The organism is Amycolatopsis sp. NPDC001319, from assembly GCF_042896185.1.
Taxonomy (GTDB): Bacteria; Actinomycetota; Actinomycetes; order Mycobacteriales; family Pseudonocardiaceae; genus Amycolatopsis.
The window spans coordinates 55,763-112,669 of the sequence record NZ_JBIAWY010000021.1 but is presented as its reverse complement, the minus strand read 5'-3'; the positions used below and the strand labels follow the sequence as shown (position 1 = coordinate 112,669).

Genomic DNA, 56,907 nt, shown 5'->3' with positions numbered 1-56,907 from the left:
TCGCGAAGTTTGTCGGTGTGCGTCGCGACCGCGGTCGTCGCTGACGACAAAAAAAGGGGCGGGCCCTCGCAGGACCCGCCCCTTCTCGTCACAGCCGGAGAGCCGTCAAGACCCGATGCCGGTCAAGGACCGGACCTCCATCTCGGCGTGCTTGGCGCCGTCGGCCTTCGAGCGGCCGACCAGTGTGCCGACGAAGCCGCACAGGAACGAGAACGGGATCGACACCAGGCCCGGGTTCTTGAGCGGGAACCAGTGGAAGTCGACGCTCTTGAAGATCGAGTCGGCGGCGCCGGACACGACCGGCGAGAACAGCACCAGGATCAGGCACGCCGCGAGGCCGCCGTAGATGCTCCACAGGGTGCCCGTGGTGTTGAACCGTTTCCAGAACAGCGAGTACAGCAGGGTCGACAGGTTGGCCGACGCGGCGACCGCCAGGGCGAGCGCCACGAGGAACGCGATGTTCTGGCCGTTGGCGAGGATGCCGCCGAGGATGGCCATCACGCCGACGACCAGGGCGGTCAGGCGCGCGACGCGGACCTCGTCGGCCGGTTCGGCCTTGCCGCGCTTGAAGATGTTCGCGTAGACGTCGTGGGCGAACGAGGCGGACGCGGTGATCGTCAGGCCCGCAACCACGGCGAGGATCGTGGCGAACGCGACGGCCGAGATGACGCCCAGCAGCAGCGTGCCGCCGATGTGCAGGGCCAGCAGCGGCGCCGCGGAGTTCTCGCCGCCGGGCGCGGCCTTGATCTCGTCGCTGCCCACGAGCGCGGCGGCGCCGAAGCCGATCACCAGCGTGCACAGGTAGAACACGAACATGCAGACCGTGGCCCAGACCACCGAGCGGCGCGCCTCGCGCGAGTTGGGCACGGTGTAGAAGCGCATCAGCACGTGGGGCAGCGACGCGACGCCGAGCACGAGCGCGAGCGACAGCGACACGAAGTCCAGGCGCGTGGTGCCGCTGGCGCCGTACGAGCCGCCCGGTTCCAGCAGGCTGGTGCCCATCGGGCTGTTGTCCGTGGCCGCGGTGAGCAGGTTGGAGAAGTCGAACCCGTACTTGCCCAGCAGGAACACGGTGATCAGCGTGGCGGCCACGAGCAGGATGCTCGCCTTGATGATCTGCACCCAGGTGGTGCCTTTCATGCCGCCGACGAGCACGTAGACGACCATCACGAGGCCGACCACACCGATGACCAGCGACTGGCCCAGCCGGGAGTGCACGTTGAGCAGCAGCGCGACGAGGCCGCCGGCGCCCGCCATCTGCGCGAGCATGTAGAAGAACGAGATCACGAGCGTCGAGGCGGCCGAGGCCGCGCGCACCGGGCGCTGCTTCATCCGGAAGCTCAGCACGTCGCCCATCGTGAACCGGCCGGTGTTGCGCAGCAGCTCGGCGATCAGCAGCAGGTCGACCAGCCACGCGACCAGGAAGCCGATGGAGTAGAGGAAGCCGTCGTAACCGTGGATCGCGATGGCGCCCGCGATGCCCAGGAACGACGCGGCGGACAGGAAGTCGCCCGAGAGTGCGATGCCGTTCTGCCGCCCGGTGAAGGCGCTGTCGGCCGCGTAGTAGTCGGCGGTGGTCTTCTTGCCGCGGTTGCCCGCGCGGTACACGACGAACAGGGTGATCGCGACGAACAGCGCGAAGACCCCGACGTTCACGAGCGGGTTGCTCGCCGGGGTGCTCTCGGCGAGCTCAGTGGTGGTCACTGGCGGGTTCCTTCCGTCACGGCGGCCCGTTCCCTCAGCTCGGCGACCCGCGGGTCCACCTCCCGGTTGGCGAACCGGACGTAGACGAGCGTGATCAGCGCCGTGGTGACGAACTGCGTGAGGCCGAGCAGCATGCCCACGTTGACGAGCCCGAACACGCGGGTGCTCATGAAGTCGTTCGCGTACGCGGCCAGCACCACGTAGGTCAGGTACCAGACGAAGAAGCCGGCGCTCATCGGGAAGACGAATCTGCGGAACCGCCGGCGCAGTGCGGTGAACTCGGGGCTGCGCTGGATGAGGTCGTAGTCGGGACCGCGCCGGGTCGCCGGCGCCGGCTCCGCGCCCTCGCGGGCGAACATGGCCGGCAGCTGTCCGGTCTCCTCGAGCGGGGTGCTCGCCGCGGGGGTGTTCGCGACGTTGTGCATGGCTGCCTCCGGCAACTTGCGTCCGTGGCGGTGGCCGGGTCGGGGCCCCTCGGTCGAGTGGCACCCGGTCTGCCCTTGCGGACTGGGAGGCGGCCATAGTAACGACGGTGTCTCATCCCGGAAAAAGCCGGTTCCTGAGAAGGGTCTCCGGAATTCGTTTTCCGGCTGGAAATGTGCGAAAACGACACCCTCAATGAAGATCACGAACAGATCACTCACAATAGTGAGAGCGTATGTCACGCCACGTTGTCGCAGCTGAGGAACGCTGCGGCAAATGGTTGAGATGCAGACAATGATCGGAGGAATACGGTGACACCGGGTAGTCAAAGTGCGGGGCCGACGCCCCGGTCCGGCGTCCCTCCGGTGGGGTCGGGACGAGGATTCGCAGGCCAGTGGTGGATCCCGAAAGAAATCACCGGGTCGGGCGGCGAGTTGCTGTCAGACCACAACATCGGGTTCATCTTCGGAGGCGTCCCACCCGATGGGGGCACGGAGCGTAGATCCTCTGAGGGATTCGACTACCCTGCGTGGGCTAATCGGGTGACTGGCGGACGCCGTGACCCGGAGCAACCGGTAACCGGAATTCCCTCTTCGGTCCCGCTCGGGGTCCAATCCCCGGGCCGCGACCGGGGCCGAATCGACTTTTCCCTGGTCAGCCGTGCGAAGCGCAAGACAATATCCTCGGCCGGGATTGGTGTACGATTCTTTGGCCCAGCTGACCGCAGCGATCGATAGGCACAGACAAGTTGACCTCGACCACCGCCGTGCAGTACGCAACTTGCGCCGTGCACGTGCAAAGTCCCGGGAAGCAGCACGCCGGTGATCACGGTGTCAGGTCTGCACGGTCGTGTCCTCACGGGGTCGATCGCGCGGGTCGGCGGAATGCCGTGGACCGTTCCGGGAGTACCGGAAGCCGCCCACGGGCAGCCACGACGCGGGACAGGGAGTCACTTTCGTGACCGTTGCAGGAGATGGCCAGGTGCCTGTTGAGAAGCTGCTCGGCCGCCCGCCCCGGCGACCGAGCCGGTCCTCGGGCTGGCGAGCGGCGCTGCGCTGGCGGGACTGGAGCATTCCGGTCAAGCTCTCGGCGGTGACGCTGGTCCCCATCGTCCTCGCGCTGGTGCTCGGCATTACCGCGATCGTGGGACAGGTCAGCCGTTCCGGTGACTACGAGCGGATCGACAAGCTGGTCGGCCTGAGCACCCAGCTGCGCAAGCTGACCGACGGCCTGCAGAAGGAGCGCACGCTCACCGCGGCGCAGCTCACCGCGGGCACCGCCGGCGTCACGCCCGAGCTGAAGGCCGCCCGCGCGGCCACCGACGCGGCGGTCGAACCATTCATCACGGCGGCGAACCGCGTCGGCGGGTCCGAGTCCAGTGTGTCCGGTGCCGTGAACTCGGCGACCGCGCAGGTCAACGAGATCGCCGTGATCCGCCAGCAGGTCGGCGCGGGCCTGCTCGACGCCGCCGAGGCGGTGGGCGACTACAACGCCGTGACCGGTGCCCTCATCGGCGCCGACACCGCGGTGGCCGCGGGCGCGAGCGCCGACGCGCTGGGCGGCACGGCGAACGCGCTGCACGACCTCGAGGCCGCCAAGGAGCAGGTCTCGGTCAGCCAGGCGCTGGTGTCGTACGGCATCGCGAAGGGCACGCTGGAACCGCAGCAGCTCAGCGACGTCCGCGACGCGGAGCTGCGATACGACGACCGCATCGACGACTTCAACGCGGCCTCCACCGCGCCGCAGCGCCAGGACCTCGAGAGCACCCTCAAGCCCGACACCGCCTACGACCGCAAGCGCATGGTCGGCATCGTCCTCGGCGAGCAGGGACCCTCGAGCGACCAGGGGCTGTCGCAGGTCCAGTCGCAGGAGTGGAACAACGCGTCCAACGCGGTGGTCGGCCAGCTCTCCGAGGTCGGCAACCGCATGGGCGCCGACGCCACCGCCGCGTCCGCCGCGCTGGTCGAAGGCGCCAGCAGCAGCGCCGGCCTGCTCGCCGTGCTGCTGTTCGCCGCGATGGTCGCCGCCGCCGCGGTCGTCTTCCTCATCACGCGCCAGATCCTGCGGTCGCTGAAGACACTGCGCCGCAGCGCGCTGGACGTCGCGGAGAAGGACCTGCCCGCCGCCGTCCGCAACATCCAGGAGGGCCGCGCGCAGAGCGTCGAGGTCGAGCCGGTGAACGTGCGGGTGGCCGACGAGATCGGCGAGGTCGCGCGCGCGTTCGAGAAGGTGCACAGCCAGGCGCTGCGGCTCGCGACCGAGCAGGCCGCGATGCGCGCGGGCTACAGCAGTGTGTTCGTCAACCTCTCGCGCCGCAGCCAGAGCCTCGTGCAGCGCCAGCTGCAGCTCATCGAGCGGCTGGAGCGCGACGAAGAGGACGCCGACCAGCTCGCCACGCTCTTCCAGCTCGACCACCTCGCCACCCGGATGCGGCGCAACAACGAGAACCTGATGGTCCTCTCCGGCGCCGAGCCGGGCCGCCGCTCGGGCCAGCCCGTGCCCGCGCACGACGTGCTGCGCGCCGCCGTGTCGGAGATCGAGCAGTACCAACGGGTCTCGGTGCAGCAGCCGCCGGCGGTGAAGATCGTCGGGTTCGCCGCGAGCGACGTCCAGCGCCTCATCGCGGAGCTGCTCGACAACGCCACCGCGTTCTCCGCGCCGGAGACGCAGGTGACCGTGGCGACGCGCCTGGCCGACGACGGCTCGCTCAACGTCGACATCCTCGACAAGGGCATCGGCATGAACGAGTACGAGGTGGTCGAGGCCAACGGCCGCCTCACCGAGGCCGGCTCGGTCGACCTCGCGACCTCGCGCCGCATGGGCCTGTTCGTGGTCGGCCGCCTCGCCGGGCGCCACCGCATCGGCGTCTCGCTCCACGGTGGCAAGGACATCGTCGGCGTGCGGGCCACCGTGGTGGTCCCGCCGGAGCTGGTCATGACCGGTGCCGCGCTGGAGAATCCGCCGCAGTCGGCGGGGCCGTTCGGCAGCGTCGCCGCGCCGCCCGCGAGCCCCGGTGGCCTGCCGCGCCGCCAGCGTCCGGTCAACGGCTCGGCGCGCCCGGCCGCGGACCACGCGCTCGTGCCGCAGCAGCCGATCCAGGGGGCCGACGAGCAGCTGTGGCCCTCGGCGAGCGACCTCGCCGGGTTCGCCAACGGCCACACCGTCGACCCGGGCGTGCGCCCGCCGTCGGACCTCGAGATCTCCGGGACCGCGCTGTTCAGCCCGATCCCGCGGGACGACGCCGCGCCGCCGGTCAAGCCGCCGGTGCCGCAGCTGCCGCAGATCGTCGACGTGCCGCCGCCGCGGCCGGAGCCGGAACCCGCGGCGGACGCCGAGCCCGCCGACGAGCGTGCCCGCGAGCTGCCCTCGGGCAAGGACCTGTTCTCCGCCAACGGGACCACCCTGAGCGAGTGGTGGAACCAAGCGGCGCAGAAGGTGCCGGAGGTGCCGCCGCCCACGGCCGCCGAGACGACGATCGAGAACACGCCGATCTTCGACGAGATGCTCTCGGCGTGGTTCCGCTCGCCCGCGCCGCCCGCGGACGAGACGGCGGCCAAGACCGGTCCGGACCAATCCACGGCCGAGAAGACCGAGAAGACCGCAAAGCCCGGTGAGTCCGGTGAGGACACCGGCCAGGCCGGCGCGAAGACCGAGCCGAAGGCGGGGGAGCAGCCGCCGGCCGACGTGGCGAAGCCGGAGCCCGGCGTCGCCCCGGTGACCACGCCGGAGCAGGACGAGCGCAACTGGGACTTCGCGAGCGACGAGAACTGGCGCACCGTCCAGGCCGTCTCGCAGGTCGAACCCACGGCGTTCACGAAGGCGGGCCTGCCGCGCCGTCGCCGCGGCGAACAGCTCATGCCCGGCAGCGCGACGCCGGACGAGCTGCCCGCCGCCGAGTCGGCCAAGCCGGGCCTGCCGGTCCGCGACCCGGCCGACGTCCGCGGTCGCCTCACCAGCTTCCAGCGCGGGGTGAACCGCGGCCGGCAGCACGTCCGCGACGGAGCCGTCGAGCCGACCGCCGACCAGCAGGGCCTGGGCGCCGCGGCGCTCAACCGCCTGGAGGGCGAGCCCGGCACCGGGTTCGCGCCCCCTGGTTTCGCCCCGGCCGGCGAGCAGGCCGGCCAGACCGCGGCGGACCACCCGGGTGCCGCGCAGGCGTTCGGCACCGGTGGTCCGGACCAGCAGGATCCGGTGGGGGACAACGAGACCACGGCCGAGTACCCCGGTTTCGTCGGTGCCCTCGACGCGGCGGTGGCCGCGGCCGACGCCGCCGAGCAGGCCGCACAGGCCAACCCGCTCGACCCGACCGACCAGACAAGCGGGGCCGCGCCCTCCCGGCCGGCCGCCGCGAACGCTTTCGGTGCGGCCCAGGCGGAGACGCCCGCGGCCGAGCGCGAGCAGGACGGCGAGACCCGGCCGGACCGCCGCGGTGTCGCGAGCGCGTTCGGCGCGGCCCGCACCGCTCAGCCCGAGCCCGCGGCCGACCAGCCGGTGCCGCCGGCGTTCGACCCGCAGGGTGGATGGACGGCCCCGGCCGAGACCACCGGCAACGGCAACGGCAATGGCAGCAACGGCAATGGCAATGGCAACGGCACGGCGGCCCGCCCGTCGCCCACCCCGCGCCCGGTGCGTCGCCCCGAAGGCGAGGTGCCCGGCCGCCCCGCGGCGCCCGAGTCCTTGCCCACCCGGCGTCCCGCCGCCAGCAACCTGCCGCCGGGACCGCCGGCCGTCGACCCGAACCAGGTGCCCGCCGCGGTGGCGAACCTGGAGGCCGCCGCGGCCGGGACACCCGCCACGGAGTGGGCTTTCGGGTCCGACGAGGGCTGGCGGACGGTCCAATCGGTGTCCCAGTCGACGCCCTCTTCGTTCACTTCGGCAGGATTGCCCCGGCGTCGCCGCGGGGAGCAGCTGCTCCCCGGGAGCGCTCCGCCGCCCGCCGGAGCGGCGAACCCCCGTCCGACCCGCGACGCGCACGACGTGCGTGGCCGCCTGAGCAGTTTCCAACAGGGCATCCAGCGCGGCCGGCACCGCACTGGGCAGGCCACTGAGACCAACCACGAAACACTGGAGGGTGAATGACCTCGCCGAGTACGGCTCAGCCGCAGCAGAACCAGTTCGGCTGGCTGGTCAACGACTTCGCCGAACGGGTCCCGGGTGTGGCGCACGCCGTGGTGGTGTCGGCCGACGGACTCCTCCTCACGGCCTCCAACCGCCTGCCGCTCGACCGCGCCGACCAGCTGGCCGCGGTTGCCTCCGGGCTCGTGAGCCTCACCCAGGGCGCGGCCCGGTGCTTCGAGGCGGGCGCGGTGAACGAGACCGTGGTCGAGATGGAGCTCGGCATCATGGTGCTGATGTCCATCAGCGACGGTTCATGCCTCGCGATCCTCGCGGCGCCCAACTGCGACATCGGCCAGGTGGCCTACGAGATGACGATGCTCGTGGACCGCGTGGGGCAGATCCTGACCCCCGAACTCCGTGCGCAGCTGCAGGGCGCGGGTGGGTCGCTGATCGGTGAACCGGTGGGATGATTACGCGATGAGCACGGGGCCCGGATTATTCGGCGGAGAGCCCGGAGACAGCGAGGAACCCCCGCGCGCGGGGGCTCCCGGTGCTGCCCGCGGTGAGGACGACGGCACTTTCGCCGACCTCCTCAACGGCTTCAGCCTCGATTCGGGCCGCTCGCGCAAGAAGCGGAAGAAGACCGGTAAGGAGTCCCAGTCCCCCGAACCCCCGCCCGCGGGAGCGCACGCGGCGGAGGAACCGCCGGCGGCGCCAGAGCCGCCGGCCGAGTTAGGAGATCGAGTGACCTCTCTAGTCTCTCCACCGGGCAGTACCGACGCGGATGGGCCTAGACCAGGCGGGCTCTTCGACCCCGGACCGCCCAGCGGCGAGTTCGTGATGCCCGCCGCGTTCACCCGGCCGGACCGCCCCGATCGGGTGGACCCGGCCGAGGAGACGTCGATCGTGCGGCCGTACGCTCTCACCGGCGGCCGGACCCGAGCGAACTACGCGCTCGAGCTGGAGACGCTGATCTCCACCAATGACCACGTCGTCGCGGGGGGCTTCCCCGAGGCGGCGGCCGAACAGATCGAGAGCATCTCGATCATGGAAGAGTGCCGGACCCCGCGCTCGGTCGCCGAGGTCGCGGCGGCCCTGCGGGTGCCACTGGGTGTCGCCAGGGTGCTGATCAGTGACGCGGCCGACGCGGGCCTCGTCACCGTGCACCGGACGATTTCGGGCAATGACGGCGCCGAAGCACACTTGATGTTGATGGAAAGGGTTTTGAGTGGACTCCGTCGGCTTTAAGGCACCGCGGGAAACCGCGCCCCCGACCATGACATCAGCGAAGATCGTGGTGGCGGGCGGCTTCGGAGCGGGCAAGACGACGTTCGTGGGTTCGGTGTCGGAAATCGTTCCGCTCACCACCGAGGCGATGATGACCGACGCGAGCCGCGGCATCGACAACCTCGACCAGACCCCGAACAAGACGACCACCACGGTCGCCATGGACTTCGGCCGTGTGTCGCTCGACGCCGACCTGATCCTGTACCTGTTCGGCACCCCGGGCCAGCAGCGCTTCTGGTTCATGTGGGACGACCTGGTCCGCGGCGCGATCGGCGCCGTCGTGCTGGCCGACACCCGCCGCCTGGCGGACTCGTTCGCGCCGATCGACTTCTTCGAGGACCGCGGCCTGCCCTACATCGTCGGCATCAACACGTTCGACGGGGTACTGGAGCACGACATCAACGACGTGCGCGAGGCGCTGTCGATCGACCCCAGCATCCCCATCGTCCGTTGTGACGCGCGGGACCGCGAGTCGACGAAGCAGACGCTGATCACGCTCGTCGAGTACGCGATGCGGCAGTGGATCGCCTTGCGGGCGGCCAAAGCCCGCTGACGCGGGTTCCTCGGCGTTGCGGCGGCCGGGTCACCGTTCCTCGGTGGCCCGGCGATACCGCAACAGCACCACGGCGCCGTCGATCACGCGGGACTGGACGAGCCGCAGGCCGAGCCGCTCGGCGTCGACGGCGAACGGCCGCTTGTCGCCGCCCAGCACCACCGGGTGCACGAGCACGTTGTACTCGTCGATCAGCCCGAGCCGGCTCAGCTGTGCGGGCACGTCCGCGCCGCCCATGAGCAGGATGTCCTTGGTGTGCCGCGCTTTCAGCGCCGTGACCTCCTCGGTCAGGTCGCCGCCGAGCACCTCGGTGTCCCACCCGGGGTCGGTGAGCGTGTGCGAGAAGACGACCTTGGGGGTCTTCCGCCACACCGGCGCGAAGCCGATGTCGTGCGGATCGTCCGAGATGGACTCGGCGTGCGGCCAGAAGCCCGCCATCATGTCCCACACCCGCCGCCCGTAGGCGAACACGGCGGCGCGCTCGGAGAGCTCGTGCGAGTGGGCGGACAGCTCGGGCCCCATCCGCGGCCAGTCGAACTCGCCGTTCGGGCCCTCGATGCAGCCGTCGACCGAGACGTGGACGTAGTACACCAGATCACCCATGATCGGGCTCCTTCACCGAGTGGCGTCCCTGCCGGACGCCGTTCAGCCTACGGTCGGAGCCGGCCGCCGCGACCGGACATCGGTGCCGAAAGAATCCTGCCCCGGCCGCGGAAACGGGCCGGTCCCCCAGGAACCGGCCCGTTTCCGCCGCACCGGCTGGATGTTTCAAGCCGTGTCGGTACGCCTCAGTACTCGTCGTGCCTGCGCCACCAGCCGCCGGGCTCGTCGGAGCCGCGCGACTCCTCCTCCCACGCCTCCTGCCGGCCGAACGGCGTGATGTCGAGGTAGCGGTGCACCGCGGAGAACGTCTCGGCACCGCGGCCGCTGGTGAAGTACGTGCGGTAGACGTCGTCGCCGTCACGCAGGAACACGCTGGTCCCGAAGAACCGGCCGACGCCGCAGTCCTCGGTGAAGTCGCTGCCGTTCGCCGAGACCCACGGCAGGTCCCAGCCCATGCGGGCCTTGTACCGCTCGATCTCGGGCAGCGTCGCGGGCGCGGTGACGACGAACGTGATGTCGCGGGCGTTGAGGTGCGCCAGGTGCGGCACGTTGTCCACGACCATCGAGCAGCCGGGGCAGCCCGCTTCGTCGCCGGGGTGCAGCATGAAGTGGTAGACGATCAGCTGACGCCGGCCGTCGAACAGGTCCAGCAGGCTCTTCTTGCCCTCGGCCGAAGTGAACTCGTACGCCTTGTCGAAGCGCACCATCGGCAGCCGGCGGCGCTCGGCCGTGAGGTGGTCGGCCGCCTTCATCAGTTCCTTTTCCTTGGCCAGCAAGGCATCGCGCGCGGCCTGCCAGTCCTCGGCGGACACGACACGGGGGAGTGCGGTGGTCATCGGACCTCCTCGAGGTGGTGGGCGAGCTTTTCGAACGTGGAGCTCCAGCCGTCCTGGTGGCCGGCGCGCTCTTCCTCGGTGGGGAAGGGCGCTTGGTGGAACGTCATCTCGGTCTTGTCGCCGGCCTCGGTGAACGTGATCGTCACGACCGTCTCGCCGACCACGTCGTCGGGCTGGTCCCACGAGAACGTGAACACGAGCCGCCCGGGCGGGCTGATCTCGCGGTAGGCGCCCTGCATCCAGCGCTCGACGTCGTACTCGTCGCTGTGGATCCGCGCGCGCCACGCGCCGCCGGGCCGCAGGTCGATCGTGACTCCCGAGGCGGCGAACTTCTCCGGGCCGAGCCAGCTCGCGAGCCGCTCCGGCTCCGTCCACGCGCGGAACACCAGCTCCCGCGGGGCGTCGAACACGCGCGTGATGGTCAGGTCCCGTTGCGTCATTGCTCGGTCTCCTTCCGGGGCTCCCGCAGGAGCCGCAGGTGCTCGTCCAAGCGGTCGAACCCCGCCTCCCAGAACTGCCGGTATTCGTTGACCCAGTCGGCCACGACCACGAGTGGTTTCGTCTCGAGCCGGCACGGGCGCCACTGGCGCATCCGGCCGCGGGTGATGAGCCCGGCCGCTTCCAGCACCTTCAGGTGTTTCGACACCGCCTGCAGGCTTACCTCGAACGGCTCGGCCAGCTCGTTCACCGTCGCGTCGCCCTGGGCGAGCCGGGCGAGGATGGCCCGCCGCGTGGGGTCAGCCAACGCGGCGAAGGTGGTGCTGAGCTGATCAGTGGCCATCGGTACTCAATCGCTTGGTTGATTAACTTGTAGGTTGAATATAGCTCCCAGCTGGCTCCTGTCAACCGCGTGCAGAAGCCGCTTGAGACTTGCGTCACCGCCGCTCGGGTTTCCAATAGTAGGAAGTCCAAGTATTTTGGGAGGATGAGCAGCGACCTCTACCGCCCCGAGAACCCGGTCCGGTTCGTCACCGCGTCGAGCCTGTTCGACGGCCACGACGCCTCGATCAACATCATGCGGCGGATCCTGCAGTCGCAGGGTGCCGAGGTCGTGCACCTCGGGCACAACCGCTCGGTCGACGAGGTGGCCACCGCTGCCATCACCGAAGACGTGCAGGGCATCGCCATCTCCGCCTACCAGGGCGGCCACGTCGAGTACTTCTCCTACCTGGTGGAGCTGCTGCGCGAACGCGGCGCGGGGCACATCAAGGTGTTCGGCGGCGGGGGCGGCGTGATCGTCCGCGAGGAGATCGACCTGCTGCACTCGCGGGGCGTGGCGCGGATCTTCTCGCCCGAGGACGGCTACGAGATGGGCCTGCCGGGCATGATCAACTCGATGATCAAGGCCTGCGACGTGGACCTCTCGGAGCAGCCGCCCGTGTCCGTCGACAAGCTGCTCTCCGGCGACGTGCCGGCGCTCGCGCGGGTGATCACCCAGCTGCAGCGTGAAAAACTGCCCGAAGGGTGGCTCGCCGCCATCACCGAGGCCGCCGAGAAGCGCCACGTGCCCGTGCTCGGCATCACCGGTACCGGCGGTTCCGGCAAGTCGTCGCTCACCGACGAGCTCATCCGCCGCTTCCGCCTCGACCAGGAGGACAAGCTGCGGATCGCGGTGCTCGCCGTGGACCCGTCGCGGCGCAAGGGCGGCGGCGCGCTGCTCGGCGACCGCATCCGGATGAACTGCCTCGACGGCTCTCCGGTGTACTTCCGCTCCCTCGCGACCCGCACGACGAGCGGCGAGATCCCCGCCGGGCTGCGCGAGTCGATCCTCGCGTGCAAGGCCGCGGGCTACGACCTCGTGATCGTGGAGACGCCGGGCATCGGCCAGGGCGACGCGGGCATCGTCGACTACGTGGACGAGTCGCTGTACGTGATGACGCCGGAGTTCGGCGCCGCGTCGCAGCTGGAGAAGATCGACATGCTCGACTTCGCCGACGTGGTGGCCATCAACAAGTTCGAGCGCCGCGGCGCCGAGGACGCCCGCCGCGACGTCGCGCGTCAGCTCGTGCGCAACCGCGAGGCCTTCGACAAGGCTCCTGAGGACATGCCGGTGTTCGGCACGAGCGCCGCGAAGTTCAACGACGACGGCGTGACCGCGCTGTACCAGAACCTGCGCGACCAGCTCGCCGAGCGCGGGCTGTCGGTGTCGGCCGGCGTGCTGCCCGCGGTCGAGGGCAAGGTGTCCACCGACGCCAGCACGGTCATCCCGGGCAACCGGGCGCGCTACCTCTCGGAGATCGCCGAGACCGTGCGCGGTTACCACGAGCAGACCGGGAAGCAGGTGGCCGCCGTGCGCAAGCGCGAGCACCTGGCCGCCGCGAAGGCTGCTCTGTCCGAAGTGGATGCTTCCACCGACGCGCTCGACGGGCTGCTCGCCGCCGCCGAGTCCGATGTGGACGGCGAGACCACCAAGCTGCTGGAGCGGTTCCACGCGCTGGCGGAGGAGTACCGCGAGGACGAGCTCGTGGTGAAGGTCCGCGACAAGGAGCTGCGCACGCAGCTGTGGCGCGACACGTTGTCGGGCAACCGGATCCCGCGCGTCGCCCTGCCGCGCTACACCGAATCCGGTGAGCTGCTCTCGTTCCTTCGTCGCGAACACCTGCCCGGGTATTTCCCGTACACGGCCGGCGTGTTCCCGTTCAAGCGCGACGGCGAGGACCCGGCACGCATGTTCGCCGGCGAGGGTGACGCCTTCCGGACCAACCGCCGGTTCAAGCTGCTCTCGGCCGACTCCGAGGCCAAGCGCCTGTCCACGGCCTTCGACTCCGTGACCCTCTACGGCCACGACCCCGACACCCGCCCGGACATCTACGGCAAGGTCGGCACCTCGGGCGTCTCGATCGCGACGATCGAGGACATGAAGGTGCTCTACGACGGCTTCGACCTCACGGCGCCGAACACGTCGGTGTCGATGACGATCAACGGCCCGGCGCCGACGATCCTCGCGTTCTTCCTCAACACCGCGATCGACCAGAAGCTCGACGCCTTCCGCGCCGAGCACGGCCGCGAGCCGTCGGCGGAGGAGGCTGCCGAGCTGCGTGCGTGGGCGCTGAAGAACGTGCGCGGCACCGTGCAGGCCGACATCCTCAAGGAGGACCAGGGGCAGAACACCTGCATCTTCTCCACGGAGTTCAGCCTGCGCATGATGGCCGACATCCAGGAGTGGTTCATCCAGCACGCGGTGCGCAACTTCTACTCCGTCTCGATCTCCGGCTACCACATCGCCGAGGCCGGGGCGAACCCCATTTCGCAGCTGGCGTTCACGCTGTCCAACGGGTTCACCTACGTCGAGTCGTACCTCGCGCGCGGCATGGACATCAACGACTTCGCGCCCAACCTGTCGTTCTTCTTCTCCAACGGGATGGATGCGGAGTACTCGGTGCTCGGCCGCGTGGCGCGGCGGATCTGGGCCGTGGCGATGCGCGAGCGCTACGGGGCCAACGAGCGTTCGCAGAAGCTCAAGTACCACGTGCAGACCTCGGGCCGCTCGCTGCACGCGCAGGAGATGAGCTTCAACGACATCCGCACCACGCTGCAGGCCCTGTGCGCGCTGTACGACAACGCGAACTCCTTGCACACCAACGCGTTCGACGAGGCCATCACCACGCCGAGCGAGTCGTCGGTGCGCCGCGCGATGGCGATCCAGATGATCATCAACAAGGAGTGGGGCCTGTCGAAGAACGAGAACCCGCTGCAGGGCTCGTTCATCATCGACGAGCTGACCGACCTGGTCGAGGAAGCCGTGCTGGTCGAGTTCGACCGCATTTCCGAACGCGGCGGCGTGCTCGGCGCGATGGAGACGGGCTACCAGCGCGGCAAGATCCAGGACGAGTCCATCCTCTACGAGCGCAAGAAGCACGACGGCTCGCTGCCGATCATCGGCGTCAACACCTTCCGCAACCCGCACGCGGGCGAGGAAGACGTCGAGGTCGAACTGGCCCGCGCCACGGAGGACGAGAAGAAGTCCCAGCTCGACCGCCTCGCCGACTTCCAGCACCGCCACGCCGAAGACGCCCAGCAGGCCCTCAAGGCCCTCCGCGAGGCGGCGACCCGCGGCGGCAACCTGTTCGGGGTGCTGATGGACGCCGCGCGGGTCTGCTCGCTCGGCCAGATCACCGACGCGTTCTTCGAGGTCGGCGGCCAGTACCGGCGCAACGTCTGAGCACCGGGCCGGGTCCCGCGCGTCCGGCGGTCCGCCGCCGGACCTGCGCGCGGACCCGGCCCGGCTCGTCTACCTCGAGCCCGGCCGGCGTCGCGTCGTCGACGGTCCGGCCCGGCGTGAGATGAGACCGATCCGGTGAGGGTTCAACCAGACCGGGAATAGGCCGCCGCCGCAGCGGGTAGAACGAGGCATGGACTTCGGGATCTCCACGTTCGTGACCGATGAAGGCATCCGCCCCGACGTGCTGGGCGAGGCGCTGGAGGAGCGGGGCTTCGACTCGCTGTTCCTGGCCGAGCATTCGCACATCCCCGTGAGCCGGGAGAGTCCTTACCCCGGTGGGGGCGACCTGCCCGAGAAGTACAAGCGCACGCTGGACCCGTTCGTCGCGCTGACCGCGGCGGCGGTGAACACGTCGAACCTCGTGCTGGGCACGGGCATCGCGCTGTTGATCCAGCGGGACGTGATCCACACGGCCAAGGAGGTCGCGTCACTCGACCTGGTGTCGCGCGGGCGGGTGGCGTTCGGTGTCGGGGTGGGCTGGAACCGTGAGGAGATGGCCAACCACGGCACGGACCCGACCACTCGTGGCGCGCTGATCGACGAGCAGATCGAGGCGCTCAAGGCCGTCTGGACCGAGGAGCAGGCGGAGTACCACGGCAAGCACGTCGACTTCGACCCGATCTTCGCCTGGCCGAAGCCCGTGCAGACGCCGCACCCGCCGATCTACGTCGGCGGCGAGAGCCCGGCCGCGCTGCGCCGGCTCGCCCGCCTCGGCGACGCCTGGCTGCCGCGCCAGCAGACGCCGTCCGACGAGATCAAGCGCGTGCGCGAGTGGCTCGCCGAGCAGGGCCGCACGGACGTGCCGTTCACCGTTTTCGGGGGCGCTCCCGACGCGGACGCGGTGAAGCGCTTCGCCGAAGCCGGCGTGGAGCGCTACACCTTCATGCTGCCGACCCTGCCCGAAGCCGAAACGCTCGCCGCCCTCGACGACCTCGCGCGGCTCGCGGCGGACCACCGGTGACCCGTGGTTCGATGATCTCATGAAGTTCGGGATCTTCAGCTTCGTCACGGACGAGGGCATCCGGCCCGACGCGCTCGCGCGCGGGGTCGAGGAGCGCGGGTTCGACTCGCTGTTCGTCGGGGAGCACTCGCACATCCCCGCCGACCGGCAGTCGCCGTATCCGGCGGGCGGGGAACTCCCGCGGATGTACTACCGGATGTACGACCCGTTCGTGGCGCTCACAGCCGCCGCGTCGGTGACCTCGACGCTGCTGCTGGGCACCGGCGTCGCCCTGCTGGCGCAGCGCGACCCGATCCAGACGGCCAAGGAGGTCGCCTCGCTCGACCACCTGTCGGGCGGACGGGTGGTGTTCGGCGTGGGCGCGGGCTGGAACCTCGAGGAGATGCGCGACCACGGCACCGATCCCGACACGCGCGGCCGGCTGCTCGACGAGCGGCTCGACGCGATGAAGCAGCTGTGGACAGCCGAGGCGGCGACCTTCCACGGCGAGTTCACGCACTTCGACCGCGCCGTCGCCTATCCGAAGCCGGCGCAGAAGCCGCATCCGCCGATCTACGTCGGCGGCAACAGCCGGCACGCGGCGCGGCGGGCGGCCCGCCACGGCGGCGTGTGGATGCCGAACTCAGTGGTCGTGCCCGAGCGGGTCGGGAAGCTCATGGCCCTGCGCGACGAGTTCGCCCCCGGGACACCGGTGTCGATGTTCGCGGTGGGCAGCAAGAACGAGGCTCTGCTGGAGGCCTACGCCGAGGCCGGGGTGGAGCGCATCACGCTCCTGCTCGGCACGCGGCCCGAAGCGGAGACCCTCGAGAGGCTCGACGCCCTCGTCGAGGTCGTCGAAAAGTACCGGTGAAGGAGCGGAAGACGCGTGAGTGACGTGCAGATCGGTCTTGCGGCTGCGTTGGAGCAGTTCTCGCCGCGGGAGTCGATTCGGTTGGCGAAGGCGGGCGAGGAGCGGGGCTTCTCGGGGCAGATGGCGGCGGATCACTTCCAGCCGTGGGTTCCGCAGCAGGGCGAGTCGTCGTTCGTGTGGAGCATGCTGGCGTCGCTGGCGGAGAACACCACCGGTGACCTGGGTCCCGGGGTGACGTGCCCGTCGTTCCGGTTGCACCCGGCGATGGTGGCCCAGGCGGCAGCGACGCTGGAGGCGACCTATCCGGGCCGGACCTGGCTGGGGATCGGGTCGGGTGAGGCGCTCAACGAGCACATCATCGGCGGCTACTGGCCCGAGGCACCCGAGCGCGTGCGGCGGATGTTCGAGGCGCTGGAGGTGATCCGGAAGCTGTTCACCGGCAAGGACGTCAAGCACAACGGCGAGTTCTTCAAGCTGCACACCACCCGCCTGTGGACCCTGCCCGACACGCCGCCGCCGGTCTACATCGCCTCGGCCGGGCCCTACACCTCGCGCAAGACCGGTGAGCTGGCCGACGGGCTGATCACCCCGGGCGCGTCGATCGAGAAGCTGGCCGGGATCCTGGACAACTTCAACGCCGGCGCGAAGAAGGCCGGGAAGAACCCGGACGACATGCCGAAGCTGCTGCAGGTGCACCTGTCCTGGGCCGAAGACGACGAGACCGCGTGGGCCAACGCGATGGACCAGTGGCCCAACGGCGGCATGAAGTTCCCGAAGGCCGACGTGCGTTCCCCGTTCGACTTCGCACAGATGGCCAAGCTCGTGCGCCGCGAGGACTTCGAGGGCCGCATGGTCGTCTCCTCCGACCCCGACGAGCACCGCGCGGCGCTGCAGAAGTACGTCGACGCCGGCTTCAACCGCATCTACATCCACAACGTCGGCCGCAACCAGGACCAGTTCCTCGACGTGTTCGGCAAGGAAGTCCTGCCGAAGCTCACTGCCTGAGCCGCGAGTGGGGCCCGCCGCGTGCGGGCCCTACTTGTCCAGCAGCAGGTGCACCGAAAGCTCGAGGCGGTGGGCGACGTCGGCGGCCGATGCCCGCCGCGTCACCCACGCCACGAGGTTGGCCATCCACACGTCGGCGACGACGTGGAAGATGTCGCGATCGGACTCCGTCGGCTCGGCGATGCCCATGGCCTGGGCGAACATGTCCTCCATGAGCCGGCCGACGAGCTCGACCTCGGCCGCGGCGGACGTGTCGGCGAACATGAACGCGCGCACCATCGCCTCGGTCAGGTGCGGGTCGCGCTGCATGAGCCGCGTGTTGCGGCCCAGCACGAACATCAGCCGTTCCGCAGGGGTCTCACCCGGGATCGCGGCGCGTTCCAGCTTCTCCTGCGCGCGCTCGAACTGCCGCGCGAGGCCGGACACGAGCAGGTGGATCTTCGACGGGAAGTAGCGGTAGAGCGTGCCCAGGGCGACGTCGGCCTTCTCTGCGACGGCCCGCATCTGCACGGCGTCGTAACCGCCCTTGGAGGCCAGCGCGAGCGTGGCGTCGATGATGCGGCGGCGGCGATCGCGCTGCGCCGCGGAGCCGAGCTCCTCGCCGATCGTGCCCAGTCCGGTGCGCGCCTTCGCCGCCGGAGCCTTCGCCTTGCCCGGCATCGGCCTTCTCCTGTCTTGCGGAACTCGTTCCAGTTCTGCGTTCAGCGTACCTTCCCTGGCGAAACGTTCAACTACCGACCCGCTGGCCGAAAAACTGTAACACGTTCTACACTCGTGAGTAGTCCCGTACGCGAGGAGGCCCCGATGGCGGTCGCGCTCACCGGCGAACAGGCGGCGCTGGCCGCCGCGATCCACGACTGGGCCCGGGCCCACGATCCGGTCGAGGCCGTGCGCGCGGCCGAGAAGGTCGGCGCGGAGGTGCCCGCGCGGTTCGCCGACCTGGGGTTGTTCGGGGTCGCGTTGCCGCCGTCGGTGGGTGGCGCCGGAGGCTCGGTCGCGGACCTGGCGGCGGGGCTGGCCGCAGCGGCTTCTTCGCTGGTCCCGGGCCCCTTGCTGAGCACGGCGCTGGCCGGGCTGCTGCTCGGCGGTGGGGATCTGGTGGAGGCGATCGCGGACGGGGGCGCGCGCGTGGCCGTGCTGCTCGAAGCGCCGTGTGCCGACGGCTTCCTGCACGGTTGTTCGGGGGCGGTCCCGGGTGCCGACGCGGGGTCGTGGCTGCTGGCGCCCGTGCCGAGTGGTCACGTGCTGCTGCCGCCGGGTGCGGCGGGGGTGCGCGTGGAACCGTTGGCGCCCTTCGATTTCTCGCGTCCGCTCGCGTGGGTGCACTTCGACCGGGTGCCGGTGGCCGACGTGCTGGAGCTGCCGGACGCGCGGGACTTCGCGGCGACGTTGGCCGTGGCGGAGGCGGCGGGCGTCGCGCGGTGGTGCCTGACGACGGCGGTCGAGTACGCGCGGGTTCGGGAGCAGTTCGGGCAGGTGATCGGGGCGTTCCAGGCGGTGAAGCACCTGTGCACCGAGATGCTGTGCCGCGCCGAAGCAGCCGAGGCGCTGGCCTGGGACGCTGCGACGACTGCTTTCTCTTCGCAGCACGCGATCGCGGTGGCGAGCGCGGCGGCGGTGGCGCTCGACGCGGCCGTGGACAACGCCAAGGACTGCATCCAGGTCCTCGGCGGTATCGGCTTCACGTGGGAACACCCGGCGCACCTGTACCTGCGCCGCGCTCTCGCCTTGCGGCACTGGCTCGGCGGCTCCGCGCGGTGGCGCCAGCGCGCGGCTCGCCTCGCGCTGGCCGGGGAGCGGCGCACGCTGGATGTGGCCGTGGACGACTCGCCGGAGCTCACCGCGCTCGTAGGGGAGATCGCCGCTCTGCCGGAAGACCGCCGTCGCGTCGCCTTGGCCGACGCGGGGCTGCTGGCACCGCACTGGCCCGCGCCTCACGGCCGCGGCGCCGGCCCCGCCGAACAGCTGCGCATCGACGCGGCCCTGACGCGCGCGGGCGTGCGCCGGCCCGACCTGGTGATCGGCGCGTGGGCCATCCCGACGATCCTCGAACACGGCACCGACGAGCAACGCGCCCGCTTCACCGGCCCCACCCTGCGCGGCGAACTGACGTGGTGCCAGCTGTTCAGCGAACCCGGTGCGGGCTCCGACCTGGCCTCCCTGCGCACCACCGCCCGCCGCGTCGACGGCGGCTGGTGCCTCAGCGGGCAGAAGGTGTGGACGTCGCTCGCCCACGAGGCCGACTGGGCCATCTGCCTGGCCCGCACCGACCCCGCCGCGCCCAAGCACAAGGGCATCACGTACTTCCTCGTCGACATGCGCTCGCCCGGCATCACCACCCGCCCGCTGCGCGAGATCACCGGCGCGAGCGTCTTCAACGAAGTCTTCCTCGACGACGTCTTCGTCCCGGACACCGACGTCGTCGCCTCCCCGGGCGACGGCTGGCGCCTGGCCCGCACCACGCTGGCCGGCGAACGCGTCGCCCTGGGCAAGGGCTCCGCGGCGGGTGAGGGCGTGGAGGCCCTGCTGTCCGGGATCGGCCTCGGGCTCGGCGCGGGCGAGCTCGGCGACCCGAGCAGCCCCGGCGACCCGAGCAGCGCGGGCAGCTCGAGCGGGGCGGGCGGCCAGAGCGGGGCGGGCGGCCAGAGCGATCGGATCGGCGCGACTGGGCACGGCGACCCGAGCGGCTTGGGCGACCCGAGCGGCGCGGGCGGCCTGGGCGGCGCGGGCGACCCGAGCGACCCGAGCGGCCTGGGCAGCCCGAGCGGCCTGGGCGATCGGATCGGCGCGACTGGGCACGGCGACCCGAGCGGCTTGGGCGACCCGAGCGACCTGAGCGGCCCGAGCGGCCCGGGCGGCCCGGGCGGCTTGGGCGGCCCGGGCGGCCTGGGCGACCCGAGCGGCGCGGGCAGCCCGGGCGACCGGATCGGCGCGACTGGGCACGGCGACCCGAGCGGCGCGGTCGCTGCGGGCGGCCAGCCCGGCCCGGAAGGACATCGTGGCGCGGGCCTTGCCCCCGGCGAGTCCACCCTCGACCGCCTCGGCGCCCTGATCGGCTCCGGCAGCGCGTGCTCCGTGCTCGACCTGCGCGCCGCCCTCCGCCGCCTCGACGGCCACGGCCCCGGCGCCGAGTCGGCCGTCGCGAAACTCCTGGGCGTCCGCCAGCGGCAGGCCGTCGCGGAGTTCGCCCTGGACCTCGCCCCCGACCTGCTCCCCGACACCCCGCCGTCCCACGAGTTCCTGCTCACCCGCTGCCTCTCCATCGCCGGCGGCACCACCCAGGTCCTGCTCTCGGCGGTGGCCGAGCGGGTGCTGGGCCTGCCGCGCTGAGCCGTTTGTCGTACCCCTGCCCTACGGTGCTGAGCGTGGAGTTCGGCGCGCTGACCCAGGCCACCTACCTTCCCTCGGACCCGCCGCGGGAGGGTGTGCTGGCGTTGTGGGGCGACGAGGTCGCGGGGGACACCGCGATCGAGCTCGTGCTGCCCGACGACAAGAAGTTCGCGCGCACCAAGGTGGACGCGCGGCTGGTCCCGCTGGCGCGGGCGATCCCGCGGCTGCTGGTGGTGCCCGACGACGTGAGCCCGGCGATCGCCGCGTGGTCGGCCGTGGTGAACGCCGGGGTGAACCTGGTGGCGCGCGGGCGGTTGCGGCCGGCGCTCACGGCCGGCGGGGTGGGGTCGTGGCGGGTGGGGCCGCTGGACGCCGCCGATGAGGAGCTGCTGCGGGGGCTCGCGTCGGCGTTGCCGCCGGAGGCGCATGCGTTGCCGTTGTCCGGGGTGAAGCGGATCCGGCTGCACTCGCCGGAGTCGCTGGTCCGGGCGTTGTGGGACGCGGCGGCCGACGTGCTCGTGCGCAGCCCCGCCGCGTCGGTCGGGGCGGGTGGGCCGGCGTTCGCGGAGGCCGAGCCGACGCAGGTCGGGCCGGACGGGGCGGCGTGGCTCACCGAGCTGGACGCCCGCGGGCCCCACGGCGCGCAGCTGATCCTGCGGGTCGAAGCGCGCGAAGACGAGCAGTTCGCGGGCGTGCTGGCCGTGCGGTCCGCGCTCGAGCCGAGCCTGGTCGTCGAAGCCGCAACGCTCTGGGACGCGCCCGACGCCGTGCTGCACCGCCTCGGTGACCAGGTGGAAACCCAGCTGCTGCTCGGCCTGCGCCGCGGCGCGCGAGCGTGGCCGCCGCTGGGACGCGTGCTCGCCGAAGCCGCGCCGACGGAGCTCGCGCTGTCCGACGACGACGTCGTCGACCTGCTCGGCCCAGGCGGCCGCGACCTGGGCGGCGCCGGCATCGAAGTGTTGTGGCCCAAGGATCTCTTCGCCGGCGAAGTCCGCGCGAAGGCGAGCGCGACGCAGGCGCCGGCCAGCGAGGCCGGTCCCGCGTTCCCGTTGAACGGCCTGCTGGAGTTCCGCTGGCGCCTCTCGCTCGGCGGCGCCGAGCTGACCGACGAGGAAGTCGCCGCCCTCGCCGAAGCCAAGCGGCCGCTCGTCCGCCTGCGCGGCCAGTGGGTGAAGCTCGACCCACGCCTGCTCGCCCGCATGCGCGCCAAGCGCAACCGCAAGCTCACCGGCGCCGAAGCGCTCGCCGCGGCGCTCACGGGCGAGCTCGAACTCGACGGCGAAACGGTCGAATTCGCCGCCCAGCCCGCGCTCGCCGGCCTCGTCGAACGGCTCAAAGAGCGCAGCCCCGAGCCGGTCGGCCCGCCCGACGGACTCGCGGCGACGCTGCGCCCGTACCAGCTCGCGGGCGTCGGCTGGCTGGCCACGATGACCGGCCTCGGCCTCGGCGCGTGCCTCGCCGACGACATGGGCCTGGGCAAGACCATCCAGCTCATCGCCCTGCACCTGCACCGCCGCGCGCTGAAAGCCGGGCCCACGCTGGTGGTCTGCCCGACGTCGCTGCTCGGCAACTGGGAACGTGAGTTCGCCAGGTTCGCGCCGGACGTGCGCGTGCGCCGCTTCCACGGCGGCGGCCGTCACCTCGACGACCTGCTGCCCGACGAGGTCGTGCTCGCCACCTACGGCGTGGTCCGCCGCGACCGCGCGTCACTGTCCGAAGTGGACTGGGGTCTCGTCGCCGCCGACGAGGCTCAGCACGTGAAGAACCCCTTGTCCGCCACGGCGAAAGAGCTGCGGAAGGTCCCGGCCGCCGCGCGCGTGGCGCTCACCGGCACGCCCGTGGAGAACCGGCTCACCGAGCTGTGGTCCTTGATGGACTGGACGACACCGGGCCTGCTCGGCCCGCTCGACCGCTTCCGCCGCACCGTCGCGCGGCCCATCGAACGCGACCGCGACCAGACCGCCACGGAGCGGCTGGCCACCACCGTGCGCCCCTTTCTGTTGCGGCGCAAGAAAACCGATCCCGACATCGCGCCGGAGCTGCCGCGCAAGACCGAGACCGACCGGTTCGTGCCGCTCACGGCCGAGCAGACCACGCTGTACGAGGCCGTCGTGCGGGAGAACCTGGCCGAGATCCGCGCGTCGCAGGGTGTGCAGCGGCGCGGGCAGGTGCTGAAGCTGCTCACCGAGCTCAAGCAGATCTGCAACCACCCCGCGCAGTTCCTCAAGGAGAGCGGCGGAGTCCTCACCGGACGCTCCGGCAAGCTCGCCGCGTTCGAGGAGCTGCTCGACGTGATCCTCGACGAGGGCGACAGCGTGCTCGTGTTCAGCCAGTACGTGCAGCTGTGCCGCCTGCTCGAACGCCGCCTCGCCGACCGCGGGCTGCCCGTCGCGCTGCTGTCGGGCGAGGTCGGGCCGAAGCGGCGCGACGAGCTGGTGGCGTCGTTCCAGTCCGGCGAGGTGCCGGTGTTCCTGTTGTCGCTCAAGGCGGGCGGCGTCGGGCTCAACCTGACGCGCGCCACGCACGTGATCCACTACGACCGCTGGTGGAACCCGGCCGTGGAGGACCAGGCGACCGACCGCGCGTACCGGATCGGGCAGGACCGGCCCGTGCAGGTCCACCGGCTGATCGCCGAGGGCACGCTGGAGGAGCGCATCGCCACGGTGCTCGAGGCGAAGCGCGGGCTGGCCGAGGCCGTGGTCGGCGCGGGGGAGGACTGGATCACGGAGCTGTCCGACGACCAGCTCGCCGACCTCGTCCGGCTCGGCGGTGGGTGATGCCCCCGCGCAGGACCTTCGGCAACACCTGGTGGGGCCGCGCCTGGGTGGAGGCGCTGGAGCAGCGGGCGAGCGTCGACCCGAACCGCCTGCCGCGCGGGCGCACGTACGCGCGCAAGGACACCGTGAGCGAGCTGCACGTCGGCGCCGGCGAGGTCATCGCGCGCGTGCGGGGGAGCCGGCCCGAGCCGTACCACGTGACGATCCGGATGAAGGAGTTCTCGCCCGAGCAGTGGGACACGCTGCTCGACGTCGTCGGCCGCCGCCTCGGCCACACCGCCGCCCTGCTCGACGGCGAGCTGCCCGAGGAGCTGGCCGCCCAGGCCCGCGAGGCGGGCGCCGACCTGCTCCCCGGTCCGGGTGACCTGAAGCCGCGCTGCTCGTGCCCCGACTCGGCGAACCCGTGCAAACACGTCGCCGCCGTGTACTACGTCGTGGCCGACGAGGTCGACACCGACCCGTTCGTGCTGTTCAAGCTCCGCGGCCGCCCGCGCGACGAAGTCCTCGCCCGGCTGCGCACGCTGCGCGCCCCGGACCGCCCGCCGCGCACGAAGGTCCACGACCCCGGCCTCACCCCGAAACGCGCGTACGCCCGCCGCGTCACGGCCGTGCCGCGGTTGCCGCCCGTGCCCGACGTGGCCGGCCCACCCGCCGTCCTCGACCTCGACCCGCCGGCCGCCACGGGCTGGACGTCGGCCGCCCTGGGCACCCTCGCCGCCGACGCCGCCTCCCTCGCCCGCGACCTGCTGCTCTCCGGCGGCACCGCGGCCGACCTGACGTTCGACGAAGACCTGGCCCGCCGCGCCGCCGCCCGTCCGCCCGAGGAACTCCCCGCCCTGGCCCACGCCGCCGGCGTCACGCTGCCCGATCTCACCGCGTGGGCCCACTCCTGGCGCGAAGCCGGCCGCGGCGGCTTGGCCGTCGTGCGCGAAACCTGGTCCCCGGGCCCAGGCCCCCTCGCGGCCGCCCGCACCTGCCTCTCGGACTCCGGCCTCCCCGACCCCATCACGACCTGGCGCAACCGCGTGACCCAAGGCCCCCTGCAACTCCGCTACGGCCGCGACCACCGCTGGTACCGCTTCCTGCGCACCGGCTCGGCCTGGCACCTGGACGGCCCACCGTCCGCCGACCCTCTCGACGTCGCCTATCCGCCGGGCTGATCCGCCCGCAGCTCCAGCCGTGCCGCGGATCGACCGGCACCCGCGGCGGTGTCGGGCGCCCCAGGTCCGACACGCTGCGCGGGCCCGGCCCGTTTCCAGACCGGGTGGCGGCTTGCTGCAGCCATGCGCACAACTCCGCTACGGCCGCGACCACCGCTTCCTCCGTACCGGCTCGGCCTGCCACCTGGACGGCCCACCGTCCGCCGACCCTCTCGACGTCGCCTATCCGCCGGGCTGATCCGCCCGCAGCTCCACGCAGCAGCCGCCGGGTGCGGGATCGATCAGCACCGCGTCGACGCCGGGCACTTCCAGGCCCGTGACGACCCCGCCCAGGTACGCCTGGTTGATCCCGCACACCAGGTCCGGCGCCTTGCCCGACAGCGGGTGGAACGGGCAGTTGCGCAGCCGTACGCACGTCGGCGTTTCGCGGCGCGGCTCGAAGCCCTGGCGGGCGAGGACGGTTTCGGTGAGCGTCAGGCCGCGTTCGGCGCCGAGGCGGCCGGGGCGCAGGGAGGCGCGTTCGGTGGCGCCCAGGTCCTCGCCGTGCTCGGCGGCCACGCGCAGGGCGGCGACGCGGGCGGACTCGCCTTCGGTTTCGGTGACGACGGCGTCGAGGAGGATGTCGGCGAGCACGCCGTGGCGGCGCGGCGGGATGGTGACGGCGAAGTCGATGTCGGCCGGTTCGTACACCTTCGGGGTGCGGCCGACCTTGCGGATGCCGCCGACGGCCTCGTAGCGCGAGCGCAGCAACCCGGCGTCCACGAGCTTGTCGAGGTGGAACGCGGCGAGCTTGCGCGAGATCCCGACCGACGCGGCCGCCTCGTCGCGCGTGACGGGTCGCGCCGCGCCGCGGATGAACGCGTACATCCCGCGGCGCAGGTCCTCCTCCAGCGCGGCCACGGCCTTGATCGCGGGAGCGGCGGGCTCAGTCGTCACAGGTCCACGATAACGCCCACAAACGTGTCCGCAAGCATCGGTTCACCCTGTTGAACTGGTCACCTTGACCAAGGACGGCAATAAGACCAATATTCATGGACGAAAACCCGCCGAACCCCGAGGGGTCCCCATGCGCTCCGGCTCTGCTCTGCACGTCGTCCACGAACCCGACCCCGGCATCGATCTCGCCGCCGCCGCGCGCGCCGCGGGCGACTTCCTGCGGGCGCTCGGCGTCAGCCTGGACACGGAGAGCCTGCAGGGCACCCCCGAGCGCATGGCGCGCGCGTACGCGGAGCTGTTCACGCCGCGCTCGTTCGACCTCACCACGTTCCCCAACGACGAGGGCTACGACGAGCTGGTGCTGGCCCGCGACATCCCCGTACGGTCGGTGTGCGAGCACCACCTGCTGCCGTTCACGGGCGTCGCGCACGTGGGCTACCTGCCGGGCGACCGCATCCTGGGCCTGTCGAAGCTCGCGCGCGTGGTCGAGCACTTCGCGTGCCGGCCGCAGGTGCAGGAGCGGCTCACGAAGCAGGTGGCGGGCTGGCTGGGCGAGCAGCTGAGCCCGAAGGGAGTCGGCGTGGTCATCGAGGCCGAGCACACGTGCATGACGCTTCGCGGCGTGCAGGCCACCGGCTCCAGCACGGTCACCTCGACACTGCTGGGCACGTTGCGGGAGGATGCCCGCTCCCGCCAGGAGTTCTTCGCACTCACGGGCGTCAACGCATAAAGGAGTTGTTTCCTTTGCCAGAGCAGGGTTTTGTCATCGTCGGCGCGGGGCTGGCCGGCGCCAAGGCCGCGGAGGCTTTGCGGGCACAGGGGTTCACCGGACGGGTGACGCTCATCGGCGACGAACCCGACCGGCCCTACGAGCGCCCGCCGCTGTCCAAGGACTTCCTCGCCGGCAAGGCCGAGCGCGAGAGCGTGTTCGTGCACGAGGAGGGCTGGTACGCCGAGCACGACGTCGACCTGCGCCTGGGCGTCACGGCCACCGCCATCGACCGCGACAACCACGTCGTCCGCCTCGAAGGCGGCGAGACCGTGGGCTACGACAAGCTGCTGCTGGCCACCGGCTCGAGCCCGCGTCGCCCGCCGATCCCGGGCGCCGACGCCGAGGGCGTGCACTACCTGCGCCGCCTCGGCGACTCCGCGCAGCTCAAGGAGACGCTGACCGCCGGCACGCGCCTGGCCGTGATCGGCGCGGGCTGGATCGGCCTGGAGGTCGCGGCCGCCGCGCGCGAGGCCGGGGCCGAGGTGACCGTGCTGGAGGTCGCCGAGCTGCCGCTGCTGGCCGTGCTGGGCCGCGAGGTCGCCACGGTCTTCGCCGACCTGCACCGCGCCCGCGGCGTCGACCTGCGTCTCGGCGTGCACGTCGAGGCCATCACCACCGAGGGCGGCAAGGCCACGGGCGTCCGCCTCGACGACGGCACGGAGATCGCCGCCGACGCCGTGCTCGTCGCGGTCGGCGCCGCGCCCAACGTCGAGCTCGCGCAGGCCGCGGGCCTGGCCGTGGACAACGGCGTGGTGGTCGACTCGTCCCTGCGCACCACCGACCCGGACGTCTTCGCCGCCGGCGACATCGCCTCGGCGCTGCACCCGATGCTCGGCAAGCACGTGCGCGTGGAGCACTGGGCCAACGCCCTCAACCAGCCCGCCGTCGCCGCCGCCGCGATGGCCGGCCAGGACGCCACCTACGACGAGCTCCCGTACTTCTACACCGACCAGTACGACCTGGGCATGGAGTACCACGGCCACGTCGACCCGGGCGCCTACGACCGCGTCGTCTTCCGCGGCGACGTCGAGGCGCGCGAGTTCATCGCCTTCTGGCTCCGCGACGGCCACGTGCTCGCCGGCATGAACGTCAACGTCTGGGACGTCGGCGACCAGCTCAAGGCCCTGATCCGCGCCGAGGGCCCGATCGACGCCGACCGCCTGGCCGACCCGGACGCGCCGCTCGAACCCTGAGGTTCCGGCCGTGCGGCGGCCCTCGCGCGACGGCCGGAAGGCCGGAGTGTGGGGGCCGTTGCCGCGTTCGCCGGGTCGCGCGGGAGGGGTGCTGCCATTGCCGCGGCGAGAGGGCGCCGGCGAGGCCCTGATCCGCGCCGACCGCCTCGCCGACACAGATGCGCCGCTCGAACCCTGAGCTACCGGTCCGCCGCGGCCCACGCCCGGTAGGTGTGGTCGAGGAACCGTTCCACGCCCCGGACGACGTGGGCGCTGCGGATCGAGGGGAAGATGTCGAACGCGTGCTGCGCGCCCGCGAGTTCGGCGTAGGCGACGGGCTGCCGGGAAACCGCGCGGAGCCGGGCGACGAACTCGCGGGCCTCCTCGACGGGCACGAGGGAGTCGTTGCGGCCGTGGATCACGAAGAACGGCGGCGCGGAGTCGGAGACGCGGTCGAGCGGGGAGGCGGCGACGTAGTCGTCGAGGTAGGTCACCGGGTCGCGGTCGGGGGAGAAGATGCGGCGGGCCAGCAGGCTCTCCAGCCGGTACTGGCTCTCGGCCGCGCCGCTGGTGGCGGCGATGTCGTAGACGCCGTAGTGCGGCACGCAGGCCTGCACGCTGGTGTCGGCGTCGGGGAAGTCCGGTTGCAGGGCCGGGTCGTTCTGGCTCAGCGCGAGCAGCGCGGCGAGGTGCCCGCCCGCCGAACCGCCCGTGACGGCGACGAAACCGGGATCCCCGCCGTACGAAGCGATGTTCGACCGGATCCACACCAGCGCGCGCTTCGCGGCCTCCACGTGCGCGGGCCAGCGGTGGGCGGGCGCGAGCGGGTAGTTGATCGCCACGCACACCCAGCCGCGGCGCGCGAGGTGGTGCATCAGGGGCTGGCCCTGCTCGTCCTTGTTGCCGATCGTCCAGGCGCCGCCGTGGATCTGGAGCAGCACCGGCGCGCCGGTCACCGGCTTCGCGGGCCGGAAGACGTCGAGCAGGAACCGCTTGCCACCCGGCGCGTACGGGATGTTGCGCTCACGCACGACCTCCGGGTCGCGTCCGCGGAACGGCAGCACGAGCTGGCCCCACGGCGTCGCCAGGTCGCGCGAGCTCGGCGGACGCTCCAGCCGCGTGGAGTAGTCCGGCCCGAGTGCCTCGGTGAGCGCCGACTCGACCTCGCCGCGGGCCTTCTGCGCCGTCGCCACGAGCGAGCCCAGTCCCGCCGCCGACAGCGCGGCCAAGGCCAATCCCGCCTTCGACGACCGCCGCCCGTGCCGCACCAGGTGCTGCGCGGTGTCCAACGCGGTGAGCGCCAGCAGCTGCGGAGCCAGCTCGTCGGTGAGCCACGCGCCGAAGAACACGGGGATCGACGTGACACGGTTGCGCGGCGGGCGAAGGGCGACGGCGGTGAGGCCGAGCTGCGCGGCCCGGCGGGTGAGGAAGGCCGGTTTCACCTTCCCGATGCTACCGCCGCGCCCCGCCCCGTTCGTGGTTCTGCCTTACCCTGGCGACATGCAGAGACTGAGCGGCCTGGATGCGAGTTTCCTCTACCTGGAGACCCCTGCGCAGGTCTTGCACGTCTGCGGGCTGCTCACCCTCGACGGGTCCACCATCCCCGGCGGCTACTCGTTCGCCGAGCTGCAGCGCCGGCTGGCCGAGCGCGTCGCGCTGATTCCGGAATTCCGCCGCAAACTGCACAATCCACTCTGGAACCTCAGCCACCCGGTGTGGGTCGAGGACGAGGACTTCGACCTCGACAACCACCTGCACCGCATCGGCGTGCCGGCGCCCGGCGACGACCGCGAGCTGGCCGAGCTGTGCGCCCACATCGCCGGCCAGCAGCTCGACCGCGCGCACCCGCTGTGGCAGTTCTACGTGATCGAGGGCCTGTCGAACGGTGGCATCGCGGTGCTCATCAAGATGCACCACGCGAGCATCGACGGCGTCGGCGGCGCCAGCCTGATCACCTACCTCGCGGGCCTGGAACCCGAGGCGCCGCTGCCGGAGATCCCGCGGGACAAGCAGCACAACAGCGGCCTGCCCACGCGCGTCGAGATCCTGCGCGAAAGCATGGAAGGCCTCGCGCACCGGCCGTTCGAGATGGCGAAGCTGCTGCCCGAGCTGGTGGAGCTGGTGCCGCGCTGGCTCGGCAAGACGTTGCGCGGCAAAGGAATGCCGGTTCCGTTCACCGCGCCGCGCACCTCGCTCAACGGCACGATCACCGGTCACCGCAGCGTGGCCTTCGCCCAAGTGGACCTCGCCGACGTGAAGCGCGTGAAGAACGCCTTCGGTGTCACGGTCAACGACGTGGTGCTGGCGCTCGTTTCCGGCGCGCTGCGGCAGTTCCTGCTCGGCCGCGGCGAACTGCCGGAAGACCCGCTGGTGGCGACCGTGCCGGTGTCGGTGCACGAGCGCACCGAACGCGACCACGGCAGCAACAAGGTGTCCGCGTTCTTCGCCTCACTGCCCACCCACCTGGGTGACCCGGCCGCGCGGGTGTTCTTCCTCGCCGAGGCCAACCGACTGTCGAAGGACCACCACTACGACATCGACGCCGACATGCTCGCCGACTGGGCCCAGTTCTCCCCGGCCACGGTGTTCGGCCTCGGCGTGCGCGCCTACTCCTCGCTGCGGCTGGCCGAGCGCCACCCGGTGGTGCACAACCTGATCATCTCCAACGTGCCCGGCCCGCAGATGCCGCTCTACCTGCTCGGTGCCCGCGTCACCGGCCTCTACCCGCTCGGCCCGGTCTTCCACGGCGCCGGGCTCAACGTCACCGTCTTCTCCTACGAGGGCAAGGTCGGCGTCGGCCTGCTCGGCGCCAAGGAGCTCGTGAAGGACCTCTGGCCGCTGGCCGAGGCCCTGCCCGAGGCGATGACGGAGCTGCTCAAGGCCAGGCCGGCCTGACGTCAGCTTGTGATCCGCTCGGCCAGGGCCGCCCGCGACTCGGGCGCGGGGAAGGGATCCGCGAAGTACTGGGTCTCGTGCGTGACGAAGCCGTCGGTGAACTCCATGATGCTCACCGAATGGGTGGGCGAGCCGTCGTAGGTGATCACGCACTCGCTCACCCAGAGGTCGCCGCCGCCGGTGATCCGGCTGATGGTGAAGTGGCGCTCGGCCGGGTGCCCGCCGCGTTGCGCGCGGATCCGGTCGCGGCCGCGGAAGCGTTCGCCGGACTGCGGGTAGTCGAGGATCGCGTCTACGGCGTAGATCGCGTGCTCGGTGTCGACGTCGCCGGCCTCGGAGGCGTGCCAGTGCTCTTCGATCCGGGCGCGGATCGCGGGATCAGCAGTCATCGGCGGCACCGTTCGTCGGGGAACTCCCAGCGTAGCCGGGCCGGGGCGCAACTGCCTGCCGCTCAGGCCTTCCGGCGGCGCTTCGCCGGCTGAGCGGTGGTCTTCTTCTTGGCCTTGTACGGAATGTCGGCGAATTTCAACGTCGCCTGCAGGCTGCGCACCGCCCGGTCGAGCCGCAGCAGCGCGACCTGCGACAGCGTGAACAGCTCGTCGACGTTCCACGCGCGGCCCGCGGCGGCAAGGACGACGGTGTCCGGCGCCTCGGTCAGCACGCGACCTTCGTCCGAAGTAGACACTTTCTCGGCCAGCTGCGCCAACGCTTCCGGCTCGTCGTGCAGCGCCTCGGCCGACACGAGCGCCTGGGTGTAGAGGTGGCTGGCGGCCGTTGCGCGGCCCAGCCACTTCACGTGGATCAGCTCGTTGCCCGGGCCCAGCAGGTCGCACAGCTCGAACCGCGGGTGCAATGGTGTGGTCGCGGTGTCACGGTCGAGGCAGACGTAGCCGTCGAGCGTCGCGACCTGGCGGCAGTAGCGGTTCTCGTCGTCGGGCTCGCCGGTGGGTTTCCACGTGAGGTCCGGCCACTCGTACTTGCGCGCCAGCAGCTGCGAGACCTGCTCGCGCATCTGCTCCACGTACGTCTCGCCGATGCGGTACCAGCGGCCCTGGTGGAACACGTAACGCGTGTGGCCGATCGTCGTCTCGAACACGAGCCACTTCGCGACCTGCACGGGCGACCCGGTCTCCTCCTCGCCGGCCTCGTCGGCGCAGGTGACCACGCGCCCGGCGCGCAGAGCCTTCACGCGCTTGTCCTCGGGCAGCTGCGCGAGCCGGCCGGTGAGGTGCTCCAGCTCCAGCCGCGACTCGACGTGCAGCGGCCCGCCGGAACCCAGGCCGGTGATGCGGAACGAGCCCGCGTTCTCGGCGTCGTTCACCGCGGTCGCGGGCCATGCCAGGCCGAGCGGCGCGTCGGTGCCGCCGCCGAGCGCTTCGGCCAGCCGTGCTTCCAGCGTCGGCACGAGCCGGTGGTGGCGGTCGAGCGGCCGCGTCTGCGCCACGAACCGCAGCGCCGAGGACGCGTCGGGCTCGTCCACGACGGCACCCACCGCGTCGAGATCCGCGAGAAAAGCCTGTGGTTCCTTCGCAAGTGGTACGTAGAGCGCGTTGCCGACGCGGATCCGGTAGCGCTTGCCGGTCACCCGCCCGTAGGTGAGGTCGGTCAGGTCCGCGGACCCGGCCAGCCGGTTCACGAGGTCGCCGTAGGGCTCCAGCCGGAACGCGGAAAGCTCGCCGCCGCCCGGGATCGAGATCTGCGTGGCGCGCGCCGAAACGTCGAGGGCGGCGCTCGACACCAGCCCGAGGTCGAACGGGTCGAGGCGGCGGATCCCGAACAGCAGCCCGAAACCCTGTTCCACGTACTCGTCGTTGAGCACCAGATGCCCGGCGCCCCAGGACACCGCGTATGTCCAAGGTGGACGCGGCACGAGCAGCACGGCGAACGGCAGCGTCGACGACAGGTCGAGCTCGCTCCCGGTCAACGCGCTCGCGTGCGGAAGCCATTGCGGGATCTCGGTGTGGAACGCGCCGGCGACCAGCCGCGCGCGCGTGCCGGAGAGGTCCACCGTCGTGTCGGTGGTGACCTGCTCGGGTTTGAGCGACACCAGCAGGTCGGGCTCGGCGCCGGTGCCGTCGAGGCGGAAGAGGGAGACGGGCCGGCTGGGTGCGGACGGGGCAGGCATGACCACCACCGAAGTGTGCTGACGCGTGCGAACGTCGGGTCAGAATGCGTGATTTTCCGGTCCAGCCGGTTAATCACGGAGAGCGAACGCGGTGCGGAATGGTGAAGTTCACCTTAATCGGGGTTTCCCGCACCGCCGGTTCGCGCAATGATACCGTGATGTAGAGCCGAGGGGGACACGATTACGGCGTCACGAAACATCGGGTTTGGCCCAGCTCAGACGTCCACGGGGTAATCCATTGGTGTCGTATTACCCTACCTGGAATGGCCATTCCGAGAATTCGCTCACATAACTCGAACGGCCCTGTCGCGCGGGGTTCTCCTGGGCTGTCCGGGTCTGTTTCGCCGCATTTCTGTGACCGTACGTGACGGCGAACGCCTGACGGCGCGCGGAAGAATAGGCCGCCCGGGTTTCCACCACGCCGGAGGACGGTTCGCGCTGCCGCGTGTGCACGTCTACGCTGGCGTAGTCGTTTTCCGATCGGCCCGTCCTGGGGGCAGCATGATGACAGTCCCGTCGTTCGCACACGGCGACCGTCTCACCCGTCGGGACCTGGAGGCGATCACGGATGAACGCCATCGATACGAACTGGTGGACGGGACGCTTCTGGTGAGCCCGTCCCCGCGTCCGCTGCACCAGAGGGTCGTCGCGCGCCTGCTCGCGGCGCTCAGCCCGGTGTGCCCCGCGGATTGCGAGGTGCTCCCCGCACCGGTCGACGTCGTGCTCGACGAGTTCACCGTGATGATCCCCGACGTGGTGGTCGGCCGGCGCGAGACCTTCACCGAGCGGGCGCTCGTGGGCGTGCCCGTGCTCGCGGTGGAGGTCGTCTCCCCGTCCAGCCGCTACATCGACCGCCACCTCAAGCCCGCCCGCCTCGCCGCGGCCGGCTGCCCGTTCTACTGGGTCATCGAGCCCAACGAGCCCACGCTCAGCTGTTTTCGCCTGGAGGACACCGAATACGTGCTCGACGCCGAGGCCACCGGCGACGAGATCGCGCACCTCGAGGTGCCCTACCGCCTCGACCTCAGCCCCGTGGACCTGGTTTCCAGCTACTGAGCCTCAGAACTACTGGCCTCACGAACTACTGACCCTCACGCCGAGTCGGGTTCCTTTTCGCGCACCCGGCCGGTTTCCTCGTCGGCGATCGCCGCGTGCACCGACGTGCAGGCCGCCATCAGCGCGGGCACGAACTGGTTCGCCGCCAGCACGCACGCCGTGTGCCCGGCGGGGATCTCGTACGTCGCCGCGCCCGGGATGCGCCGTGCCAGCGACCGCTGGTGCGCCGGGGCGATGAAACCGTCTCGACTGGTCACGACCACCGACGTCGGCACGCGCAGCGTGTGCAGCCACGGCGCCGAGTCGAAGCGGCCGATCTCGTCGAGTGCGACGGCGATGGCCCACGGGCTCGTGGACCGGAACTCGGCGAGCGCCCACCGGTGGTCCTCCAGGCGCGCGAGCCGTTCGCGGCGCGGCTCCCCCGGCACGAGGCCGATCTTGGTCTGGTCGCGCATGAGCTGCAGCGTGCGCCCGAACAGATCGAGCGCCACGCGCTGGCGCACGCCGCGGCGGAAGTAGCTCGCCGTGGAGCACAGGACGAGCCCGCTCACGCGCTCGCGCTGCTGGTAGGCGACCATCTGCCCGACCATGCCGCCCATCGAGTAGCCGGCGATCATGAACCGGTCGATGCCGAGCGCGTCCGCCACCGCCACCACGTCGTCGGCGCAGTCCTGCAGGGTGAACTCGTGGGAGCGGATGCCCTGCCCGTGCCAGCGCTGGTCGAACACGACCACGCGGTAGTGCGCGGAAAGCCGCTCCAGCACCGGGTACCAGGTCAGCAGGCCGGTGCAGGCCACCGAGTGCAGCAGGATGATCGCGGGCGCCTGGCGCGGGCCGACGTCGACCACCACGGTCTGGCCGCGGCCCGGCAGCGAAAGCGGCTCCGGGTCCGGTACTCCGGCCGTGGACGGGATCGTGGCCAGCTTCCGGGTCGCTTGCCAGCCGACGTCGCTCAGCGCGCCTAGAAGAACCTGTTCTGCACCCACGTCGACCCGGCACCCCTCTTCGCTCGACGGCCTGTTCCGCTTCTGGAGTACCCGGTCGCCGAGGCCACCGGGGGTTGCCGATCCCGCCCCTTCCGGTTAAGACTAGAACGTGTTCCACTTGTGGCGGCCATCCGGAGGGAGGGACCGGCGTGGACTTCACCCCAGACGATACGCAGGCCGAGATCGCCGCGCTGACCGCGCGGGTGCTCGGCAAATCCGCCGACCCGGGCGAGCAGTGGCGCGCGCTGGCCGGCGCCGGGCTGCTCGCGCTCGCCCTGCCCGCGGACCTCGGGGGCGACGGGCTCGGGGTCGCGGAGGTCGCCGCGGTGCTGACCGAAGTGGGCTGCGCGGCCGCCGCCGTGCCCGCGTATGCCGTGCTGGCGCTGGGTGTGCTGCCGGTCGAGACGCTGGGCACCCCGCGCCAACGCGCTCGGCTGCTGCCGCCGGTCGCGGCAGGAGACGAGGTGCTCACCGCGGCGCTGCACGAGCCGTCCGCGCCGCTCACGACCGTGCCCGGCACCGTGGGTGAGGCCGCGGACGGTGTGTGGCAGCTCACCGGCGTCAAGACGGGCGTGCCGTGCGCCGCGGACGCCACGCGGATCCTCACTCCGGTGGCGCTGCCGGGTGGTACCGCGGTGGCGCTGGTCGATCCGCACGCCGACGGCGTCGAGCTCGTCCGCACGCACAGCTCCAGCGGCGCGCCCGAGTACACCGTGCGGCTGGCCGGGGTGCGGCTGGCCGACACGGAGTTCCTGCGCGACCGTTCACCCGGCCACGCCGTCGCCACGCTGCACCGGTTCGCACTCGCGGGCGCGGTGGCACTGGGCGACGGGCTGCTGGCCGGCGCGCTGGCCCTGACTTCGCAGCACATCGCCCAGCGCACGCAGTTCGGCCGTCCGCTGGCGGCGTTCCAGGCCGTGGCCGAGCAGATCGCCGACGTCTACGTGGCCGCCCGGACCGTGCACCTGGCCGCGACGTCGGCCGGCTGGCGGCTGGCGGCGGGCCTCGACGCCGACACGGAGCTCGACGTCGCCGCCTACTGGCTCACCGACCAGGCGCCCGCGGCCTTGGCGACATGCCACCACCTGCACGGCGGCCTCGGTGTCGACCGCGAGTACCCGCTGCACCGCTACTCCGCGGCGGTGACGGACCTCGGCCGGGCGCTCGGCGGCGCCGCGCACCGGCTGGGCCGGCTGGGGGAGCGGGTGGCCGGGTGAGCACGCACATCGAGTTGACGGCCGCGCAGCAGGCGTTGCGCACCGAGCTGCGGGAGTACTTCGCGGGCCTGCTGACGCCCGAGGAACGCCGCGCGCTGCTGCGGGAGCGCCACGGGCCGGTGTACCGCGCCCTCGTGCGGCGCCTGGGCCGCGACGGCAAGCTCGGCGTCGGCTGGCCGAAGCGGTACGGCGGCCAGGGGTTCGGTGAGATCGAGCAGCACCTGTTCGTGGACGAGGCCGCGCGCGCCGACGTGCAGCTGCCGTCGGTGACGCTGCAGACCGTCGGGCCGACGCTGCAGGAGTTCGGCACCGAGGAGCAGAAGGCGCGGTTCCTGCCGCGGATCCTCGCGGGCGAGATCCACTTCGCCATCGGCTACACCGAACCCGAGGCGGGCACGGACCTGGCCTCGCTGCGCACGCGCGCGATCCGCGAAGGCGACGAGTACGTGGTCGACGGCCAGAAGATCTTCACCACCGGCGGCCACGACGCGGACTACGTCTGGCTCGCCGCGCGGACCTCGCCGGACGCGCCGAAGCACAAGGGGATCTCGATCCTCATCGTGGACACCCGCGACCCCGGCTACTCGTGGACGCCCATCGTCACCTGCGACGGCGCGCACCACGTGAACGCCACCTACTACGAGAACGTCCGCGTGCCGGCGGACCTGCTGGTGGGCCGGGAGAACGAGGGCTGGCGGCTGATCACCACACAGCTCAACCACGAGCGCGTGATGCTCGGCCCGGCCGGGCGGATCGGCGGCCTGCACGACCGCGCGTGGGCGTGGGCCGCCGCCCGTCGCACCCCGGACGGCCTGCCGCTGCTGGACCTGCCGGACGTGCGCGCGGTGCTGGCCGAGACGTTCGCGGTGGCGCGGGTCAATGAACTGCTCAACTGGCAGGTTTCCTCCGGGACGAGCCCGGTCGCGGTGGCCGACGCGTCGGCGACGAAGGTGTTCGCCTCCGAGCGCATCCAGCGGATCGGACGGCTGCTGGAAGAGCTCGTGGGACGGCACGGCGACCTCGCCGACCCGGAGACGGCCGAGCTCGCCGAATGGCTCGACGTGCTGGCCAAACGGAACCTGGTGCTGACGTTCGGCGGGGGCGTCAGCGAGATCCAGCGCGAGCTGATCGCCTCCGCCGGGCTGGGACTGCCGAGGGTGCCGCGATGACGACGATCGAGGAAGCCGCCGCGAAGATCGCCGCCGCGGGGCCGTGCGCGCCGCGGCTCGCGCGGGATCCGGTGAACCAGGCGATGGTGCACAACTGGGTGGAGGCGATCGGGGACACCAATCCGGTGTACACCGACGCATCGTTCCCGAGTGTCCACAAGGGACTCGTGGCGCCGCCGGCGATGGCGCAGGTGTGGACGATGCCGGGCCTGCACGGCGTGCGCGCGGACGACGACCCGATGGGCGCGATCCTCGCGGTGCTCGACGAGGCCGGGTACACCTCGATCGTCGCCACGAACTCCGAGCAGACGTACCACCGGTACCTGCGGCCGGGCGAGCGGGTGGCGGTGACGACGGAGCTGGCGGACGTCACCGGACCCAAGCGCACGGCGCTGGGCGAGGGCTGGTTCGTGACCACGGTGATGCGCTGGACGGTGGACGGCGAAGCCGTGGCGGACGTGGTGTTCCGGGTGCTGAAGTTCCGGCCGGTATCCGCCGGGCCGCCCGCGCCCGTGCTGCGCCCGGTGATCAGCCGGGACACGCAGTTCTTCTGGGCCGGCCTGCGGGAGGGCGAGCTGCGCATCCAGCGCTGGGGCTCGGTGCTGCGCCACCCGCCGGGGCCGATGCCGCCGGACGGCTCGCTGGCGGCGACGCCGGACTACGTCGTGGCGAGCGGGCGCGGCACGGTCTACAGCTACGTCGTGCACCATCACCCGCCGGTGCCGGGCAAGCGGCTGCCGTTCGTGGTCGCGCTGGTGGAGCTGGAGGAAGGCGTGCGCGTGATGGCCGAGCTGCTCGACGCGGCGCCGGACGAGGTGCGGGTCGGGCTGCCGGTGGTCGCCGCGTTCGTGCGGGTGGACGACGAACTGACCTTGCCGGCGTGGCGGGTGGCGCGATGACTGTCGAACTGCCGCCGTTGCGGATCGCGGCGACCACGACGTTCGTGGTCAGCACCGCGCTCGCCACCCGCGACTTCCAGGACGTGCACCACGACCGCGACGCCGCGGTCGCGAGGGGTTCGCGGGACATCTTTCTCAACATCCTCACCGACACCGGTCTGGTGCAACGGTTCGTGAGCGAGTGGGCCGGGCCCGAGGCGTTGATCCGGTCGATCAAGATCCGCCTCGGTGTGCCGTGTTACGCGGGGGACGCGCTCACGTTCACCGGCCACGTGGTCTCGCGCTCGGGGCTCGAGGTCGAGGTGGCCGTGTCCGCCACCGGCAGCCTGGGTGAGCACCTGACCGGCACGGTTTCCCTCACGTTGCCCGGTGGTGCGCCGTGACGTTGGCGGGCGCGGCGGCGATCGCCGGGATCGGGGCCACGGAGTTCTCCAAGGACTCGGGCCGCAGCGAACTGCGGCTGGCGGCCGAATGCGTGACGCACGCGCTGGCCGACGCCGGCCTGTCTGCGTCCGAAGTGGACGGACTGGTGTCGTTCACGATGGACGGCAGCGCGGAGATCGCGCTGGCCCGGGAACTCGGCATCCCGGAGCTCGAGTTCTTCAGCCGCATCCACTACGGCGGTGGCGCCGCGGCGGCGACCGTGCAGCAGGCCGCGATGGCGGTGGCCACCGGGGTCGCCGACGTGGTGGTGGCGTACCGGGCCTTCAACGAACGCTCCGAACAGCGCTTCGGCCGTGTGTCGGCCGCCGCGGCGACGCAGGTGAACTCGTCCGGTGTGGACAATGCGTTCCACTACCCGATGGGTATCGCGACGCCGGCTGCCACCGTCGCCATGGTCGCGCGCCGCTACCTGCACGACTACGGCGCCACCAGCGAGGACTTCGGCCGAGTGGCCGTGGTGGACCGCGCGCACGCCGCGACCAACCCGGCGGCGTGGTTCCACGGCCGGCCGATCACGCTGGCCGAGCACCAGGCGTCGCGCTGGGTCGCGGAGCCGCTGCACCTGCTCGACTGCTGCCAGGAGAGCGACGGCGGGGTGGCGCTGGTCGTCACGAGCGTCGAGCGCGCGCTCGACCTGCGGCACGCCCCGGCTGTGGTGGCCGCGGCGGCGCAGGGGATCGGGCCGGACCAGTACGTGATGACCAGCTACTACCGCGACGACCTCGCGGCGCTGCCCGAGATGGGTGTGGTGGCCCGGCAGCTGTGGGCGCATTCGGGGCTCGGACCGTCCGATGTGGACGTGGCGGTGCTCTACGACCACTTCACCCCGTACGTGCTGATGCAGCTGGAGGAGCTGGGCTTCTGCGGCCGCGGCGAGGCGAAGGACTTCATCGCCGGCGACACCCTGACACTGGCCGGCGCGTTGCCGCTCAACCCGCACGGCGGGCAGCTCGGCGAGGCCTATCTCCACGGCATGAACGGCATCGCCGAAGCCGTGCGCCAGATCCGCGGCACGGCCGTGAACCAGGTGCGCGACGCCGAGGCCGTGCTCGTGACCGCCGGCACCGGCGTCCCGACCAGTGGACTGGTCTTGACTCGTCACTGAGCGCGACTCATACCCTGGCCCCGTACGGTAGCTCTGACGGGCCGGTAACTCTTGTGGGGCAACGGCTTTCACCTCTTTGCTGGCTGGTGCTCACCCGCCGTGGAATGCCACCGTGGACGTGAGATCAGCAACGCAGCGTGAAAGCAGGCACGACGATGTCCGGATCCACCGTCTTCACGGGCTCGCCATGAGTGCACCGGTGCTGGTGGCGTGGTTGCTCACCGCGGTCTTCGCGGTGCTCGCGCTGCCGTGCGTGCTGCGGCTCGTGCGGCTCGACTACGCGCGCCTCGGCTCCGGCGTGCGCCACGCCGACCTCGCCGAGCTGCTGCTCGTGGTGGCCATGGTGGCGATGATCTCGCCCGTCGGCGGCCCCATCCCCGCCGCCGGCTGGCAGGCGGTGTTCGTGCTCACGGCGGCGTGGTTCGGGTTCGCCTGGTGGCGCGGGCGTGGCCAGGCCCACACCTCGGGCTGCGGTCACCACGCGTTGTCGGCGGCCGCGATGCTGTACATGGTGAGCGCGATGCCCCACGGCGGCATGGTCCACGGCCCGTGGCTCACGATGTCCTCAATGGACACCCGGCTCGCGCTGCCCCTGCTCGCCGTAGCGGGCGCGGTGTACTTCGTGGCGGACGCCGCACGGTCGGGCGTGGTCGCGGTGCGCATCCGCGGTGCCGCCGCACCCGGGCTGACCTCGCGCACGGTGTGCCGCGCGGTGATGGGTGCGGGTATGGGGTACCTGCTGCTGGCCGCCGTGTGACTCGCTGTGGTCAGGCTCGGGCGGGTCAGCCGATCCGGCGGACCTCACCGTCGGGTGGCGGGGTGCCGAGGTCTGGCAGCTCGCTCGCCGGGTTCTCCTCGATCCACTTGCGCGTGGCGGCGACGTCGCCGTCGAGGGCCTCGATCAGCTCCTCGCCGGACTCGTACTTCTGCTGCTCCCGCAGGTGCGCGCCGAGCCAGACGGTGAGCGTCTCGCCGTAGAGGTCGCCCTTGAAGTCGAGCAGGTGCGCTTCGACGAGCCGGTAGCCGTCGGCGCCGTAGTACGTGGGGCGGCGCCCGACGGACACCGCGGCGGCCACGTGCGTGCCGTCCGCGCGCTCGGCCCACCCGGCCCAGACGCCGTCGCCGACCTGCCCGCTCTGGTTGCGCAGCGCGATGTTCGCCGTGGGGAAGCCCAGCTCGCGGCCGCGCTTGTCACCCGGCTCCACCGGCCCGCGGACCACGAAGAAGGTGCCGCTGTGCTGACCGAGAGCGTGCTCGTCCGCCATCCGCCGTCCCGTCCCTGTTCCGGTGTCCTTTCCGACACCGTAATACTGGCGGTCGGCTCAGCGTGGCACGAGCACTGTGTCGGACAGCACAGGAGCGTCGTCACGCTGCGGAGCGGTCGTGGTCACCAGCAGCCGGTCGTTCTCGCGCCACACGCGCGTGCGCAGCGGTTCGCCCGGAAAGACCACGCCGGCGAACTTCGTCCCGAACGAGCGGATCCGGGTGGGGTCGCCGTCGAGGAAGGCGTCGGTGAGGGCTTTCGCGACCACGCCGTAGGTGCACAGGCCGTGCAGGATCGGGCGGTCGAACCCGGCCGCCTTCGCGAACGCGGGGTCGGCGTGCAGCGGGTTGCGGTCGCCGCACAGGCGGTACAAAAGGGCCTGCTGAGGCAGCGTCGGAATGTCGAGCACAGCGTCGGGCTCACGCTCGGGCCACGCGAGCTTCTGCGCCGGCCCGCGCTCGCCGCCGAAGCCGCCTTCGCCGCGGGCGAAGATGCCGGAGCGGGCCGTCCACAGTGGATCGCCCTGGGCGTCGGCCACCGTCGTCTCCTGCACGAGGACGGCGGCCTTGCCCTTGTCGAACACGTCCGTGATGCGCGTGCGCGCCACCCCTTCGCCGTCGACGGGGATGGGCCGGTGCAGCTCGATCTCCTGCGTACCGTGCAGCACCTTGGCGAGATCGATGTCCACGCCCGGGAACTTGAGCGCGGGCGGGGTGAACGTGCGCAGGTTGACCGCGACCGTGGCGAACGTCGGGATCACCCGCAGGTCCTGCTCGTAGGTGTAGCGCAGCTCGCGCTCGTCGACCGGGTCGGCGCCGGCACCCAGCGCGAGGTGGTAGAGCAGCACGTCGGACGGCGTCCACGAGAACCGCACCTCGCCGAGGTCGGCACCGATCGCGAGCGTGGGGTCGATGGGCACGGAGTACTCCCTATTCGTAGCTGACGGAGACCTCGTCCGTGACGGGCAGCGACTGGCAGGCCAGCACGATCCCGTCGGCGAGGTCTTCGGCGTCCAGCACCTCGTTGTTCAGCATCTTCACCTCACCGGACACCAGGCGGCACGCGCAAGCGCTGCACTGGCCTTCGCGGCACGAGTACGGCGCGTCGAGGCCCTCGGCGAGCAGGTGGTCGAGCAGCTTCCGCTGCCGCGGCCAGGCGAGGGTGCGGGTCTCGCCGTCGAGGTCGACGGTGAGCCGGGCCGTCTCGCCTGCTTCCGGGGACTCGGGTTGTAGTGCCCGGGCGAAGGGATTCCCGGTGAGGGAGTGGAACTTCTCGACGTGGACGCGCTCGCGCGGCACCCCGAGCTCGGTCAGCGCGGTCCTGGCGGCGGCCATGAACGGCGCCGGGCCGCAGAGGTACGCGTCGTGGCCGCGGTAGGGCGCGGCGAGCGTTTCGAGCGTGCGCGCGGACGGCAGGCCCTGCAGGCTTTCGAGCCAGTGCAGCACGGTCAGCCGATCCGGGTGCCGGGTCGTGAGCTCGGCGAGCTGCCGCGCGAAGATGACGGACGCTTCGTCGCGGTTGGCGTACACGAGCACGACCTGCCCGCGGCCGTGCCGCAGCGCCGACTTGAGGATCGACATCACCGGCGTGATCCCGCTACCCGCCGCGAACAGCAGGAAGTCGCCGTCCAGCGACGCCGGCACGAACACCCCGGCCGGCGGCAGCACCTCGATCTCCGCGCCCTCGCGCAGCTCTTCGCACACCCAGCCGGAGCCGAACCCCGTGCGTTTCACCGTGACCTGCACCCGTCCCTCGTGCGGCGCGCTCGACAGCGAGTAGCACCGTGCGACAGACCCCGTGCGATCGCTGGGGATCCGCAGCGTGAGGAACTGGCCGGGTGCGTAGGCGAAGGCGGCTTGGTGCTCTTCCGGGACGGCGAACACGATCGAGCGCGCGTCGGCGGTCTCGACGATCACCTCGGCGACGGTCAGCGTCACGACGTCAGCCACCGCGCACCACCCCGTTGCGAGACTCGTCGGCCACGGCGAGGATCCCGTCGGCCATGGCGCCGGCGATGCTGTCGGCCAGCTTCTCGCACGTGTCGAGCAACGCGGGATGCCGTCCGGCGGCCACGTGCGCCGCGAAAACGGGGCAGCTGCGCGAAGCGTCGGTGGTCCACTGGATGCTCGTGTGCGCGAGGCTGTTCTTCTTGACCAGCACGAACGTTCCGCAGCTGCGGCACTCGTGCGGCCGCAGCCCGGCGGTGAGGAACTCCGTGGCCTCGGCCGTCACACGCCTGCCTCTTCCGCCTCCGCGCGCTGTCGCGCCAGGTTCTCCGCCACCTCCGCGGCCCACGCCTCGTTGGCCTTGCTGGTGTCGACCTCGAACTCGAAGCGGCGGGTCATGTCCTCGGTGACGTCGTCGGCGTCGACGTAGAACTGCTCGTACCAGCGGCGCAGCTGGTAGACCGGGCCGTCTTCCTCGCACAGCAACGGGTTGTCGATGCGGGTCTTGTTCTTCCAGATCTCCACGTCCTGCAGGAACCCGACCCCGATGCCCTTCGCGAGCCGCGCGGCGATCTTGTCCGCGTGCTCGTCGGAGATCCCGGGCAGCTTCTTGACCATGATCCCCCACTGCAGCACGAACGACGTCGGCGTGACGGGGTAGTGGCAGTTGATGAGCACGTTCTCGATCTCGAAGCCCTGGAACGAGTTCACCAGGTGGTTGATCATGTACGACGGCCCGAAGTACGAGGCTTCCGAGCGCAGCAGGTTGTCCTCGCCGCCGTAGTTCGACGCCATGCCCATGTCGGGGCGGCCCTTGGTGTTGAGGAACTGCGTGGCGACATGGCCTTCGAACACGTTCTTGAAGTACGTGGGGTAGGCGTAGTGGATGTAGAAGAAGTGGGCCATGTCCACGACGTTGTCGATGATCTCGCGGCAGTTGGCGTTTTCGATGAGGAGCGAGTCCCAGGTCCAGTTGCTCCACTCGTCGCTGAAGGCGCCCTCGACGCGGGGGATGACCACGTCGTCGGGCGGCGGGTAGCCCTCGGGGTCGTGCCACACGAGCAGCTGCTTGTTCTCCTCGAGCACGCGCCACGCCCGCGTCCGCGCGCGAAGCGGAACCCGTTTGGCGTAGGGGATCGAGACGCACTTGCCGGCGCCGTTCCAGCGCCAGTCGTGGAACGGGCACGCGACGTCGTCGCCCTTCACCGAGCCCTGGGTGAGGTCGCCGCCCATGTGGCGGCAGTAGCCGTCGAGCACGTTGAGCCGGCCCGTCGAGTCGGCGAAGACCACGAGCTTCGTGCCGAACGCCTCGATGCCGTGGGGTTTCCCGTCGCGGAAGGTGTCGGCGAGACCGAGGCAGTGCCAGCCGCGGGCGAAGCGCCTGGGCGGCGCGCCGACGTCGATGGTGCGGACGGTCTCTCGCGGTGCTGACGTCACTGGCTGCCTCCCGTGCCGGTCCGATCTTCGGTCGCCAGCCGCTCGGCCGCAAGGTAGCCGAACACCATCGCGGGCCCGATCGTCGCGCCGGGCCCGGCGTAGGTGCGGCCCATCACGGCCGCGCTGGTGTTGCCCGCCGCGTACAGCCCGGGGATGACGGAGCCGTCTTCGCCCAGCACGCGGGCGTGTTCGTCGGTGCGCAGCCCGCCCTTGGTGCCCAGGTCGCCGGGCACGATCTTCACCGCGTAGAACGGCGGTTTGGCCAGCGGGCCGAGGCTGGGGTTGGGCCGGTTGCGGGGGTCGCCGTAGTAGTGGTCGTAGGCGCTTCGCCCGCGGTGGAAGTCTTCGTCGACGCCGGTGCGGGCGAAGCCGTTGAAGCGTTCGACGGTGCTTCGCAGGGCTTCGGCGTCGATGTCGATCCTCGTAGCCAGTTCTTCGATCGTCGGCGCCTTCGCCACGATGCCGGCTTTGTACCAGCGGCCGGGCAACGGCTGCCTCGGGCCGATGCCGGTGAACAGGTAGCGGTCCCGGTAGCGCTGGTCGAACACGAGCCACGTCGGGATGTGCTCGGCGGGGCCGTCGCCTTCGCCGTACATCGCGTGGACGGCCTCGACGTAGGGCGCGGACTCGTTGACGAACCGGGTGCCCCGTGCGTCGACCATGAGGGAGCCGGGCCGCGACCGCTCGGCGAGGGCGAACCACGGGCCGCCGGTGAGGGGGATCGACGGGCCCCACCACGCGTCGTCCATCAGGTCGGTGGCGGCGCCGAGCTTGAGGCCGGCCGCGATGCCGTCGCCGGTGTTGGCGGCGGCGCCGACGGTCCACTCGGTGCCGATCGGGGCGCGCTGGTACTTGGTGCGCATCTCCTCGTTGTGCTCGAAGCCGCCGCACGCGAGCAGCACGCCGCGCCGCGCGTGGAAGGTCTTGCCGGGGGTTCGCACCCCGGTGACGCGGCCGTCTTCGGTGGTGAGCTCGACGAGCGGGGTGTCGAGGAGGACGTCGACGCCGGCGCGCCGGAGCCCCAGGAAAAGCCCGGCCGCAAGCGCTTGCCCCATGGCGATCGGCTGCTGTCCGCGGACCCGTCCGGCCAGCCAACGCGCGCCGAGCTTGGCGACGCGGGCGAGGCCGCGCGGGTGGCGGGCGAGCAGGCTCAACCAGCGGTAGTCCGACTGGGTGATCGGGACGCCGAGCGGCGGCGCGCTGTACGGCGGCTCCAGGTGCGCCAGGTCGGCACCCAGGAGCTTGACGTCGAGCGGTTTCGGTTCGACGGAGCGGCCTTGGGCGCGTCCGCCGGGGGCCTCGGGGTGGTAGTCGCTGTAGCCCGGCACCCAGCGGAACTCGAGCGGGGTGTGGTCGGTGATGAGGTCCAGCACCTCGGGCCCGTGCTTGAGGAAGGCCTCGCGGTTGGCCTCGGGCACGACATCGCCGACGATCGCGGCCAGGTACTCGCGCGCCTTGCCCGGGGGGTCGTCGATGCCGGCCGCCTTGAGCGCGTGGTTGCCGGGGAGCCAGACGCCACCACCGGAGCGAGCCGTCGAGCCGCCGAAGCACGCCGCCTTCTCCAGCACGACCACGCTGAGACCCCGGCGGGCGGCGGCGAGCGCGGCGGTCATCCCGGCGGCGCCGCTGCCGGCGACCACCACGTCGTACTCGTTCGCCATGCCACCTCACATGTAACGTGTTATCGCGAGTTCCTGGCCTGTTCGGAGCAGCTTCTGTCACCATAGACGAGAACGTGTTCCAGTTCTAGGGTGGCCGGCATGGACGAGCTCGTGGCAGACGTCGTCGTGATCGGAGCCGGCGCGGCCGGCGCGTGCGCGGCCATCGAGGCCGCCGACGCGGGGGCCGAGGTGCTGCTCCTCGACCGGTTCTCGGGTGGTGGCGCGAGCCGGGTGAGTGGCGGTGTGATTTACGCCGGCGGCGGGACCTCGCAGCAGGTCGACGCCGGAGTTTCCGACAGCGTCGACGCGATGTTCGAGTACCTCCGGCTGGAGACCGACGGCGTCGTGTCCGCGCGGACGTTGCGGCGGTTCTGTGAGACGAGCCCGGAGATGATCCGGTGGCTCGAAGGGCTGGGGGTGCCGTTCGAGGGGAGTTTGTGTCCCTACAAGACGTCGTATCCCAGCGACGCGCACTACCTGTACTACTCCGGTAGCGAGGCGTCGGGCGGGTTCCGGGACGCGGCCGCGCCGGCGCCGCGCGGGCATCGCGTCAAGGGGCCGGGGACGTCGGGGAAGCTGCTGATGGCACGGCTGCTCGCGGCGGCGCGGGCGCGGGGCGTGCGGGTGGTGCCGCAGACGCGGGCGCGCAGTCTTGTGGTCGACGCTTCTGGTGCGGTCACGGGGGTTGTCGCGGATCGCTTGGCTTCTTCGTGGGCGCGCCGGCGGCATGCGGTGCTGGCTTCGTACGCGGCGAAGCCGGGGATTTATGTGCCGCCGCTTCGGCGCTCGTTGCACCGTCGGGTGGAGCGGCTGGAAGAGCGGTATTCGCGTGAGGTGCGGATCGTCGTGCGTCGCGGAGTGGTGCTCGCGGCGGGCGGGTTCATTGCGAACCGTGCGTTGGTGCGGGAGCACGCGCCGGCGTATCGCGGCGGCCTCGCGCTGGGGACCTCGGCTGACGACGGATCGGGAATTCGATGGGGTTTGTCGGTCGGTGGCCGGGTTGCGGAGATGGACCGGATCTCGGCGTGGCGGTTCCTCACGCCGCCCGCCGCGTTCCTCGGCGGCTTGCTCGTCGACGCCGACGGGCGGCGGATCATCGACGAATCCCGGTACGGCGCGGCGATCGGCGAGCGGATGATCACCGCGCACGGCGGGCGGGCCTGGCTGCTCGTCGACGCGCCGGTGGTTGCCGAGGCTCGGCGCGACGGGCGCAAGCAGGGGCAGTGGTTCGCGTGGCTGCAGCTTCGGTATCTGCTCGGCCGCGGTCGCGTCACAGGTGCTTCTTTGGAAGACGTTGCGCGCCGGGCCGGGGTCGATCCCGCCGGGCTGCGGGTGACGTACGACGCGTATCGCTCCGGCCCGGATCCGACGGGGAAGCCGGCGGAGTTCGCGCGGCCGTTGGACACTCCGCCGTTTTCACTGATCGACGTGTCGGTGAAACCGAGTCTTGGTTACCCGTGCCCGATGCTGACGCTGGGCGGGCTCGTGGTCGACGAGGACACCGGCGCGGTGGCCGGCGTGCGCGGTCTGTACGCGGCGGGACGGACGGCGGTGGGAATCTGTTCCAGGTCCTACGTGAGCGGTCTGTCGCTGGCGGACTGTGTGTTTTCCGGGCGCCGGGCGGGGAAGAGCAGTGCGTTGGAGCCGGACCGCGTCGACAAAAACGAGAACGTGTTCTAGTCTTGGTCTCGTCGAACGAGAGGACGGCCGATGAGCGAGCTGGCTGCCGTGATCGCGGGGGTGCGTGACCTGCTCCCGGTGCTGCGGGAACGCGCGCAGGAGACCGAGGACGCGCGGCGCGTGCCGATCGAGTCCGTCAAGGCGTTGCAGGAGACGGGGTTCTTCCGCTTGCTGCAGCCGAAGCCGTATGGTGGACTGGAAGCCGACCCGGTCACGTTCTACACCGCGGTGAAGCTCGTGGCGAGCGCGTGCGGGTCCACGGGCTGGGTCGCGTCCATCCTCGGCGTCCACCCGTGGCACCTGGCGCTGTTCGACGCGCGGGCGCAGGAAGACGTGTGGGGCGAGGACCACGACGTGCGGATCTCGTCGTCCTACGCGCCGATGGGCAAGGCGACCGTGGTCGACGGCGGCTACCGGCTGTCGGGCCGGTGGAGCTTCTCGTCCGGCTGCGACCATTGCACGTGGGTGCTGCTGGGCGCGCCGGCGTTCGCGGACGGTGCTCCGGTGGACTTCTGCACGTACCTGCTGCCGCAGGCCGACTACTCCCTTGTGGACGTGTGGGACACGGTGGGCCTGCGGGGGACGGGGTCCAACGACGTCGTGGTCGAGGACGTCTTCGTGCCTGCTTACCGAGCACTGTCCTTTGTGTCCACGTCGAAGTGCCGGACGCCCGGCCAGGAGGCGAACCCGGGGCCGTTGTACAAGCTGCCCTACGGTTCGGTGCACCCCAGCACGATCACCGCGCCGATCATCGGCATGGCCCAAGGTGCGTACGACGCGCACGTGGAGCACCAGGGCCGTCGCGTGCGGGCGGCGTACGCGGGGGAGAAGGCGCAGGACGACCCGTTCGCCAAGATCCGCATCGCCGAGGCGGCCAGCGAGATCGACGCCGCGTGGCTGCAGCTCACGCACAACATCGACGAGCTGTACCAGCTGGCGTGCCGCGGTGAGAAGCTGCCGTTCTCCACCCGGCTGCGTGTGCGACGCGACCAGGTCCGCGGCACCGAACGCGCGATCTCGGCGATCGACCGCCTCTTCGAAAACTCGGGCGGCCGCGCGCTCCAACGCGGCACGCCCATCCAACGCTTCTGGCGCGACGCACACGCCGGCCGCGTCCACGCGGCCAACGACGCCGAGCGCGCATACGTCATGTTCGGCACCGGCGCCTTCGGGCTGCCCGTCGAGAATGCGATGGTGTGATGGGTTCTGTGGTTTCCGTCCCGAGTGGACTCTCGCTGCACTACCACGAAGCCGGCCCCGAGCACGCCGAAACCGTGATCCTCCTCCACGGCGGCGGCCCTGGCGCCTCGGCGTGGTCCAACTTCGGCCGCACCCTGCCCGAGTTCGGCAAGGTGTACCGCACCCTGGCCGTCGACCAGCCCGGTTTCGGGGAGTCGTCGAAGCCCACCGAACACCCCCACTACTTCCGCCACAGCGCCGACGCCATCGTCGGCCTCATGGACACCCTCGGCATCGCCCGCGCCCACTTCGTCGGCAACTCCCTGGGCGCCGGCGCCGCCGTCCGCCTGGCCCTGGACCACCCCTCGCGCGCCGGCCGCCTGGTCCTGATGGGCGCCGGCGGCCTGAGCGTGAACCTCTTCGCGCCCGACCCCACCGAGGGCGTGCGCCTCCTGGGCCGCTTCGCCGCTTCCCCCACGCGCGACCGCATGGCCGCCTTCCTGCGCATCATGGTCCACGACCAGTCCCTGATCACCGACGCCCTGATCGACGAGCGCTTCGCCGCCGCTTCGACCCCGGAATCCCTCGCCGCCATGCGCTCCCTCGGCCACTCCTTCGCCACGTCCCCCACCGACGGCCTCCTCTGGCGCGACGCCCACCACCTCCGCCACCGCGTCCTGCTCGTCTGGGGCCGCGAAGACCGCGTCAACCCCCTCGACGGCGCCCTCCTCGCCCTCAAAACCATCCCGCACGCCCACCTCCACGTCTTCGGCAACTGCGGCCACTGGGCGCAGCTCGAGAAGTTCGACGAGTTCAATCGCCTCGCCCTCGACTTCCTGGGGAGTGCGTGATGGCCGTCGGTTCCTGCGGGCCGCTTCCGTGCCGCCGTCGGCTTGGTGGGGGATGCATGATGGCGATTGGTTCCCTGGGCTATCTCCGTGTCGCAGCCGATCTCTTCGGGAGGGCGTAATGGCCATCGGTTCGCTGGGCGGCTTTCGTGTCACCGTCGGCTTGTTGGGGAGTTGGTGATGACGATGAGTTCGCTTGGTCTCCGCCTCGCTCCGATTCCTCGGCGGAGTGAGATGGCGATCCGTTCCCTGGGCCGCCGCCGTGTCGCCGTCGACTTCCTGGGGAGTCCGTGATGTCGATCGGTTCGCTGAGCTGCTTCAGTACCGCCGTCGCCTTCTTGGGGAGCCTGTGATGGCCATCGGTTCCCGGAGCTGTCTCCGTGTTGCCGTCGGCTTCTTGGAGGCGTGCGTGAGGGCGATTGGTTCGCTGGGCCGCTTTCGTGTCGCAGTCGATCTCTTCGGGAGTCCGTAATGGCCATCAGTTCCCTCGGCTACCTCCGCATCGAAGCAACCGACGTCCCCGCTTGGCGCGTCTATGCGTTGAAGGTCCTGGGCTTGGTCGAAGGCACCGGCCCCAACCCCGACGCGTTGTACCTGCGCATGGACGACTTCCCCGCCAGGCTCGTCATCGTCCCGGGTCCCGCCGACCGCCTCGCGCAAGTCGGCTGGGAAGCCGCCAACGCCGCGGAACACGACGACATCCGCACCCGCCTGGCCGCCGCCTCCGTGCCCTACAAGGAAGGCACTCCCGACGAACTGGCCGACCGCCGCGTCGCCGAACTGATCACCTTCGCCGACCCCTCCGGCACGACGCTCGAAGTCTTCCACGGCGTCGCGCTCCAGCACCGCCGCGTCGTCAGCCCCTACGGCCACCACTTCGTCACCGGCCCCCAAGGCCTGGGCCACGTCGTCCTCTCCACCCACGACGACGCCGCCGCACTCGCCTTCTACCGCGACATCCTCGGCTTCCGCCTCCGCGACTCCATGCGCCTGCCGCCCCAGCTGATCGGTCGCCCCGCCGACGGCCCACCCGCGTGGCTCCGCTTCTTCGGCTGCAACCCCCGCCACCACAGCCTCGCGTTCCTCCCGATGCCCACCCCCAGCGGCATCGTCCACCTGATGCTGGAAGTCGAATCCACCGACGACGTCGGCCTCTGCCTCGACCGCGCCCACCGCCGCTCGGTGCCGATGTCCGCCACCCTCGGCCGCCACGTCAACGACCTCATGCTCTCCTTCTACATGAAAACCCCCGGCGGCTTCGACCTCGAATACGGCTGCGAAGGCCGCCAAGTCGACGACACCACCTGGCTCGCCCGCGAAAGCACCGCCGTGTCCTTGTGGGGCCACGACTTCAGCGTCGGCTCCCGATGACCACGGCGCTTCGCGGTCTTCTCGGCGCGCGTCGGCATAGCGGTGTCTTTGCGGGGCCACGACTTCAGCGTCGGCTCCCGATGAGCACGGCGCTTCGCGGTCTTCTCGGCGCGCGTCGGCATAGCGGTGTCTTTGCGGGGCCACGACTTCAGCGTCAGCTCCCCATGGCTACGGCGCTTCGCGGTCCTCTCGGCCGCCGCCGGTACCGTGGTGTCTCTGCGGGGCAAGGACTTCGGCGTCAACTCCCGATGGCCACGATGCTCCGCGGGCTTGTTAGCCCTGGCCTGTATCGCGGTGTCTCAGTGAGGCCGCGATTTCAGCATCGGTTCTCGACGATCGCGTTGCCGCGCGATCTTTTCCGCGCGGGGAGACACCGCGGTATCGCAGTGGAGTCAGGACTTCAGCGGCGGTTCCCGACGGCCGCGGCCCCTCACAGTTCTCTCGGCCCGCACCGGCAATGCGGTGCCTCTGTGGGGCCACGATTTCAGCGTCGGTCCCCAATGCCCGCGTCGCTGCGCAGTTTTTTCTCCGCGCGGCGGCACCGCGGTGCCGGTCCATGGCCGCGACCTAGTGGGCGGTTGCCAATGACCACGTTGCTTCGCAGCCTTCGCCGCGCGCGGCGACTCCGCAGCGCCCCTCTGGACTCACGACTTCAGCGCGAGTTTCCGACGTCTCCGTCGCTGAGCAGCCCTATCCGCCCGCTCCCGCGCACCTTTGCCTCAAATCAGCCGGCGACCTGGCGTCCCACCGAAACGTCGGTGAGACCGGGATGACCGCCGTACTCGATCCGTCTCAATTCCGCGCCGTGCTCGGGCACTTCTGCACCGGCATCACCGTCGTCACCGGCCACGACGGGGCCGCGCCCGTAGGGTTCGCGTGTCAGTCGTTCGCGGCGTTGTCGCTGGATCCGCCGCTGGCGTTGTTCTGCGTGGCCCGCACGTCGCGCACCTGGCCGATCCTCGCCGCCACGGGTCGCTTCGCCGTCAACGTCCTCGCCGAGCACCAGCGCGACATCAGCACCACCTTCGGCAGCCGCGGCGAGGACAAGTTCGCCACCGTCGCCTGGCATCCCGCCCCGTCCGGGGCTCCGCTGATCCACGGCGCCCTCACGTGGCTCGACTGCGCCCTCGAGACCGTGCACCCCGCCGGTGACCACCACGTCGTCATCGGCCGCGTGACCGCACTCGGCGACACCTCCGATGCCCGGCCGCTCCTCTTCCACCGCGGCCAGTACACCGTCACGGAACCCGTGCCGGACCCACTCGCGGCCCTCCTGCCCTGGCCCCGCCCGGACGACTGGCTCTAACGCGCCTACTTCCACCTGAAATGCACGAACACCCGCCCGAAGTTGTCCTTGTCCTTCTCCACGCGGTGGTAGAGCGCCTTGATCTCCTTCTGCTCCAAGAACCGCAGCACGTGCTTCTTCAGCTGCCCAGATCCCTTGCCCGGGATGATCTCCACGAGCGGCGCCTTCTTCGCCACGGCCTCGTCGATCACCGCCCGCAGCGCCCGGTCGATCTCGCCGCTGCGGTTGTAGATGTCGTGCAGGTCGAGCTTGAGCTTCATGCCGTCCAGCGTGCCACGCGCACCTCGCGCGACGACCGGACCGAGCCGCCGGCGCACCCCTCACGGCGCCGGCGGCTCGGTCCGGAGCGGGGGATCAGCAGGCGTTGATCTTCCAGGAGTCGGCCTTGTCGTTGGTGCCCGGGATGTCGGCGAGGTTCTTGTAGTCCTTGAACGGGCTGACCTTGAGGATCAGCTTGTCGCCCAGGACGCCGCGGTGGTTGTAGAGGCAGATGGTGCGGTTGCCGTTGTTGATGATCGACGACAGCTGGCTGCGCTTGTCACCGCTGGACGCCGGCGGCTTGTTGAAGCTTCCCGACGGGGTGGAGTTGTAGTTCAGGTGCCAGCCCGTGTAGCTCGCGTTCTCGTAGAAGCAGTAGTAGTTCGCCGGACACGGCGCGGTCGCGGCGGAGGCCGGCGCCGCGGCGAGCACGGTGCCGGCGGCGACACCGGCGATGGCGGCCGCGATCGCGGCGGCGGAACGGATCTTCGACATGGCGGTTCTCTCCCCTTGAGCGGCCACCCCCGGAGTGGGCGACCGGATGGCTCAACCGTGCCGAGCTCCGTCCTCGTGTCGTCATCACGCCGTCCTCGCGCAGGTCAGCGCAGGTATGATCACGGTCCGGGGAGGGACGTGGATGGACTTCTGTGTGCTGGGGCCGTTGGAGATCTGGACGGCCGGGGGACGGCTGCCCCTCCCGGGAACTCGGCACCAGCGGGTGTTGGCGACGTTGCTGCTCACCCCCAACGCCGTCGTCCCGATGGCGAGGCTCGTCGAGGCCACGTGGGAGGGCGAGCCGCCCGCCACGGCCACCAAGCAGGTGCAGAACTGCGTGTCGGCCCTGCGCGAACGGCTCGGTGACGCCGAGCAGCGCCTCATCGTCACCGACGGTCCCGGCTACCGGATCACCGTCGCCGACGACCAGCTCGACCTGCTCCGCTTCACCAAAGGCCTCGCCGACGCCAAGCGCATCGCCGAGCAGGGCGCCCTGCGCGACGGCGTGCGCGAGATCCGCACCGCGCTCAAACTCTGGCGTGGCCCCGCACTCGACGGCCTCGACACCCCCGCGCTGGTCAGCCGCGCCGCCCGGCTGGACGAGCAGCGCCTCGACGCGTTCGAGTCGTGCGTCGACTGGCAGATCGCGCTCGGCCAGCACCGCGAGGTCGTCGACGAACTCGCCGAGGTCGTCGCCGAGCACCCGCTCCGCGAACGGCCGCACGCCCAGCTGATGCTCGCGCTCGACCGCTCCGGGCGGCAGGCGGACGCGCTCAAGGTGTTCCAGCGCCTACGCGCCGACCTCGCCGAAGAGCTCGGCATCGACCCCGGCCCGGATGTCCGCGACCTGCACGAACGCATCCTCCGCGGCGAGAACCGCCCAGCCGCCACCGTGCTCGCCACCGCCGCACGGCCGGACGAGCTCGACCGCGCGGCGAAAGAGCTCGCCGCGGCGATCTCCCGGCAGTGGACGGCCGAAGCCGAGCTGCGCTCGCTCAAGCGGCCAGAGCCCGTGCCGTTGAACTGGTCGAGCACCGAGCGCGAGGTCGCCGCCGCCGCGTCCGCAGTGCTCGGCGGCCGCCCTGGCGAGGGCCCGGACCGCCTCGTATTGAGCGGCGACCTGACCGACCTCGTCGCGAAGTTCCGCCAGGTCCCGGCCCGGCAGCTCGTGGTACTCGGCGAGCCCGGCGCCGGTAAGTCCGTGCTGGCGATCCTCCTCACTCTCGGTCTGCTCACCGACCCGCCACCGGGCGAGCCCGTGCCGGTGCTGCTGCCACTCGCCTCCTGGAACCCGCACCGCGAACACCTGCACACCTGGCTGGCGCGCAAGCTGGTCGAGGAGTACCCGGGCCTCGCGAACACCGCCGCCTACGGCGAGGACGCCGGCCTGCGCCTGGTCCTCGAAGGCCGGATCATCCCGGTCCTCGACGGTCTCGACGAAACCCCGCCCGGCCTCCACACCGCCGCGATCGACGCGCTCGACCAGGCCGTCGGCGCCGGCCGCCCGCTCGTGGTGACCTGCCGCAGCGCCGAGTACGAGCTCGCGGTCCGCCGAACGGGCTCCTTCCTGACCCGCGCCGCGGTGGTAGAGATCGAGCCGGTCGAGATCGAGGACACGATCGACTTCCTCACCGCCCGCCGACGCTCCGGCGAGACCCGCTGGGACCCGCTCGTCCGCCGGCTGCGGCGCGAACCGACCGGGCCCCTCGCCCAAGCCCTGCGCACGCCCCTGATGGTCGACCTGGCCAGGACTGCCTACGCGAACCCCGCCACCGACCCCGGCGAACTCTGCGACCCCACGCGTTTCCCGGACCGCGCATCCGTCGAACGGCACCTCCTCGACGCATACCTCCCTGCCGTCTACACCCGCAAACCCGCACCACCCGCTCAGCTTGCCCGCCCACACCGGCCGCGCGACTACGACCCCGCGCAGGCCGAGCGCTGGCTCACCTTCCTCGCGCGCCGGCTCGAACACGAACACACCCGCGACCTCGCCTGGTGGCAGCTGGACCGCTCCGTGCCGAGGCTCGTCGTCGGCCTGTACCTCGGGCTGCCGCCCGCGGTGCTGTTCGCCCTCACCGGCTGGCTGGCCGCCGGCCCGGTGATCGGCGCGATCTACGGAGGCTCCTTCGCCATCGCGGGCTGCGTCACCCACAGCGTCGGGCGCCGCCCGGGCCCGTTGCGAGTGGAACCGAGGTTCGCGGGCACCGCCGGCCGCTTCGCCCGCCGGTTCGCGGTGGGCGCCGTGATCGGAGTCTGCCTCGGCCTCGGCTGGTCGCTCCCGGCCTGGGTGATCAGCCTGCTCGCGCTCGTGTTCGGCCTGGCCATCGGCGTGCACGTCTGGCTGGGCGCACCGCTGGACGCGAACCGGGTCTCCAGCCCGGAGACCGTGCTGCGCCACGATCGCGCCGCGGCCCTCTCGTTCACGTTGTCATTCATGGTCTCCCTGGGTCTCTTCTACGGTTTGGCACTGGCTCTCACCCCCGCGGAGTCCACCTTCGAAGTGCTGAACGGCCACTACGACGTGGTGCTCGGCCTGGCGGGCGGGGTGGCCGCCGGGCTGCTGGGCCGGTACCTCGTGGCGAACCTGGGTGGTGTCGCCTACGGGATCGCCGGCGCGGTCATCGGCGGTCAGGTGTTCCTGCCCGCGACGAGTGCGGCGCAGGCAGTGGTGGGTGGCGGTCTGTTCGGCCTTTCTGTCGGTGTGAGTGTGTGTTTGGCGCGGGCGTGGGGCGCGTTCGCGTTCACGCGGCTCTGGCTGGCGTCGCGGGGTCGGATTCCTTGGGGATTCATGGCTTTCCTCGCCGACGCGCACCGGCGCGGGGTGCTGCGGCAGGTCGGCGAGGTGTATCAGTTCCGGCACGCGAGGCTGCAGGAACGGCTCGCCGACGCGGGATCTACAGCGGGCGGGCGCCCAGACATGGGTGACGAGTAAGGATCACTGGAGCAGCACCGTTCCATCATGCCCACGGTGATCCACTGGTGTCATCGATTCGAACACATGTTCGCACGATCGGGTGGCCGACCGATGATTTTTTGGCGCCGTGCCGGTCTGTACGCGCAATACCGACTCACGGGAGGCTGGCGCCATGCGGAAACTGACCTTTGGCATGAACGTGTCCCTGGACGGCTACATCGCCGCACCCGGCGACGACCTCGGCTGGAGCGTGCCGAGCGACGAGCTGTTCCAGTGGTGGTCCGACCGGGTGGGGGCGACCGACCTGGCGCTGTACGGACGCAAACTGTGGGAGGTGATGAGTTCCCACTGGCCGACCGCCGACCAGCAACCCGGTGTCACACCGGCGGAGATCGAGTACGCCCACCGTTGGCGGGATATGCCGAAGGTGGTGTTTTCCTCCACGATCAGCACGGTCGACTGGAACACCCGCCTGGTCGCCGGCGACGCGGTCACCGAGATCACCCGGCTCAAGGCCGAGGACGGCGGCCCCATTGACATCGGCGGCGCCACACTCGCCGCAGCGGCGATGCGGGCCGGGCTGATCGACGAGTACGTGCTGGCCACTGCGCCGGTCCTGGTGGGCAGCGGCACGCCGTTCTTCACGGCCCTGGACAACTGGGTGAACCTGACCCTCCTGGAGACCCGGACGTTTCCCGACGGTGTGGTCCTGGCCAGGTACGAGACCAAGCGCTGAATGCGTAAGGGATCCCGTCAACGGGACGGTCGGACCCGGTGGTTCACCGGGTCCCCGTGTCGGTGCGTGCGCTTGTCGCGGCGTCCTGTCGGCGAGGGCCTGGTGGGGCCGCAGGATGTTGTAGGTGTGACGGAACGGGTCGAGTTCGACAGCGAGGCGTTGCCTTCGTGACCGGGAAACTTCGGACCCTGCCACCAAGTCTGGCGCACCCCGGGTGTCATCGACTCGAACACACGTTCGCACGATCGGGTGGTCACTCGGGTG

Annotated in this window: 48 protein-coding genes; 28 read left to right on the top strand and 20 right to left on the bottom strand. The window is 71.2% G+C overall.

Annotated features, from left to right (window positions below; translation table 11 throughout):
* Nucleotides 1-105: 105 nt before the first annotated feature.
* Both ACFY1H_RS46295 and ACFY1H_RS46290 read right to left on the bottom strand, forming a co-directional pair.
* Nucleotides 106-1,704, bottom strand: a complete 1,599-nt coding sequence (locus ACFY1H_RS46295) for a cation acetate symporter (RefSeq protein WP_366583474.1) — start codon at nt 1,702-1,704, stop codon at nt 106-108.
* Nucleotides 1,701-2,129 carry a DUF485 domain-containing protein gene (locus ACFY1H_RS46290; RefSeq protein ID WP_386956351.1) on the bottom strand — a complete coding sequence of 143 codons (429 nt, stop codon included), beginning with the start codon at nt 2,127-2,129 and terminating at the stop codon, nt 1,701-1,703. Before ACFY1H_RS46290 ends, ACFY1H_RS46295 begins: the two co-directional genes overlap by 4 nt.
* A gap of 979 nt (nt 2,130-3,108) precedes the next feature.
* Between ACFY1H_RS46290 and ACFY1H_RS46285 the strand changes: the two genes are divergently transcribed.
* The 4 genes from ACFY1H_RS46285 to ACFY1H_RS46270 are packed head-to-tail and all read left to right on the top strand — an operon-like array spanning nt 3,109 to nt 9,025.
* Nucleotides 3,109-7,206, top strand: a complete 4,098-nt coding sequence (locus tag ACFY1H_RS46285; RefSeq protein WP_386956350.1) for a nitrate- and nitrite sensing domain-containing protein — start codon at nt 3,109-3,111, stop codon at nt 7,204-7,206.
* Nucleotides 7,203-7,655 (top strand): roadblock/LC7 domain-containing protein, encoded by a 453-nt coding sequence (locus tag ACFY1H_RS46280; protein ID WP_220238205.1) that lies wholly within the window; start codon nt 7,203-7,205, stop codon nt 7,653-7,655. Before ACFY1H_RS46285 ends, ACFY1H_RS46280 begins: the two co-directional genes overlap by 4 nt.
* A 7-nt stretch (nt 7,656-7,662) precedes the next feature.
* On the top strand, nt 7,663-8,433 hold the full coding sequence (locus ACFY1H_RS46275) for a DUF742 domain-containing protein (RefSeq protein WP_366583471.1): 771 nt from the start codon (nt 7,663-7,665) through the stop codon (nt 8,431-8,433).
* Nucleotides 8,414-9,025, top strand: coding sequence for an ATP/GTP-binding protein (locus ACFY1H_RS46270; protein WP_204090344.1), 612 nt, complete (start codon nt 8,414-8,416; stop codon nt 9,023-9,025). The genes ACFY1H_RS46275 and ACFY1H_RS46270 overlap by 20 nt, the downstream gene beginning before the upstream one ends.
* 30 nt (nt 9,026-9,055) lie before the next feature.
* On the opposite strand, the gene ACFY1H_RS46265 is transcribed toward ACFY1H_RS46270, so the two are convergent.
* From ACFY1H_RS46265 to ACFY1H_RS46250, 4 genes are all read right to left on the bottom strand, one after another.
* Nucleotides 9,056-9,628 (bottom strand): dihydrofolate reductase family protein, encoded by a 573-nt coding sequence (locus ACFY1H_RS46265; protein ID WP_366583470.1) that lies wholly within the window; start codon nt 9,626-9,628, stop codon nt 9,056-9,058.
* Between the two features lie 185 nt (nt 9,629-9,813).
* On the bottom strand, nt 9,814-10,464 hold the full coding sequence (locus ACFY1H_RS46260; protein WP_366583469.1) for a DUF899 domain-containing protein: 651 nt from the start codon (nt 10,462-10,464) through the stop codon (nt 9,814-9,816).
* Nucleotides 10,461-10,904 carry an SRPBCC domain-containing protein gene (locus tag ACFY1H_RS46255; RefSeq protein WP_366583468.1) on the bottom strand — a complete coding sequence of 148 codons (444 nt, stop codon included), beginning with the start codon at nt 10,902-10,904 and terminating at the stop codon, nt 10,461-10,463. The genes ACFY1H_RS46260 and ACFY1H_RS46255 overlap by 4 nt, the downstream gene beginning before the upstream one ends.
* Nucleotides 10,901-11,245, bottom strand: coding sequence for a metalloregulator ArsR/SmtB family transcription factor (locus ACFY1H_RS46250; protein ID WP_366583467.1), 345 nt, complete (start codon nt 11,243-11,245; stop codon nt 10,901-10,903). Before ACFY1H_RS46250 ends, ACFY1H_RS46255 begins: the two co-directional genes overlap by 4 nt.
* A 144-nt stretch (nt 11,246-11,389) precedes the next feature.
* Between ACFY1H_RS46250 and icmF the strand changes: the two genes are divergently transcribed.
* The 4 genes from icmF to ACFY1H_RS46230 all read left to right on the top strand — a co-directional run bounded on the left by icmF (nt 11,390) and on the right by ACFY1H_RS46230 (nt 17,502).
* The gene (gene icmF, locus ACFY1H_RS46245) at nt 11,390-14,626 is read left to right on the top strand and encodes a fused isobutyryl-CoA mutase/GTPase IcmF (RefSeq protein WP_386956349.1); all 3,237 of its coding nucleotides are present in this window, start codon (nt 11,390-11,392) and stop codon (nt 14,624-14,626) included.
* A 190-nt stretch (nt 14,627-14,816) separates the two neighbouring features.
* The gene (locus ACFY1H_RS46240; protein ID WP_366583465.1) at nt 14,817-15,647 is read left to right on the top strand and encodes an LLM class F420-dependent oxidoreductase; all 831 of its coding nucleotides are present in this window, start codon (nt 14,817-14,819) and stop codon (nt 15,645-15,647) included.
* 19 nt (nt 15,648-15,666) lie between these two features.
* Complete coding sequence (locus tag ACFY1H_RS46235; protein ID WP_366583464.1) at nt 15,667-16,497, top strand: LLM class F420-dependent oxidoreductase; 831 nt, start codon at nt 15,667-15,669, stop codon at nt 16,495-16,497.
* A gap of 15 nt (nt 16,498-16,512) precedes the next feature.
* Complete coding sequence (locus tag ACFY1H_RS46230; RefSeq protein WP_366583463.1) at nt 16,513-17,502, top strand: TIGR03557 family F420-dependent LLM class oxidoreductase; 990 nt, start codon at nt 16,513-16,515, stop codon at nt 17,500-17,502.
* A gap of 30 nt (nt 17,503-17,532) precedes the next feature.
* Here the strand turns inward: ACFY1H_RS46230 and kstR are convergent, their stop codons facing one another.
* Complete coding sequence (kstR, locus tag ACFY1H_RS46225) at nt 17,533-18,162, bottom strand: cholesterol catabolism transcriptional regulator KstR (protein ID WP_366583462.1); 630 nt, start codon at nt 18,160-18,162, stop codon at nt 17,533-17,535.
* Nucleotides 18,163-18,306: 144 nt separating this feature from the next.
* Between kstR and ACFY1H_RS46220 the strand changes: the two genes are divergently transcribed.
* Genes ACFY1H_RS46220 through ACFY1H_RS46210 form a run of 3 tightly spaced genes read left to right on the top strand, consistent with a single transcriptional unit; the run spans nt 18,307 to nt 24,769 of the window.
* Complete coding sequence (locus ACFY1H_RS46220) at nt 18,307-20,832, top strand: acyl-CoA dehydrogenase family protein (RefSeq protein WP_386956348.1); 2,526 nt, start codon at nt 18,307-18,309, stop codon at nt 20,830-20,832.
* 35 nt (nt 20,833-20,867) lie between these two features.
* On the top strand, nt 20,868-23,609 hold the full coding sequence (locus ACFY1H_RS46215; RefSeq protein ID WP_386956347.1) for a DEAD/DEAH box helicase: 2,742 nt from the start codon (nt 20,868-20,870) through the stop codon (nt 23,607-23,609).
* Nucleotides 23,609-24,769, top strand: coding sequence for an SWIM zinc finger family protein (locus ACFY1H_RS46210; RefSeq protein ID WP_386956346.1), 1,161 nt, complete (start codon nt 23,609-23,611; stop codon nt 24,767-24,769). The genes ACFY1H_RS46215 and ACFY1H_RS46210 overlap by 1 nt, the downstream gene beginning before the upstream one ends.
* A 222-nt stretch (nt 24,770-24,991) precedes the next feature.
* Here the strand turns inward: ACFY1H_RS46210 and ACFY1H_RS46205 are convergent, their stop codons facing one another.
* Nucleotides 24,992-25,636: a transcriptional regulator gene (locus tag ACFY1H_RS46205; RefSeq protein ID WP_366583517.1), complete on the bottom strand. Its 645-nt coding sequence runs from the start codon at nt 25,634-25,636 to the stop codon at nt 24,992-24,994.
* Between the two features lie 199 nt (nt 25,637-25,835).
* Between ACFY1H_RS46205 and folE the strand changes: the two genes are divergently transcribed.
* Both folE and ACFY1H_RS46195 read left to right on the top strand, forming a co-directional pair.
* A complete protein-coding gene (folE, locus tag ACFY1H_RS46200) occupies nt 25,836-26,435 on the top strand; it encodes a GTP cyclohydrolase I FolE (protein ID WP_220238222.1) in 600 nt (199 codons plus the stop codon).
* Between the two features lie 14 nt (nt 26,436-26,449).
* Complete coding sequence (locus ACFY1H_RS46195) at nt 26,450-27,670, top strand: NAD(P)/FAD-dependent oxidoreductase (RefSeq protein ID WP_386956345.1); 1,221 nt, start codon at nt 26,450-26,452, stop codon at nt 27,668-27,670.
* A gap of 179 nt (nt 27,671-27,849) precedes the next feature.
* Here ACFY1H_RS46195 and ACFY1H_RS46190 read toward each other — a convergent pair whose 3' ends face one another.
* Nucleotides 27,850-29,091 carry an alpha/beta hydrolase gene (locus ACFY1H_RS46190; RefSeq protein ID WP_386956344.1) on the bottom strand — a complete coding sequence of 414 codons (1,242 nt, stop codon included), beginning with the start codon at nt 29,089-29,091 and terminating at the stop codon, nt 27,850-27,852.
* A 58-nt stretch (nt 29,092-29,149) separates the two neighbouring features.
* Here ACFY1H_RS46190 and ACFY1H_RS46185 point away from each other — a divergent pair, with 58 nt between their 5' ends.
* On the top strand, nt 29,150-30,544 hold the full coding sequence (locus tag ACFY1H_RS46185) for a wax ester/triacylglycerol synthase family O-acyltransferase (RefSeq protein WP_386956343.1): 1,395 nt from the start codon (nt 29,150-29,152) through the stop codon (nt 30,542-30,544).
* Between the two features lie 2 nt (nt 30,545-30,546).
* Here the strand turns inward: ACFY1H_RS46185 and ACFY1H_RS46180 are convergent, their stop codons facing one another.
* Together ACFY1H_RS46180 and ACFY1H_RS46175 are read right to left on the bottom strand one after the other, a co-directional pair.
* Entirely contained in the window at nt 30,547-30,933 is a 387-nt protein-coding gene (locus ACFY1H_RS46180; protein ID WP_386956342.1) for a nuclear transport factor 2 family protein, read from the bottom strand.
* A gap of 62 nt (nt 30,934-30,995) precedes the next feature.
* Nucleotides 30,996-32,669 (bottom strand): TIGR04141 family sporadically distributed protein, encoded by a 1,674-nt coding sequence (locus ACFY1H_RS46175; protein ID WP_386956341.1) that lies wholly within the window; start codon nt 32,667-32,669, stop codon nt 30,996-30,998.
* A 501-nt stretch (nt 32,670-33,170) separates the two neighbouring features.
* On the opposite strand from ACFY1H_RS46175, the gene ACFY1H_RS46170 reads away from it, so the two are divergent.
* Nucleotides 33,171-33,725, top strand: a complete 555-nt coding sequence (locus ACFY1H_RS46170; RefSeq protein ID WP_386956340.1) for a Uma2 family endonuclease — start codon at nt 33,171-33,173, stop codon at nt 33,723-33,725.
* Nucleotides 33,726-33,760: 35 nt separating this feature from the next.
* On the opposite strand, the gene ACFY1H_RS46165 is transcribed toward ACFY1H_RS46170, so the two are convergent.
* A complete protein-coding gene (locus ACFY1H_RS46165) occupies nt 33,761-34,711 on the bottom strand; it encodes an alpha/beta fold hydrolase (protein ID WP_386956339.1) in 951 nt (316 codons plus the stop codon).
* Nucleotides 34,712-34,860: 149 nt separating this feature from the next.
* Between ACFY1H_RS46165 and ACFY1H_RS46160 the strand changes: the two genes are divergently transcribed.
* The 6 genes from ACFY1H_RS46160 to ACFY1H_RS46135 all read left to right on the top strand — a co-directional run bounded on the left by ACFY1H_RS46160 (nt 34,861) and on the right by ACFY1H_RS46135 (nt 40,302).
* Entirely contained in the window at nt 34,861-35,928 is a 1,068-nt protein-coding gene (locus tag ACFY1H_RS46160) for an acyl-CoA dehydrogenase family protein (protein ID WP_386956338.1), read from the top strand.
* On the top strand, nt 35,925-37,097 hold the full coding sequence (locus ACFY1H_RS46155; protein ID WP_386956337.1) for an acyl-CoA dehydrogenase family protein: 1,173 nt from the start codon (nt 35,925-35,927) through the stop codon (nt 37,095-37,097). The genes ACFY1H_RS46160 and ACFY1H_RS46155 overlap by 4 nt, the downstream gene beginning before the upstream one ends.
* On the top strand, nt 37,094-37,996 hold the full coding sequence (locus ACFY1H_RS46150) for a bifunctional MaoC family dehydratase N-terminal/OB-fold nucleic acid binding domain-containing protein (RefSeq protein ID WP_386956336.1): 903 nt from the start codon (nt 37,094-37,096) through the stop codon (nt 37,994-37,996). The genes ACFY1H_RS46155 and ACFY1H_RS46150 overlap by 4 nt, the downstream gene beginning before the upstream one ends.
* Nucleotides 37,993-38,379, top strand: coding sequence for an acyl dehydratase (locus ACFY1H_RS46145; protein ID WP_386956335.1), 387 nt, complete (start codon nt 37,993-37,995; stop codon nt 38,377-38,379). Before ACFY1H_RS46150 ends, ACFY1H_RS46145 begins: the two co-directional genes overlap by 4 nt.
* Complete coding sequence (locus tag ACFY1H_RS46140; RefSeq protein ID WP_386956334.1) at nt 38,376-39,545, top strand: lipid-transfer protein; 1,170 nt, start codon at nt 38,376-38,378, stop codon at nt 39,543-39,545. Before ACFY1H_RS46145 ends, ACFY1H_RS46140 begins: the two co-directional genes overlap by 4 nt.
* A 187-nt stretch (nt 39,546-39,732) precedes the next feature.
* A complete protein-coding gene (locus ACFY1H_RS46135) occupies nt 39,733-40,302 on the top strand; it encodes a DUF5134 domain-containing protein (RefSeq protein ID WP_386956333.1) in 570 nt (189 codons plus the stop codon).
* A gap of 25 nt (nt 40,303-40,327) precedes the next feature.
* On the opposite strand, the gene ACFY1H_RS46130 is transcribed toward ACFY1H_RS46135, so the two are convergent.
* The 6 genes from ACFY1H_RS46130 to kstD are packed head-to-tail and all read right to left on the bottom strand — an operon-like array spanning nt 40,328 to nt 45,853.
* Entirely contained in the window at nt 40,328-40,810 is a 483-nt protein-coding gene (locus ACFY1H_RS46130; protein ID WP_366583446.1) for a riboflavin kinase, read from the bottom strand.
* A gap of 57 nt (nt 40,811-40,867) precedes the next feature.
* Entirely contained in the window at nt 40,868-41,728 is an 861-nt protein-coding gene (locus tag ACFY1H_RS46125; protein WP_386956332.1) for a MaoC/PaaZ C-terminal domain-containing protein, read from the bottom strand.
* Between the two features lie 10 nt (nt 41,729-41,738).
* Entirely contained in the window at nt 41,739-42,758 is a 1,020-nt protein-coding gene (locus tag ACFY1H_RS46120; protein WP_386956331.1) for a 2Fe-2S iron-sulfur cluster-binding protein, read from the bottom strand.
* Nucleotides 42,751-43,041, bottom strand: coding sequence for a hypothetical protein (locus ACFY1H_RS46115; protein WP_386956330.1), 291 nt, complete (start codon nt 43,039-43,041; stop codon nt 42,751-42,753). The genes ACFY1H_RS46120 and ACFY1H_RS46115 overlap by 8 nt, the downstream gene beginning before the upstream one ends.
* Nucleotides 43,038-44,192, bottom strand: a complete 1,155-nt coding sequence (locus tag ACFY1H_RS46110; RefSeq protein WP_386956329.1) for a Rieske 2Fe-2S domain-containing protein — start codon at nt 44,190-44,192, stop codon at nt 43,038-43,040. Before ACFY1H_RS46110 ends, ACFY1H_RS46115 begins: the two co-directional genes overlap by 4 nt.
* Nucleotides 44,189-45,853 carry a 3-oxosteroid 1-dehydrogenase gene (kstD, locus tag ACFY1H_RS46105; protein WP_386956328.1) on the bottom strand — a complete coding sequence of 555 codons (1,665 nt, stop codon included), beginning with the start codon at nt 45,851-45,853 and terminating at the stop codon, nt 44,189-44,191. The genes ACFY1H_RS46110 and kstD overlap by 4 nt, the downstream gene beginning before the upstream one ends.
* Nucleotides 45,854-45,952: 99 nt before the next feature.
* Between kstD and ACFY1H_RS46100 the strand changes: the two genes are divergently transcribed.
* The 5 genes from ACFY1H_RS46100 (at nt 45,953) to hsaB (ending at nt 52,237) form a co-directional block, all read left to right on the top strand.
* Nucleotides 45,953-47,533 carry an FAD-binding protein gene (locus ACFY1H_RS46100; protein ID WP_386956327.1) on the top strand — a complete coding sequence of 527 codons (1,581 nt, stop codon included), beginning with the start codon at nt 45,953-45,955 and terminating at the stop codon, nt 47,531-47,533.
* Between the two features lie 30 nt (nt 47,534-47,563).
* On the top strand, nt 47,564-48,733 hold the full coding sequence (hsaA, locus tag ACFY1H_RS46095; RefSeq protein WP_366583439.1) for a 3-hydroxy-9,10-secoandrosta-1,3,5(10)-triene-9,17-dione monooxygenase oxygenase subunit: 1,170 nt from the start codon (nt 47,564-47,566) through the stop codon (nt 48,731-48,733).
* Complete coding sequence (gene hsaD, locus ACFY1H_RS46090; protein ID WP_386956325.1) at nt 48,733-49,563, top strand: 4,5:9,10-diseco-3-hydroxy-5,9,17-trioxoandrosta-1(10),2-diene-4-oate hydrolase; 831 nt, start codon at nt 48,733-48,735, stop codon at nt 49,561-49,563. The genes hsaA and hsaD overlap by 1 nt, the downstream gene beginning before the upstream one ends.
* A gap of 468 nt (nt 49,564-50,031) precedes the next feature.
* A complete protein-coding gene (gene hsaC / locus ACFY1H_RS46085; protein ID WP_386956324.1) occupies nt 50,032-50,931 on the top strand; it encodes an iron-dependent extradiol dioxygenase HsaC in 900 nt (299 codons plus the stop codon).
* 769 nt (nt 50,932-51,700) lie between these two features.
* Complete coding sequence (gene hsaB / locus ACFY1H_RS46080) at nt 51,701-52,237, top strand: 3-hydroxy-9,10-secoandrosta-1,3,5(10)-triene-9,17-dione monooxygenase reductase subunit (RefSeq protein WP_386956323.1); 537 nt, start codon at nt 51,701-51,703, stop codon at nt 52,235-52,237.
* Nucleotides 52,238-52,242: 5 nt separating this feature from the next.
* On the opposite strand, the gene ACFY1H_RS46075 is transcribed toward hsaB, so the two are convergent.
* Nucleotides 52,243-52,497, bottom strand: a complete 255-nt coding sequence (locus ACFY1H_RS46075) for a Smr/MutS family protein (protein ID WP_220238245.1) — start codon at nt 52,495-52,497, stop codon at nt 52,243-52,245.
* A gap of 94 nt (nt 52,498-52,591) precedes the next feature.
* Nucleotides 52,592-52,990, bottom strand: coding sequence for a peptidase inhibitor family I36 protein (locus ACFY1H_RS46070; protein WP_386956322.1), 399 nt, complete (start codon nt 52,988-52,990; stop codon nt 52,592-52,594).
* A 142-nt stretch (nt 52,991-53,132) separates the two neighbouring features.
* On the opposite strand from ACFY1H_RS46070, the gene ACFY1H_RS46065 reads away from it, so the two are divergent.
* Together ACFY1H_RS46065 and ACFY1H_RS46060 are read left to right on the top strand one after the other, a co-directional pair.
* Nucleotides 53,133-55,925: a BTAD domain-containing putative transcriptional regulator gene (locus ACFY1H_RS46065; protein WP_386956321.1), complete on the top strand. Its 2,793-nt coding sequence runs from the start codon at nt 53,133-53,135 to the stop codon at nt 55,923-55,925.
* Between the two features lie 154 nt (nt 55,926-56,079).
* A complete protein-coding gene (locus ACFY1H_RS46060) occupies nt 56,080-56,643 on the top strand; it encodes a dihydrofolate reductase family protein (protein WP_386956320.1) in 564 nt (187 codons plus the stop codon).
* Nucleotides 56,644-56,907: the final 264 nt, after the last annotated feature.

Coding starts and splice junctions, on each gene's coding strand:
- ACFY1H_RS46290 (WP_386956351.1), bottom strand. CDS start 2,129: ATGCACAACGTCGCGAACACCCCCGCGGCGAGCACCCCGCTCGAGGAG.
- ACFY1H_RS46280 (WP_220238205.1), top strand. CDS start 7,203: ATGACCTCGCCGAGTACGGCTCAGCCGCAGCAGAACCAGTTCGGCTGG.
- ACFY1H_RS46275 (WP_366583471.1), top strand. CDS start 7,663: ATGAGCACGGGGCCCGGATTATTCGGCGGAGAGCCCGGAGACAGCGAG.
- ACFY1H_RS46265 (WP_366583470.1), bottom strand. CDS start 9,628: ATGGGTGATCTGGTGTACTACGTCCACGTCTCGGTCGACGGCTGCATC.
- ACFY1H_RS46260 (WP_366583469.1), bottom strand. CDS start 10,464: ATGACCACCGCACTCCCCCGTGTCGTGTCCGCCGAGGACTGGCAGGCC.
- ACFY1H_RS46255 (WP_366583468.1), bottom strand. CDS start 10,904: ATGACGCAACGGGACCTGACCATCACGCGCGTGTTCGACGCCCCGCGG.
- ACFY1H_RS46250 (WP_366583467.1), bottom strand. CDS start 11,245: ATGGCCACTGATCAGCTCAGCACCACCTTCGCCGCGTTGGCTGACCCC.
- icmF (WP_386956349.1), top strand. CDS start 11,390: ATGAGCAGCGACCTCTACCGCCCCGAGAACCCGGTCCGGTTCGTCACC.
- ACFY1H_RS46240 (WP_366583465.1), top strand. CDS start 14,817: ATGGACTTCGGGATCTCCACGTTCGTGACCGATGAAGGCATCCGCCCC.
- ACFY1H_RS46235 (WP_366583464.1), top strand. CDS start 15,667: ATGAAGTTCGGGATCTTCAGCTTCGTCACGGACGAGGGCATCCGGCCC.
- kstR (WP_366583462.1), bottom strand. CDS start 18,162: ATGCCGGGCAAGGCGAAGGCTCCGGCGGCGAAGGCGCGCACCGGACTG.
- ACFY1H_RS46220 (WP_386956348.1), top strand. CDS start 18,307: ATGGCGGTCGCGCTCACCGGCGAACAGGCGGCGCTGGCCGCCGCGATC.
- ACFY1H_RS46210 (WP_386956346.1), top strand. CDS start 23,609: ATGCCCCCGCGCAGGACCTTCGGCAACACCTGGTGGGGCCGCGCCTGG.
- ACFY1H_RS46205 (WP_366583517.1), bottom strand. CDS start 25,636: ATGTACGCGTTCATCCGCGGCGCGGCGCGACCCGTCACGCGCGACGAG.
- folE (WP_220238222.1), top strand. CDS start 25,836: ATGCGCTCCGGCTCTGCTCTGCACGTCGTCCACGAACCCGACCCCGGC.
- ACFY1H_RS46185 (WP_386956343.1), top strand. CDS start 29,150: ATGCAGAGACTGAGCGGCCTGGATGCGAGTTTCCTCTACCTGGAGACC.
- ACFY1H_RS46180 (WP_386956342.1), bottom strand. CDS start 30,933: ATGACTGCTGATCCCGCGATCCGCGCCCGGATCGAAGAGCACTGGCAC.
- ACFY1H_RS46175 (WP_386956341.1), bottom strand. CDS start 32,669: ATGCCTGCCCCGTCCGCACCCAGCCGGCCCGTCTCCCTCTTCCGCCTC.
- ACFY1H_RS46170 (WP_386956340.1), top strand. CDS start 33,171: ATGATGACAGTCCCGTCGTTCGCACACGGCGACCGTCTCACCCGTCGG.
- ACFY1H_RS46150 (WP_386956336.1), top strand. CDS start 37,094: ATGACGACGATCGAGGAAGCCGCCGCGAAGATCGCCGCCGCGGGGCCG.
- ACFY1H_RS46145 (WP_386956335.1), top strand. CDS start 37,993: ATGACTGTCGAACTGCCGCCGTTGCGGATCGCGGCGACCACGACGTTC.
- ACFY1H_RS46135 (WP_386956333.1), top strand. CDS start 39,733: ATGAGTGCACCGGTGCTGGTGGCGTGGTTGCTCACCGCGGTCTTCGCG.
- ACFY1H_RS46130 (WP_366583446.1), bottom strand. CDS start 40,810: ATGGCGGACGAGCACGCTCTCGGTCAGCACAGCGGCACCTTCTTCGTG.
- kstD (WP_386956328.1), bottom strand. CDS start 45,853: ATGGCGAACGAGTACGACGTGGTGGTCGCCGGCAGCGGCGCCGCCGGG.
- ACFY1H_RS46100 (WP_386956327.1), top strand. CDS start 45,953: ATGGACGAGCTCGTGGCAGACGTCGTCGTGATCGGAGCCGGCGCGGCC.
- hsaA (WP_366583439.1), top strand. CDS start 47,564: ATGAGCGAGCTGGCTGCCGTGATCGCGGGGGTGCGTGACCTGCTCCCG.
- hsaD (WP_386956325.1), top strand. CDS start 48,733: ATGGGTTCTGTGGTTTCCGTCCCGAGTGGACTCTCGCTGCACTACCAC.
- hsaC (WP_386956324.1), top strand. CDS start 50,032: ATGGCCATCAGTTCCCTCGGCTACCTCCGCATCGAAGCAACCGACGTC.
- hsaB (WP_386956323.1), top strand. CDS start 51,701: ATGACCGCCGTACTCGATCCGTCTCAATTCCGCGCCGTGCTCGGGCAC.
- ACFY1H_RS46075 (WP_220238245.1), bottom strand. CDS start 52,497: ATGAAGCTCAAGCTCGACCTGCACGACATCTACAACCGCAGCGGCGAG.
- ACFY1H_RS46070 (WP_386956322.1), bottom strand. CDS start 52,990: ATGTCGAAGATCCGTTCCGCCGCCGCGATCGCGGCCGCCATCGCCGGT.
- ACFY1H_RS46065 (WP_386956321.1), top strand. CDS start 53,133: ATGGACTTCTGTGTGCTGGGGCCGTTGGAGATCTGGACGGCCGGGGGA.
- ACFY1H_RS46060 (WP_386956320.1), top strand. CDS start 56,080: ATGCGGAAACTGACCTTTGGCATGAACGTGTCCCTGGACGGCTACATC.